This window comes from Bacillus sp. NPDC094106 (genome assembly GCF_044764345.1).
Classification (GTDB): domain Bacteria; phylum Bacillota; class Bacilli; order Bacillales; family Bacillaceae_G; genus Bacillus_A.
This window is the reverse complement of the sequence record NZ_JBIWHY010000015.1, coordinates 57,672-115,093: the sequence shown is the minus strand read 5'-3', so window position 1 is coordinate 115,093 and position 57,422 is coordinate 57,672. Positions and strand designations below refer to the sequence as shown.

57 protein-coding genes, 12 pseudogenes, 1 riboswitch and 1 other annotated feature (2 of these 71 cut by a window edge) are annotated in these 57,422 nt (G+C 33.4%); of the genes and pseudogenes, 52 read left to right on the top strand and 17 right to left on the bottom strand.

What is annotated here, in order from left to right:
- The 4 genes and pseudogenes from ACIQ7L_RS20680 to ACIQ7L_RS20665 form a co-directional block, all read left to right on the top strand.
- On the top strand, nt 1–2,014 hold the 3' portion of the coding sequence (locus ACIQ7L_RS20680; RefSeq protein WP_400571284.1) for a family 10 glycosylhydrolase. It extends 95 nt beyond the left edge of the window; the window shows 2,014 of its 2,109 coding nt (coding positions 96–2,109); its start codon lies beyond the left edge, outside the window; its stop codon occupies nt 2,012–2,014.
- A 132-nt stretch (nt 2,015–2,146) separates the two neighbouring features.
- A pseudogene (locus tag ACIQ7L_RS20675) lies at nt 2,147–2,809 on the top strand (IS6 family transposase).
- 251 nt (nt 2,810–3,060) lie between these two features.
- Nucleotides 3,061–3,666, top strand: a complete 606-nt coding sequence (locus ACIQ7L_RS20670) for a TetR/AcrR family transcriptional regulator (protein WP_400571283.1) — start codon at nt 3,061–3,063, stop codon at nt 3,664–3,666.
- A 1,207-nt stretch (nt 3,667–4,873) separates the two neighbouring features.
- A pseudogene (locus ACIQ7L_RS20665) lies at nt 4,874–4,984 on the top strand (helix-turn-helix domain-containing protein); the annotation flags it as partial.
- A 1,096-nt stretch (nt 4,985–6,080) separates the two neighbouring features.
- Here the strand turns inward: ACIQ7L_RS20665 and ACIQ7L_RS28190 are convergent.
- Nucleotides 6,081–6,319, bottom strand: a pseudogene (locus ACIQ7L_RS28190) (IS6 family transposase); the annotation flags it as partial.
- Nucleotides 6,320–6,389: 70 nt separating this feature from the next.
- Nucleotides 6,390–7,832, bottom strand: a complete 1,443-nt coding sequence (locus tag ACIQ7L_RS20655) for a BglG family transcription antiterminator (protein WP_400571282.1) — start codon at nt 7,830–7,832, stop codon at nt 6,390–6,392.
- A gap of 485 nt (nt 7,833–8,317) precedes the next feature.
- Between ACIQ7L_RS20655 and ACIQ7L_RS20650 the strand changes: the two genes are divergently transcribed.
- The 6 genes and pseudogenes from ACIQ7L_RS20650 to ACIQ7L_RS20625 all read left to right on the top strand — a co-directional run bounded on the left by ACIQ7L_RS20650 (nt 8,318) and on the right by ACIQ7L_RS20625 (nt 12,496).
- Nucleotides 8,318–8,737, top strand: a complete 420-nt coding sequence (locus ACIQ7L_RS20650) for a DUF3221 domain-containing protein (protein ID WP_400571281.1) — start codon at nt 8,318–8,320, stop codon at nt 8,735–8,737.
- Nucleotides 8,731–8,835 (top strand): annotated as a pseudogene (locus ACIQ7L_RS20645) (RNA-guided endonuclease InsQ/TnpB family protein); the annotation flags it as partial. The gene ACIQ7L_RS20650 and the pseudogene ACIQ7L_RS20645, both read left to right, overlap by 7 nt.
- A gap of 784 nt (nt 8,836–9,619) precedes the next feature.
- A pseudogene (locus tag ACIQ7L_RS20640) lies at nt 9,620–9,991 on the top strand (ATP-binding protein); the annotation flags it as partial.
- A gap of 156 nt (nt 9,992–10,147) precedes the next feature.
- On the top strand, nt 10,148–10,933 hold the full coding sequence (locus tag ACIQ7L_RS20635; RefSeq protein ID WP_400571280.1) for a M15 family metallopeptidase: 786 nt from the start codon (nt 10,148–10,150) through the stop codon (nt 10,931–10,933).
- 181 nt (nt 10,934–11,114) lie between these two features.
- The gene (locus tag ACIQ7L_RS20630; protein ID WP_400571279.1) at nt 11,115–11,705 is read left to right on the top strand and encodes a transposase; all 591 of its coding nucleotides are present in this window, start codon (nt 11,115–11,117) and stop codon (nt 11,703–11,705) included.
- Complete coding sequence (locus ACIQ7L_RS20625) at nt 11,702–12,496, top strand: transposase (RefSeq protein ID WP_400571310.1); 795 nt, start codon at nt 11,702–11,704, stop codon at nt 12,494–12,496. Before ACIQ7L_RS20630 ends, ACIQ7L_RS20625 begins: the two co-directional genes overlap by 4 nt.
- A 59-nt stretch (nt 12,497–12,555) precedes the next feature.
- Here ACIQ7L_RS20625 and ACIQ7L_RS20620 read toward each other — a convergent pair whose 3' ends face one another.
- Complete coding sequence (locus ACIQ7L_RS20620) at nt 12,556–12,879, bottom strand: winged helix-turn-helix transcriptional regulator (protein WP_400571278.1); 324 nt, start codon at nt 12,877–12,879, stop codon at nt 12,556–12,558.
- A 113-nt stretch (nt 12,880–12,992) separates the two neighbouring features.
- Here ACIQ7L_RS20620 and ACIQ7L_RS20615 point away from each other — a divergent pair, with 113 nt between their 5' ends.
- The 10 genes and pseudogenes from ACIQ7L_RS20615 (at nt 12,993) to ACIQ7L_RS20575 (ending at nt 21,044) form a co-directional block, all read left to right on the top strand.
- Entirely contained in the window at nt 12,993–13,523 is a 531-nt protein-coding gene (locus tag ACIQ7L_RS20615) for an NAD(P)H-dependent oxidoreductase (protein ID WP_400571277.1), read from the top strand.
- A 285-nt stretch (nt 13,524–13,808) separates the two neighbouring features.
- Entirely contained in the window at nt 13,809–14,360 is a 552-nt protein-coding gene (locus tag ACIQ7L_RS20610) for a helix-turn-helix domain-containing protein (protein WP_400571276.1), read from the top strand.
- 24 nt (nt 14,361–14,384) lie between these two features.
- Nucleotides 14,385–15,737: a tyrosine-type recombinase/integrase gene (locus ACIQ7L_RS20605; protein WP_400571275.1), complete on the top strand. Its 1,353-nt coding sequence runs from the start codon at nt 14,385–14,387 to the stop codon at nt 15,735–15,737.
- Nucleotides 15,734–16,495, top strand: a complete 762-nt coding sequence (locus tag ACIQ7L_RS20600) for a hypothetical protein (protein WP_400571274.1) — start codon at nt 15,734–15,736, stop codon at nt 16,493–16,495. Before ACIQ7L_RS20605 ends, ACIQ7L_RS20600 begins: the two co-directional genes overlap by 4 nt.
- Nucleotides 16,434–17,762 carry a site-specific integrase gene (locus ACIQ7L_RS20595; protein WP_400571273.1) on the top strand — a complete coding sequence of 443 codons (1,329 nt, stop codon included), beginning with the start codon at nt 16,434–16,436 and terminating at the stop codon, nt 17,760–17,762. Before ACIQ7L_RS20600 ends, ACIQ7L_RS20595 begins: the two co-directional genes overlap by 62 nt.
- Nucleotides 17,734–18,204, top strand: coding sequence for a hypothetical protein (locus tag ACIQ7L_RS20590; RefSeq protein WP_400571272.1), 471 nt, complete (start codon nt 17,734–17,736; stop codon nt 18,202–18,204). The genes ACIQ7L_RS20595 and ACIQ7L_RS20590 overlap by 29 nt, the downstream gene beginning before the upstream one ends.
- Before the next feature lie 132 nt (nt 18,205–18,336).
- The gene (gene plsY / locus ACIQ7L_RS20585) at nt 18,337–18,909 is read left to right on the top strand and encodes a glycerol-3-phosphate 1-O-acyltransferase PlsY (RefSeq protein ID WP_400571271.1); all 573 of its coding nucleotides are present in this window, start codon (nt 18,337–18,339) and stop codon (nt 18,907–18,909) included.
- A 482-nt stretch (nt 18,910–19,391) separates the two neighbouring features.
- Complete coding sequence (locus ACIQ7L_RS20580; protein WP_400571270.1) at nt 19,392–19,955, top strand: GNAT family N-acetyltransferase; 564 nt, start codon at nt 19,392–19,394, stop codon at nt 19,953–19,955.
- A gap of 20 nt (nt 19,956–19,975) precedes the next feature.
- A pseudogene (locus tag ACIQ7L_RS28185) lies at nt 19,976–20,059 on the top strand (SDR family NAD(P)-dependent oxidoreductase); the annotation flags it as partial.
- 85 nt (nt 20,060–20,144) lie between these two features.
- Nucleotides 20,145–21,044, top strand: coding sequence for a PhzF family phenazine biosynthesis isomerase (locus ACIQ7L_RS20575; protein ID WP_400571269.1), 900 nt, complete (start codon nt 20,145–20,147; stop codon nt 21,042–21,044).
- A 36-nt stretch (nt 21,045–21,080) separates the two neighbouring features.
- On the opposite strand, the gene ACIQ7L_RS20570 is transcribed toward ACIQ7L_RS20575, so the two are convergent.
- Nucleotides 21,081–21,290 (bottom strand): hypothetical protein, encoded by a 210-nt coding sequence (locus tag ACIQ7L_RS20570; RefSeq protein ID WP_400571268.1) that lies wholly within the window; start codon nt 21,288–21,290, stop codon nt 21,081–21,083.
- 326 nt (nt 21,291–21,616) lie between these two features.
- Here ACIQ7L_RS20570 and ACIQ7L_RS20565 point away from each other — a divergent pair, with 326 nt between their 5' ends.
- The 6 genes from ACIQ7L_RS20565 to ACIQ7L_RS20540 all read left to right on the top strand — a co-directional run bounded on the left by ACIQ7L_RS20565 (nt 21,617) and on the right by ACIQ7L_RS20540 (nt 26,474).
- On the top strand, nt 21,617–22,114 hold the full coding sequence (locus ACIQ7L_RS20565) for an NUDIX domain-containing protein (RefSeq protein WP_400571267.1): 498 nt from the start codon (nt 21,617–21,619) through the stop codon (nt 22,112–22,114).
- A gap of 112 nt (nt 22,115–22,226) precedes the next feature.
- Nucleotides 22,227–23,078: an aminoglycoside phosphotransferase family protein gene (locus ACIQ7L_RS20560; RefSeq protein ID WP_400571266.1), complete on the top strand. Its 852-nt coding sequence runs from the start codon at nt 22,227–22,229 to the stop codon at nt 23,076–23,078.
- A 101-nt stretch (nt 23,079–23,179) separates the two neighbouring features.
- Entirely contained in the window at nt 23,180–23,743 is a 564-nt protein-coding gene (locus ACIQ7L_RS20555; RefSeq protein WP_400571265.1) for a DUF7010 family protein, read from the top strand.
- Nucleotides 23,744–23,779: 36 nt separating this feature from the next.
- Nucleotides 23,780–24,604: an MBL fold metallo-hydrolase gene (locus tag ACIQ7L_RS20550; RefSeq protein ID WP_400571264.1), complete on the top strand. Its 825-nt coding sequence runs from the start codon at nt 23,780–23,782 to the stop codon at nt 24,602–24,604.
- A gap of 15 nt (nt 24,605–24,619) precedes the next feature.
- A complete protein-coding gene (locus ACIQ7L_RS20545; RefSeq protein ID WP_400571263.1) occupies nt 24,620–25,198 on the top strand; it encodes an SGNH/GDSL hydrolase family protein in 579 nt (192 codons plus the stop codon).
- 397 nt (nt 25,199–25,595) lie between these two features.
- A complete protein-coding gene (locus tag ACIQ7L_RS20540; RefSeq protein WP_400571262.1) occupies nt 25,596–26,474 on the top strand; it encodes a GNAT family N-acetyltransferase in 879 nt (292 codons plus the stop codon).
- A gap of 185 nt (nt 26,475–26,659) precedes the next feature.
- Here ACIQ7L_RS20540 and ACIQ7L_RS20535 read toward each other — a convergent pair whose 3' ends face one another.
- Both ACIQ7L_RS20535 and ACIQ7L_RS20530 read right to left on the bottom strand, forming a co-directional pair.
- A complete protein-coding gene (locus ACIQ7L_RS20535) occupies nt 26,660–26,836 on the bottom strand; it encodes a DUF1272 domain-containing protein (RefSeq protein WP_400571261.1) in 177 nt (58 codons plus the stop codon).
- 139 nt (nt 26,837–26,975) lie between these two features.
- Nucleotides 26,976–27,536 carry a cysteine hydrolase family protein gene (locus ACIQ7L_RS20530; RefSeq protein ID WP_400571260.1) on the bottom strand — a complete coding sequence of 187 codons (561 nt, stop codon included), beginning with the start codon at nt 27,534–27,536 and terminating at the stop codon, nt 26,976–26,978.
- Nucleotides 27,537–27,660: 124 nt separating this feature from the next.
- On the opposite strand from ACIQ7L_RS20530, the gene ACIQ7L_RS20525 reads away from it, so the two are divergent.
- Entirely contained in the window at nt 27,661–28,521 is an 861-nt protein-coding gene (locus ACIQ7L_RS20525) for a LysR family transcriptional regulator (protein WP_400571259.1), read from the top strand.
- Nucleotides 28,522–28,629: 108 nt separating this feature from the next.
- Nucleotides 28,630–29,499, top strand: coding sequence for a pentapeptide repeat-containing protein (locus ACIQ7L_RS20520; protein WP_400571258.1), 870 nt, complete (start codon nt 28,630–28,632; stop codon nt 29,497–29,499).
- Between the two features lie 114 nt (nt 29,500–29,613).
- On the opposite strand, the gene ACIQ7L_RS20515 is transcribed toward ACIQ7L_RS20520, so the two are convergent.
- The gene (locus ACIQ7L_RS20515; RefSeq protein ID WP_400571257.1) at nt 29,614–30,501 is read right to left on the bottom strand and encodes a DMT family transporter; all 888 of its coding nucleotides are present in this window, start codon (nt 30,499–30,501) and stop codon (nt 29,614–29,616) included.
- A 311-nt stretch (nt 30,502–30,812) separates the two neighbouring features.
- Between ACIQ7L_RS20515 and ACIQ7L_RS20510 the strand changes: the two genes are divergently transcribed.
- From ACIQ7L_RS20510 to ACIQ7L_RS20490, 5 genes and pseudogenes are all read left to right on the top strand, one after another.
- The gene (locus tag ACIQ7L_RS20510; protein ID WP_400571256.1) at nt 30,813–30,998 is read left to right on the top strand and encodes an SH3 domain-containing protein; all 186 of its coding nucleotides are present in this window, start codon (nt 30,813–30,815) and stop codon (nt 30,996–30,998) included.
- Between the two features lie 168 nt (nt 30,999–31,166).
- Entirely contained in the window at nt 31,167–31,574 is a 408-nt protein-coding gene (locus ACIQ7L_RS20505; RefSeq protein WP_097897860.1) for a MerR family transcriptional regulator, read from the top strand.
- Between the two features lie 121 nt (nt 31,575–31,695).
- Entirely contained in the window at nt 31,696–33,018 is a 1,323-nt protein-coding gene (locus ACIQ7L_RS20500; RefSeq protein WP_400571255.1) for a hemolysin family protein, read from the top strand.
- Between the two features lie 53 nt (nt 33,019–33,071).
- Nucleotides 33,072–33,428, top strand: a pseudogene (locus ACIQ7L_RS20495) (ATP synthase subunit I).
- 156 nt (nt 33,429–33,584) lie between these two features.
- Nucleotides 33,585–34,130, top strand: a complete 546-nt coding sequence (locus ACIQ7L_RS20490; RefSeq protein ID WP_097897862.1) for a DUF2179 domain-containing protein — start codon at nt 33,585–33,587, stop codon at nt 34,128–34,130.
- 75 nt (nt 34,131–34,205) lie between these two features.
- On the opposite strand, the gene ACIQ7L_RS20485 is transcribed toward ACIQ7L_RS20490, so the two are convergent.
- On the bottom strand, nt 34,206–35,399 hold the full coding sequence (locus ACIQ7L_RS20485) for an MDR family MFS transporter (protein WP_400571254.1): 1,194 nt from the start codon (nt 35,397–35,399) through the stop codon (nt 34,206–34,208).
- Between the two features lie 111 nt (nt 35,400–35,510).
- On the opposite strand from ACIQ7L_RS20485, the gene ACIQ7L_RS20480 reads away from it, so the two are divergent.
- The gene (locus ACIQ7L_RS20480; RefSeq protein ID WP_400571253.1) at nt 35,511–36,059 is read left to right on the top strand and encodes a CGNR zinc finger domain-containing protein; all 549 of its coding nucleotides are present in this window, start codon (nt 35,511–35,513) and stop codon (nt 36,057–36,059) included.
- Nucleotides 36,060–36,106: 47 nt separating this feature from the next.
- Here ACIQ7L_RS20480 and ACIQ7L_RS20475 read toward each other — a convergent pair whose 3' ends face one another.
- Nucleotides 36,107–37,357, bottom strand: a complete 1,251-nt coding sequence (locus ACIQ7L_RS20475) for an MFS transporter (protein ID WP_400571252.1) — start codon at nt 37,355–37,357, stop codon at nt 36,107–36,109.
- 27 nt (nt 37,358–37,384) lie between these two features.
- Entirely contained in the window at nt 37,385–37,978 is a 594-nt protein-coding gene (locus ACIQ7L_RS20470) for an ArsR/SmtB family transcription factor (RefSeq protein WP_400571251.1), read from the bottom strand.
- A 197-nt stretch (nt 37,979–38,175) separates the two neighbouring features.
- On the opposite strand from ACIQ7L_RS20470, the gene ACIQ7L_RS20465 reads away from it, so the two are divergent.
- Both ACIQ7L_RS20465 and ACIQ7L_RS20460 read left to right on the top strand, forming a co-directional pair.
- Entirely contained in the window at nt 38,176–38,931 is a 756-nt protein-coding gene (locus ACIQ7L_RS20465; protein ID WP_400571250.1) for a class I SAM-dependent methyltransferase, read from the top strand.
- Nucleotides 38,932–39,156: 225 nt separating this feature from the next.
- Nucleotides 39,157–40,278, top strand: a complete 1,122-nt coding sequence (locus tag ACIQ7L_RS20460; RefSeq protein WP_400571249.1) for a PepSY-associated TM helix domain-containing protein — start codon at nt 39,157–39,159, stop codon at nt 40,276–40,278.
- Between the two features lie 306 nt (nt 40,279–40,584).
- Here ACIQ7L_RS20460 and ACIQ7L_RS20455 read toward each other — a convergent pair whose 3' ends face one another.
- From ACIQ7L_RS20455 to ACIQ7L_RS20445, 3 genes are all read right to left on the bottom strand, one after another.
- The gene (locus tag ACIQ7L_RS20455; protein WP_000945248.1) at nt 40,585–40,728 is read right to left on the bottom strand and encodes a hypothetical protein; all 144 of its coding nucleotides are present in this window, start codon (nt 40,726–40,728) and stop codon (nt 40,585–40,587) included.
- Between the two features lie 100 nt (nt 40,729–40,828).
- Nucleotides 40,829–40,971, bottom strand: a riboswitch (cyclic di-AMP (ydaO/yuaA leader).
- A 38-nt stretch (nt 40,972–41,009) separates the two neighbouring features.
- Nucleotides 41,010–41,471 carry a GNAT family N-acetyltransferase gene (locus ACIQ7L_RS20450; RefSeq protein ID WP_400571248.1) on the bottom strand — a complete coding sequence of 154 codons (462 nt, stop codon included), beginning with the start codon at nt 41,469–41,471 and terminating at the stop codon, nt 41,010–41,012.
- Between the two features lie 76 nt (nt 41,472–41,547).
- On the bottom strand, nt 41,548–41,673 hold the full coding sequence (locus ACIQ7L_RS20445; RefSeq protein ID WP_400571247.1) for a hypothetical protein: 126 nt from the start codon (nt 41,671–41,673) through the stop codon (nt 41,548–41,550).
- On the opposite strand from ACIQ7L_RS20445, the pseudogene ACIQ7L_RS20440 reads away from it, so the two are divergent.
- The 3 genes and pseudogenes from ACIQ7L_RS20440 to ACIQ7L_RS20430 form a co-directional block, all read left to right on the top strand.
- Nucleotides 41,643–42,281 (top strand): annotated as a pseudogene (locus ACIQ7L_RS20440) (sodium:solute symporter family transporter); the annotation flags it as partial. The gene ACIQ7L_RS20445 and the pseudogene ACIQ7L_RS20440 overlap by 31 nt on opposite strands.
- Before the next feature lie 85 nt (nt 42,282–42,366).
- On the top strand, nt 42,367–43,218 hold the full coding sequence (locus ACIQ7L_RS20435) for a DUF2935 domain-containing protein (protein ID WP_400571246.1): 852 nt from the start codon (nt 42,367–42,369) through the stop codon (nt 43,216–43,218).
- Nucleotides 43,219–43,309: 91 nt separating this feature from the next.
- Nucleotides 43,310–43,519: a binding site (T-box leader), on the top strand.
- A gap of 42 nt (nt 43,520–43,561) precedes the next feature.
- Complete coding sequence (locus tag ACIQ7L_RS20430) at nt 43,562–44,560, top strand: tryptophan--tRNA ligase (RefSeq protein WP_400571245.1); 999 nt, start codon at nt 43,562–43,564, stop codon at nt 44,558–44,560.
- Nucleotides 44,561–44,608: 48 nt separating this feature from the next.
- Here ACIQ7L_RS20430 and ACIQ7L_RS20425 read toward each other — a convergent pair whose 3' ends face one another.
- On the bottom strand, nt 44,609–45,448 hold the full coding sequence (locus ACIQ7L_RS20425) for a DUF2785 domain-containing protein (RefSeq protein ID WP_400571244.1): 840 nt from the start codon (nt 45,446–45,448) through the stop codon (nt 44,609–44,611).
- 133 nt (nt 45,449–45,581) lie between these two features.
- On the opposite strand from ACIQ7L_RS20425, the pseudogene ACIQ7L_RS20420 reads away from it, so the two are divergent.
- Together ACIQ7L_RS20420 and ACIQ7L_RS20415 are read left to right on the top strand one after the other, a co-directional pair.
- Nucleotides 45,582–45,776, top strand: a pseudogene (locus ACIQ7L_RS20420) (hypothetical protein); the annotation flags it as partial.
- A 146-nt stretch (nt 45,777–45,922) separates the two neighbouring features.
- On the top strand, nt 45,923–46,942 hold the full coding sequence (locus ACIQ7L_RS20415) for a tyrosine-protein phosphatase (protein WP_400571309.1): 1,020 nt from the start codon (nt 45,923–45,925) through the stop codon (nt 46,940–46,942).
- Between the two features lie 320 nt (nt 46,943–47,262).
- Here ACIQ7L_RS20415 and ACIQ7L_RS20410 read toward each other — a convergent pair whose 3' ends face one another.
- Nucleotides 47,263–47,466: a helix-turn-helix transcriptional regulator gene (locus ACIQ7L_RS20410; protein WP_400571243.1), complete on the bottom strand. Its 204-nt coding sequence runs from the start codon at nt 47,464–47,466 to the stop codon at nt 47,263–47,265.
- On the bottom strand, nt 47,454–47,813 hold the full coding sequence (locus ACIQ7L_RS20405) for a DUF3796 domain-containing protein (RefSeq protein ID WP_400571242.1): 360 nt from the start codon (nt 47,811–47,813) through the stop codon (nt 47,454–47,456). The genes ACIQ7L_RS20410 and ACIQ7L_RS20405 overlap by 13 nt, the downstream gene beginning before the upstream one ends.
- Before the next feature lie 178 nt (nt 47,814–47,991).
- Between ACIQ7L_RS20405 and ACIQ7L_RS20400 the strand changes: the two genes are divergently transcribed.
- From ACIQ7L_RS20400 to ACIQ7L_RS20360, 9 genes and pseudogenes are all read left to right on the top strand, one after another.
- Entirely contained in the window at nt 47,992–48,186 is a 195-nt protein-coding gene (locus ACIQ7L_RS20400; RefSeq protein WP_400571241.1) for a hypothetical protein, read from the top strand.
- 100 nt (nt 48,187–48,286) lie between these two features.
- Nucleotides 48,287–49,012, top strand: a complete 726-nt coding sequence (locus ACIQ7L_RS20395; protein WP_400571240.1) for an ABC transporter ATP-binding protein — start codon at nt 48,287–48,289, stop codon at nt 49,010–49,012.
- Entirely contained in the window at nt 49,005–50,660 is a 1,656-nt protein-coding gene (locus tag ACIQ7L_RS20390) for a putative ABC transporter permease subunit (RefSeq protein ID WP_400571239.1), read from the top strand. The genes ACIQ7L_RS20395 and ACIQ7L_RS20390 overlap by 8 nt, the downstream gene beginning before the upstream one ends.
- Before the next feature lie 494 nt (nt 50,661–51,154).
- A complete protein-coding gene (locus ACIQ7L_RS20385) occupies nt 51,155–51,808 on the top strand; it encodes a hypothetical protein (protein ID WP_400571238.1) in 654 nt (217 codons plus the stop codon).
- 617 nt (nt 51,809–52,425) lie between these two features.
- Nucleotides 52,426–52,984, top strand: a pseudogene (locus ACIQ7L_RS20380) (zinc-binding dehydrogenase).
- Nucleotides 52,985–53,167: 183 nt separating this feature from the next.
- Nucleotides 53,168–53,662 (top strand): COG4315 family predicted lipoprotein, encoded by a 495-nt coding sequence (locus ACIQ7L_RS20375; RefSeq protein WP_400571237.1) that lies wholly within the window; start codon nt 53,168–53,170, stop codon nt 53,660–53,662.
- A gap of 171 nt (nt 53,663–53,833) precedes the next feature.
- On the top strand, nt 53,834–54,376 hold the full coding sequence (locus ACIQ7L_RS20370) for an RNA polymerase sigma factor (RefSeq protein WP_400571236.1): 543 nt from the start codon (nt 53,834–53,836) through the stop codon (nt 54,374–54,376).
- 10 nt (nt 54,377–54,386) lie between these two features.
- Nucleotides 54,387–55,124 (top strand): anti-sigma factor, encoded by a 738-nt coding sequence (locus ACIQ7L_RS20365; RefSeq protein WP_400571235.1) that lies wholly within the window; start codon nt 54,387–54,389, stop codon nt 55,122–55,124.
- Nucleotides 55,125–55,421: 297 nt separating this feature from the next.
- Complete coding sequence (locus ACIQ7L_RS20360; protein WP_400571234.1) at nt 55,422–56,078, top strand: uridine kinase family protein; 657 nt, start codon at nt 55,422–55,424, stop codon at nt 56,076–56,078.
- Nucleotides 56,079–56,293: 215 nt separating this feature from the next.
- Here ACIQ7L_RS20360 and ACIQ7L_RS20355 read toward each other — a convergent pair.
- Nucleotides 56,294–56,425, bottom strand: a pseudogene (locus ACIQ7L_RS20355) (HU family DNA-binding protein); the annotation flags it as partial.
- On the opposite strand from ACIQ7L_RS20355, the pseudogene ACIQ7L_RS20350 reads away from it, so the two are divergent.
- Together ACIQ7L_RS20350 and ACIQ7L_RS20345 are read left to right on the top strand one after the other, a co-directional pair.
- Nucleotides 56,419–56,799, top strand: a pseudogene (locus tag ACIQ7L_RS20350) (NAD-dependent epimerase/dehydratase family protein); the annotation flags it as partial. The pseudogenes ACIQ7L_RS20355 and ACIQ7L_RS20350 sit on opposite strands and share 7 nt — an antisense overlap.
- A 312-nt stretch (nt 56,800–57,111) precedes the next feature.
- Nucleotides 57,112–57,422, top strand: partial view of a hypothetical protein gene (locus ACIQ7L_RS20345; RefSeq protein ID WP_400571233.1) — the 5' portion only. 154 nt of this gene lie beyond the right edge of the window; 311 of the gene's 465 nt are visible here — the first part of the coding sequence; the start codon lies at nt 57,112–57,114; the stop codon falls past the right edge of the window.

The following is a 57,422-nucleotide window of genomic DNA, read 5'->3' as shown; positions in this document are numbered from 1 at the left end:
ACAAACCCAACATAAAAAGCGCGAACTACGTGCCGTCTGGATTGCAACTGTGTTTAATATAGATTGGCCAGTGAAAGGTGCAAGCGCTGACGAACAAAAGAAACAGTTTATTAATATCTTAGATGATGTTAAATCCATGGGAATGAATGCTGTTGTTGTGCAAGTAAGGCCAACTAGCGATGCATTTTACCCATCAAAATATAGCCCATGGTCGGAGTATTTAACAGGTACACAAGGAAAAGACCCAGGCTATGACCCACTAGCATTCATGGTAGAAGAAGCGCATAAGCGCAACTTAGAATTCCACGCATGGTTGAATCCATATCGCATTACAACAAGTCACCAAGATGTAAATAAACTAGCTGCAAATCACCCTGCTAAACAAAACCCTGATTGGGTTGTTAAGCACGGTAAGCAACTACTCTATAACCCTGGTATCCCAGCTGTTAGAGACTATATCAAAAATACCACTCTCGAAATTGTCCAAAACTATGATGTAGACGCAATTCATATGGATGATTATTTCTACCCATACTCAGATGCGAAAAATTTCAATGATGCAACAGCTTACGAAACATACGGAGAAGGTAAAAATAAAGACGATTGGAGACGCGAGAACGTAAACACACTCGTACGCGATTTATCGACAAGTATTAAACAAACAAAATCTTACGTAAAATTCGGAATTAGCCCATTCGGTATTTGGAGAAATCAACAGAATGACATACAAGGTTCCGCGACAAAGGGCTTATCCGCTTATGACGCGATTTATGCGGATTCACGATTATGGTTGCATAAAGAATGGGTGGACTATTTAACACCACAAGTTTATTGGAGCATTGGCCATAAAGCCGCAAACTATGACGTACTAACAAAATGGTGGAACAACGAAGCACAAGGAAAGAACGCACACCTATACATTGGACAAGCTGCTTACAAGATTAATAACGATTCGGACAAGGCCTGGGAGAATCCGGCTGAGACGAACAATCAATTGGCTCTTAACTCAACACTTTCAAATATAAAAGGAAGTATCTTCTTTAGTTACACGGATTTGAAAAAAAATAAACTAGGTATTAAAGAACAACTACGAGCAAATGCTTACAAATATTCAGCATTAGTTCCAACTATGCCTTGGTTAGATAATTCTGCACCAAGTAATCCTTCTGAAATTTCTGTGACAGACGGCTCTAATGGCGCAACAATTTCATGGAATAACAATGCTGGTAATGACGTAGCCTATTTCGTTGTCTATCGTTTTAACAAAGGACAACAAATCGACGGAAACAGCTCATCTGCGATTGTCACAACGATTCGCAACAACGGTTCAAAGGCACAATCATATGTAGACAGGGCAGTAACGAACAGTAGTGACTACACATACGCAATTTCAGCAGTAGACCGCCTTCATAACGAAAGTGACATAGTTCCGGTTTCTACGCCTGAACCTAAGCCTGGGCCAAAAACGAAATTTAAAGATGTACCTACTAACCACTGGGCTTTGACTTATATTAATTTTCTAGCTGAAAAGAAAATTATTTCAGGCTTCCCAGACGGGACATTCAAACCAGAAGACGGACTCACTCGTGTACAAGCCATTTTGATGATTTTGAACGAAAAAGGCATTAAAGATTTATCGAATGTATCCAATCCTAATTTTATCGACGTAAATCCTAGTACTTATTGGTACAAAGAAATTGCAAAAGCAGTTGAATTAGGTATTGTTAAAGGCAAAGTAAACGACAATGGCCAAAAATATTTCGATCCAAATGGCGTGTTAACCCGTGCTGAAATGGCAACTATTTTAACTAGTAACTATAATTTAAAAGGGACACACAGCGAAGAATTTTCAGATGTTCCAAAAGGTTATTGGGCACATTCGTACATTCAATCATTAGCTAAAAATGGTATTGTGGTTGGATATGGTAATGGAATGTTCGGACCAGAGGATCCGTTAACACGAGAACAGTTTGCGACTATGATGGCGAGAACGATAAATGAGAAATTACGTTAGCATTTTAACGCCAAATATATTTTGAATAAAAAAGGTTCTTCACCGAAAGGCGTGGTTGGAATCTTAATGCGAGATCTTTAATAACAAGTGGTGATTGGTTCTGTTGCAAAGTTTCCTAAGCGAAGTTAACATATAAGAAAAACGACAGTAGTAGCCGACGGCTACTACTGTCGTTTTTCTTTAAGTTATCGAGATGTATCTGAAATCCTGAAGGAACGTGGTGTATCAATTCATCCAACAACCATCATGCGTTGGGTTCATGAATATGGTAATCTCATCTATCAGATCTGGAAAAAGAAAAACAAATCTACACGGTCATCTTGGCATTTGGATGAAACCTATATCAAAGTGAAAGGAGAATGGCGATATCTTTATCGTGCGATTGATAAAGATGGCTACACATTGGATATTCAACTTCGTAAAAAACGAGACGTCAAGGCTGCTTATACCTTTATGAAACGATTAGTGAAAACATTTGGAGAACCAACGGTTCTTACAACAGATAAAGCACCAGCGCTACTTTGTGCATTTAAAAGGTTAAAGAAAAATGGATTTTATAAACGTACAAATCATTGCACTATCAAACATTTTAATAATCTGATATAACAAGATCATAGACATGTAAAACGGCGTTTTGTCAAATTCGCAGGATTTCAAAATCTTCGCCATGCTTCACGTACTTTGAAAGGAATCGAAACCATTCATGCCTTATATAAACAAAAACGAAGTTGGCAACAACCAAACTTCGTTTTTTCGACGTACAATGAATTACAGCAATTATTCGTAACTGCCTAAACTGTAACCACATTTTGTAAACAGCTCTATGTTTTTTAAAACTTTGCAACAGAAATGAATTTTTTTGAGTTGTAGATTATTTATATGTAGGAGGAATGTTTTGTACGGGAAAAGTGAAGAAATCGATGAAACTCTACATTGTGGAATTTATATTTTAAATATATAATTAAATTTGTGTAAGGATGAAAAGGTACCAGGTAAAAGGGATTTTCATTCTTAACACAAACTATTTAGTATTTGAGGTGCATCAAATGGCAAAATATCGAGAACAAACAATTGAAAATATTTTAGAAGCTGCAAAAAAAAAATTTGGAGAACATGGGTATGAAGGTACTAGTATACAGGAGATTGCAAAGGAAGCAAAAGTAAATGTTGCTATGGCTTCATATTATTTTAACGGGAAAGAAAATCTCTATTATGAGGTCTTTAAAAAATATGGTCTTTCTCAAGAGTTACCCAATTTTTTAGAGGTAAATCAATTTAATCCTTTAGATGCCCTTAGAGATTTTTTGACGGCTCTCATTACACATACAAAGCAACATCCGGAGATTGGAACGTTATCGTATCACGAGATTATTAAACAAAGTCCAAGATTAGAAATGATTAAGCCATATATAATAGGAATTTTTGAACAATTGAGAGACATTTTAATAGAGGGGAAAAAACAAGGAGTTTTTTATTTTTTTTCTGTAAACCATACAATACATTGGATAACGTCCATGGTTTTAGTTCCAAAATTAAAAAAATTCATTGGTTCTATTGATCCTATTGAGTCTACTGATGTATATGAGGATTGGACAATAGAAGATATAATTAATAGCATCATATTAGCACTAACAAGTATTAAAAAAATGTAGAATGTTGGACGGGTATTCTCTTGAGTAGGTGTGAGTCTGAAAATCTTATGATGACCTTTTATAAATCGAAAAGAATATGGTTAGACAATTTGGATCTTTAAATAACTATTATGAAATCAGTTCTGTTACAAAGTTTTTGCAGTTTAGATGACTTGGCTAAAAATTTTCAATCTTTTTGCAACAGTGATTAATTTATGCAATTTATCCTATGCAAAAAACTTTTTGTTTATATAGGGCATGAGTGGTTTCTATTCTTCTTATTGTACGAGAAGAATAGTGAAGATGCTGAAGACCTGGAAAAACGATGTTTTACATGTCAATGATCTTATTCCATTAGGTTTCATCTAAATGCCAGGATAAACACGTCGTTTTATTTTTCTTCTTTCAAATTTGATAAGTCAGATTGTCATATTCATGAAACTAGCGCATGATGGTTGTTGGATGAACCACAATCATGCGTTTCTTCAGTATTTCAGATGCATCGCGATAGCTTACGGCTACAAAAATAATATCTTTCTTGAATGGTTTTCCTTTAGAGTACCCAGTTGTTAGTTTCTTTATTCTTTTTTTCTAAAGTGTAATTTAATTTTTGCAACAGAACCAAACAGACTCTAGAACTTGTTTAAAGAAGGGGAGGCTAACTAATTGGATTTATATAGTGAGATTAACTAATTTTTAAATTTCATTTCATCGTTACGATATTTTGATAGTTCGAAAGAGTATCATTCCGTATAGAATGTATGGAATGATTTTTATTTCCATTTTCAAATTGTTCGTTCTTTATTATTTTCTTTTAGATATACAAGATAAATGACAGATTTTTCAGAGGAATAATTCCCCTTGAAATAATTAAGTTATATATGGAATTTTTCCAATTATCATGTTAATAGTTTTTTGCTTTCTTCTTATACATCCAACTTTAATAGTAACAGCCACTACTAATTAAATACTTAATATAAAAGGTTAAATTAGCCATGTCCTTAGTGACATATTTATAAACTAACTATCCCAAGAAATACTTCTAATATTATATTTTCTTTAAATACATAGTATCTATACATCCACTATCCCACAACCCCTAAAACTCCCTTTGGAAACGGACTTTTTATCATTTTTCGATTTCTTCTATATAGTTTTATCTTTTTCCGACAGAAGCCTATGTTTTTTGTATAATAAAGAAACCATACAAGAAAGCGAGGTGCAATTCATGTTAATCAATAAGGCGTATAAATTTCGTATCTACTCAAATCAAGAACAACAAGTCTTAATTGTGAAAACTATTGGTTGTAGTCGTTTTTTATTTAATATTTTCATGTCCTAAAGTTTGCATAAGATGATACGTTTACCACCTTTAAAATAAACCGCACCCTAATTGGGATTTTTGTGATGCAAGAAATATACGTTATCTAAAAATAAAAATAGAATTTCTATTTTTAAGGAGGAAGCGTAAGTATTTTTATTATATAAAAGGTATTATGACTTTATCTATCCTTTTTTATCACATATTGAGGAATAATTTTTCTTTTTGGAGATATTTAAATTCACTAGGTTGATGGATGTGTGGTAATCCCCTATAATAAAAAATACTCCGTTACAAAGCGAAACAAAAGAAGAAATTAATAGTGAAGTTGTAAAAAAATATTACGACCGACACAACAAAAAGGGAATTTGTAAATTAGCGATTTTTATTAGTCCTTTTTTTATATACCTAAATATGTAATCCACAGCTTAACATCTGCTCTGTACCCTTCAGCCATCACTCGAACGATTTGAGCAATATGTGTTAAACCATAAACAACCCACGTTGAAATCCATTTTTCACCTTCACTACATCAAATACAGGGGGGACGTCAATTCAAGATGTAGTTCAGAGTCAATGGGGGATTTAAGTTTGTTTATGTTCTGATTCTCAATTGTTTTAAATTCAAACAATTCCTGTTCAATAGATTCTTGAGATTTATTATTTAACACTCTATTCTATAGCAATTTCCTTTTGAAAAAATCTTACCTCCAAAATAAAAAGCATCCCAATGGATGCGACTTTAAACTAACGTTTTATGTTGTTTTTAATAAAATTCGAATAAATATTTATATAGACTGAATGATAAATATAGAAAACCCTCTATTTTCTACGGTTGTTATTCACTTTCCTAACTATGAAAATGCATTTTATTAAATTTGGCGTGCTGATTTTCAGTTGAAAATTATACATGGATTAAATAGATACTTTGGAAGTAAGTATCATTATTTATGATAAATCCATAAAATTTTGAAGCGATAAAAAGCTATCTTATTTAAGGCGGATTCTTTCTTATTTTTAAAATTTTATGGACTCAATTAATAATAAAAGAAATAGGATTGCACGAAATAACCTATAAAGTATCCCGAAAGGTAAAGGTTTTGGAACGTTTAAAAATAGAAAAGTACGTTTTTGATAAACACAAAAAGAGTAATCGTTTTATTTTCTTTTTTTTAATTTGATAAGTTAGGTTGCCATATTCATGAAACTAGCGCATGATGGTTGTTGGATGAACCGTAATTCCACGTTCGTTTAGTATTTCAAGTATATCGTGATAATTTAAAGAAAAGCAAAGTAGGAAACGACTACCAAGAAACTATTTTTCTTGAACTGTTTTTCTTTAAAATATCTCAGTTGTTAGTCTTCTCGTCCTTTTTTCTAGAGTGTAGTTTAATTTAGAAAAAGTTACAGTAGAACCATATAATTAGTGTAACAACGCTTCAATTTCCTTGAAATCTCGTTCTTGAAGTATTGTAGATACACAAACAAGTGGTTTTGAGTCAACATAAAGAGGAACTGTAGTAACAATAAAATCAATATCCATATGCTTCGCATTTTCTTCTAAATCAGAACCGTACACCTCATCTTCAATCTTCAATTTCTTCCCAAATCTTTTTATCAATACACTTTTCATATATGATTTCCAACTTGCTCCTGCATCTGTAATTAGTAACGCACGTTTATGTTCCATATGATTCTGTACCTGTTTAGCGATTATGCGCATAGTTACTTTTGCTATTTCTTCTTCAGGGATAGGATCCAGACGGAGTGTCTCACCCCATGTGTTAAATGCTTTTTCGACTAAACGAAATGTTGTATTATACTGTTCCTTTATATAGGTAGTCGTACTTTTTTTAGGTCGCTTTAGATTAGACATAAATTTCAATTTATAGACTAATCGTCTACTGTATTCAATCATCCCATAAATAAATTCATCGTCAGTCGCTAATTCTATTCCTACCGTTTGTTCTAATAAATGTATAAAACGATTAACAGGAAGATAAGCAATTATTTTTCCTTCTTTATAATGCATGAGTTCTTCCTTTCTAGACTTTTCTGGATCGTTTACTTTATATCTAGCTATTTTGATTGCGATTACGAAAAGAACTCTCTCTTCAATTGTCCGAAGTATATCTTCTTCAAATGGTTCCTTCTCACACATTTCGAATATTTTTTTATAATATAGAGATGATACATTACCTTTAATAATTTTTTCATCTAACTTAAAGTGATATCCTTGTTTTTTTCGTTTCAGAACAATGGCCATAAAAAGGATTAATCTTCGTCTATCACTGATGAAGAGTGTAATACCTAACTTTTCTTCGACATAGGAAATATATTGTTCAAATACTTCTTTCTTATAGTTTGTAAACGGCCATTCCTCTCCCACAAATGCTTCTAAATACAGGTCAGAAAACATGATTAGAACTTGTAATTCATCTCCTACTATTCTTAAAGGTCTCTTCTCAAGAGATAACCCAAACTTCCCTATATGATTTTCAACCCTTTTCAATACTTTATTCATTAACGACAGCGGGACATATAACTTTTCTGAAAGCGATGTAATGGTATTGAAATCCTCTTCTAATAATTGTTGAATGGTAAGAAATGTGAGAGATTGTTTGAAAAATTTAGAAGTAATTTCAGAAATGGATTGATGGGGTGCTAAATATAGCTTGATACCTTGTCCCTTCATGGAACAGATCATAGAGTTTGGTGATAGGACATCATTAATAATAGCTATATCTTTTCGAATTGTTTTATTAGAACATTTCAGTTTCTGTTCGAGCTCCAAAATAGTAAACCATCTTTTTTCCTTACCTAATATTTTCAATATACCGATTTTACGATTAACATCTCTTTCCATTGTATACCTCCTTAATTTGATAAATTATCTTTGTTTAATTATGGACCTTTTGGAAATCATTTATATTTCGGTGGCTGCTTGTGCGAAGTTACCAATAAATGCGGTACCCGCAACTACTAAAATGGTCAATACATAGTTAAGGCTGCAATTTTTTAATCAAATGCAGTCACCCTCCAATTAATGATAAATGTACAAATAACATTAAATCATGAAAGAAAAGAATAAACAAGTATTTTAAATTTGTATTTTAAATAAACATTTGCACTATAATCAAGGTGTTTATAGTGCAAATGTTTATTTAATTTAGACGAATATATTCTATTTGGATGGAAATTAAAATCATAAAAAAAGCACTTGAAAAAAATATTGTATGTAAATATAATGAGTGCAGCGAGAAGATGGATCTTTTTATTTTGCACACCCAGAAATTAAATGTATATTTAAAAGTATAATTTGTATTTATTTATTTGAATGGAGTTGATATTGTGATAAAAAAATATATTATAATAGGGGCAATAGGAACAGGGATTGTAGGAACAAGCTTATCGGGTTTAGAGATAACACAGACAAAAGCTGCTACTAATGAAATTGAAAAAATAGATAATTCATTTCAAGAAAAAAAATTAAATTTAACTGGTTATGTAGTAGGTATTCATAAAAATAGTAAAAGAATAGAAGTAGTTGATGTTGAAACAAAAGAAGAAGCTATAGAATTTTCGGATAAACGGAAAGATTTTATCAATTTAGTAAGTCAAAATAAATTTTTATTATTTGAAAATAAAGCAAATCAAAAATATAAAGTAGGTGAGCAGATAAGAGTTTCTGCTAATAAAACAGAAAAAATAGGTCCCTTTTTAACAAATGCAATTGATCCAGTTGTAACAAAATTAACTGATGAAAACTAAAGACACTAGTAAGAATTAAGCAGCATAGACAATTTTTTGACTTGATTAAGTCTGTGACAATTTCCCAAACAACAACTAACAAATATTTTGCTTCTGTTCGTGATGGAATGTTAATGGTGGCGGTAAGCGGTACAGCTGTACGTGTATAAATATAAGGTATAAAAACGAAAAAGAATATTTTATCTTTTTCCGACAGAAGACGCCTTCCTTTTATAAAGGGGAATTTTTAGAGTTCTAAATTTATATCCTTTTATTAAGAGACAAAAGGATATCTATGGAACCTTGGAATATCAAGTTTAAAAAGATATGTTAAATCTTTAAGAATTATTTATATTTTTTAAAAGCGGCATGTTAATATGGCTGTGGGTACATGCGATATCTTTAAGGTAAATGCTCAGCTCAATTTGGAAAAGAGTTCTTTAATCTTATTTTGTAATATAATGGCGGGAGAGGAGTGCATATCTTTTTATTGTTACCTTGATGGTTTTAATCCAAAAGAATGGTGTAATTAAATATTCGCTACCCTAAAAGAGCATTTCACGAATTAAGGAATGTGGATACAAAAGCTATGAGAAAAAAGAGGTGTGAACTTATTACATACTAACAACATCGCTGAAAAGTATATTCTAATACCATCGAAATGGTCTGATGTTTTTTCTCTTGTCAAGGGAACTTTTTGTTGTATTGTAAAATTAAAATTTATGAGATTATATAAGAGACAGGATGATTATTGATATTTTTTTCAATTTCCCCTACCTGTCCTTACACTCTTTTCCCTCGTTAGATATAGCGAGGGGTTTTTTTATTAATTATATTTTCTTTCATGCAATTCGCTTTAGAAGACGTAAGGAAAGTAAAAATGAATGGTTCACTATAGTGAAAAGTGAAAAGCAGGTGAAAGAAGTATTAACATGTCGTTTTATTAATAATGGGGAAAATGTCCTACTTTTAGGTCCGCCAGGAGTTGGGAAAACACATTTATCAATTGCATTTTCAAGCGAAGCTATCATGAAAGGTTATACAGCACTTTTTCTACGGGCCGATGATTCTATTAATGAGTGTAAGGCCCATACCAAGGAACTATTGAACCGAGTAATCAAACGTTGGAGCCGTCCAGATCTTCTTATCATTGACGAACTAGGCTATTTTCCCTTTGATGAATTAAGTGCCAATATTTTCTTTCAAATCATTTCAAAGCGATATGAACAAGGAGGCGCACTCATTGTAACTTCAAATCAATCTTTTATAGAATGGTAAGAAGAACTTTAAAATTAACTTTTTGGAAAAGTATTCTGAGGAATCTTCAAAACAACATGGAATCAACAAATTTGATGGTCCAGTTACTTTAGAGGATTTCAAAAAAATCCCTAAATCAATATTGGGCGATTGGTATAAAGGAGAATAAATTATATGAAATTGAGTAAAGTAACAATCTTAGGGCTTATATTCGTAATATTTATTAGTTTAGTAGCTTGCAGTGAGTACAAAAAAAATAATAACAAAGCTGAAGGGCGAGACGAAAATAAAGTTGATAAAAAATCTGATTTACCTATTTCTAATCCCAATGATTGGCGAATTATCTTAGTAAATAGAGATCATATTTTATCAGAGGAACTAAATATAGAATTAGCAAGTATTACTAAAAATGCACATCAAAACATGAAAATTGATAGACGAATCTCAAGTGATTACCAAGATATGGTTACAGCCGCAAACAAAGAAGGGATTAACCTGTACTTACGATCAAGCTATCGTACAATAAAGTTACAAAAATCTTATTATAATGCATCTGTAAATTTATATAAATCCCAGGGTTTTTCAAATGAAGGCGTAGTTAGGAAAGTATTGGAGTACGTTCAGTATCCTGGTGCAAGTGAACATCATACCGGACTGGCTTTGGATATTATTTCAGTGGAATGGCAAAAAAATGTGGAGGAATTGATTGATCGTTTTGATACAACTGATGCTTTCAGATGGCTAGATAAACATGCAGCAAATTATGGATTTATTCTTCGTTACCCAAAAGGTAAAGAGAAGATTACTGGTATTAAATATGAACCATGGCATTATCGTTATGTAGGTAAAGAAGTTGCAATTTATCTAAAAGAAAAAAATCTAACCTTAGAAGAATATTGTTCAAAAGTAAATGATTATGTATCTAAAGCAGTTAGTAACGATTTTGAAAGAAAAAAGTGAATGATATTTATATTGTAGCGGCTTAGTAAAGAGATATGGAATTTCAGTATAAAAAGATTAATGGATTTTGTCTTTATAGGAGATTTCTTTCATACTGTTGAAAAACAATCTAGTCAATAGACAAAAACTAAAAATTCCGATAAACTCTCCTCGTGAATGAAATGAAGCGAGGAGAGTTTTTATGTATGTTACATATTCCATGAAAAAAGTTGAAGCAAATCGAAAGTACTATGAAATGATGTATGATGCTTCGCATCATTTAGTAAAAATAGATCAAGTAATGGATTGGGATTTTGTGGCAAGGCAGTTAGAAGTATTCTATCCTCATCGTATTGGTCGCCAAACGAGAGATCCAATTATGTTAATAAAAAAATTATTGATTCAATATTTAGAGGGTTTTTGTTCGGTTCGTTTTACATGTAATCAGGTAAAACAGAATGCGACATATCGTTGGTTTTTAGGCATTTCTCCAAAAGAGAAAGTTCCAGATCACTCAACTATCTCGAAGTTTCTTTCGCAGCGTTTACGAAACACGACGTTTTGGGAGGAGCTTTTTCAGCATTGTCTTCGCTTGATTCATCAAGAAGGGTTTATTGCGAACGAAACATGGGTGGCGGATGAAATCGAATTAAAAGCGAATGCAAATAAACGTATCCGCGAAATCTTGATAGAGGAGAAAGTAATAGAAGAAAACGATAAAGATTTAGCGATTATTAATGATCACCGTTTACGTCGTGGAAAAAACCTCTACCAGCGAAGCGTTCAAAAATAGAAGAAAAACAGACAAATATTAGTTCAGTAGATCCTGACGCACGTCTATCTGTCAAACACGACCAACGAGGACGATTTGCCTATTTTGAACATCGAGTAGTCGATTCATTTCATAATTTTATCATTGCCACAGATATCACCGCTGCGAATGTTCCAGGACATCGCAAGTTAATTGAACAAATTGAATGGTTAAAACAATTATTTGGAAAGTATGCGGGAGAAATCGCCCTTGATTCAGGATACTACAACGCCTACCTCGCGCGCAGGCTATTTCACCGTCACTTCTTTGTCTATATATCTTATCGCCGATTCACGACAAAAGAACATCCGAAGTGTCGTCGCTATCACTTTAAACAAGTAAATGAGGACCTCTATGCCTGTCCTTGCGGTGTACCATTTTATTATAAAACAACAAATCGTCAAGGTTATCATGAATTCAAGCTACTTAAAGAGAGCTGTCAGGCCTGTCCATTTGCGAACAAAGAAAATCAAGATCGTGTATTACGAATTTCGATTCATCAAGAAATTTATGATCACTTAAGAGAGCGGCGCTTGTCTATGAGAGGGAAAATTCCCCGTTCTGTTCGTCCATCTACGGTGGAACTGAGTTTCGCACATAGTAAAGAACTCCACGGTTTGCGCTATGCACGATACCGTGGAGTTCAAAAAGTTAAAGCACAAGCTTTGATGACGGCCATCATACAAAACTTAAAAAAGTGGATCAAACTTCGCTCACTTAAGCGAGTTGGTTTACACCTAACACATCAAATTATAGAAGAAACTCCTTTATAAAACAAATAGAAATCAATAAATGCCAAAAAAATTGACATTTTCTTTGACATAATCTTTTTTCACTTTGTTGATTTTTTGACTTGATGATCTTTTCCCCATTCACACATTTCATTCATAATTTGAATTAAAGATTTTCCGTATTCACTTATTGTGTACTCAACTCTTGGTGGAACTTCTTGATATACAGTACGATGGATAATTCCATCAGCTTCAAGTTGTCGCAGCTGTTGCGTCAGAACTTTTTGTGTAATATCTGGGATCGCACGTTTCAGTTCGTGTGTCCTCTTCGTTCCATTCATAAGAATGCATAAAATACTACTCTTCCATTTTCCTCCGAGGACTTCAAGAGTAGTAGCAATAGGAAAGTTATGATTCATCTTCATATGACACCTCCATAGGTACTTTCAGGTTCCTATAGCACCTAAAAGTACGTACTTTTCAATTATATGTAACTAATACTAAAGGATTTCATTTTTCATAAGGGAGAAGATAATTGATGAAAACACTTGTAATTGTAGCACATCCTAATATTGAAGAGTCACGGATTAATAAAAGATGGGTAGAAGAATTAAAAAAGTATTCTGATGAGATAACAGTGCATGAATTGTATAAAGCAGCTCCTAATTGGGAATTTGATATTGAGTATGAGCAAAGGCTATTATTAGAACACGATCGTTACATATTTCAGTTTCCGTTCTATTGGTATAGTTCACCACCATTACTAAAGAAGTGGTTTGATGATGTGCTGACGTACGGTTTTGTGTATGGTTCTACAGGAGATAAAGTGCGTAATAAAGAATTTGGTTTGGCGATTTCTATAGGGGGATTAGAAACGCAGTATAAAGATGGGCTTACAATGAACGAACTAACAAAGCCATTTCAGGCAACTTGTCTATATACAGGGATGAAGTTCATACCAACATTTATGTTGTATGGAGCAGAGTATCAACTAAAGGATGAAGATATCGAGAGAAGTGCAGACCAGTATGTTAAATATATTATGAATAAAAGTAATCTTTATATATGATTTAAAAATATCCCGATCCTTACTATGTAAAATTAAAGACAAGTGAATGTATGTATTTATTAAGATAATACTAACTTGTCTTTAATGTCACACATAATATAAAAATTAGTACATCACTTATATATTAGTGGTGTACTTTTTTAATTATTAGACCACTTAAATGACCTCATTTACTACTACAACAAAGTTATAGAAAATCATGGAAATGCTACAACATTTTGTGCTACATTAAAAACAAGAACATACATTCCGAGAACTTATATTCTATAGTAGGTGGTGTGGGTATTGAAAGAATACACTGTTAAAGAAGTTGCTAACCTCCTAGACAAGCATGAAGAAACTATTAAACGTTGGATCCGTTCGGGTAAATTACCTAACTCTTACAGAAATAGTGACAAAGAAGGTTGGAGGATTGTTGAATCGGATTTACTAAACCTAAACAAAACGATTCCAGTTAACAAACATGAACAAGATAATAATGAAGTGAAATTGGAGGCTGATGAACCAGAGTTAGTTAAATTAGCTTACCAGGCCGTTACTCTTACTTCTCCTACTGATGAAATTTTATCTGTTTTATCTGTTGTTGGAATCAAAAGAACTTTAGAAATACTGCTAATTATGCAGCAATCCACTACCAAAGTTAAAAACCCTGACGGGTTCATTCGAAAGGCGATACGGGAAAATTGGACACCAACTTCTACTCCAATTAAATTAGCCAGGAGAGAAAGAAGTAAAGGGGTTTACGATTTAACACCACAAGAATTTGAAGAAAGATTCGGTAGAGAGAAAACACAAACATCTCCAAAGATCCCTTACTATAATTGGCTTGAAGAATAACGAAGAGAAAGGAAAAGTTTCTCCATGTCTAAATACTCGTATTTTTATTGCCCTGAGGGGATTGAAAGTCGTTTTGAACTGTTGGTATTTGATAATCAAAACCAACCATTTCTCCCTTTAACAGAGCATTATCATGATTGTATTGGAAGAATTGATAAAAGTTCAGCTCTTTCGTATGTTCAATGCCTTCTTCCCTTTTTTACATGGTTAGATCAATTTAGTAACTATCAAGGAAAAAAGGTTAAATGGGATGATTCGCCTGACATTATACGAATAGCCATTGAAGATCACCTTATGAATGAAATGGCCTGTAAGGTTAGAGAAAATGATACATTCCGTTTTGTGAATCGAACAAATAAAAGTCCGAATACAGTTAATCGTTTCCTTTCTGCATTAAAGTCATTCTATAAGTCTCTTATTCGATTAAAGCAATATAATCATTCAAACCCTTTAATAGATTCATATGCGATTTTAAATGATTATAAGGGGCATACCGAAGGTGTCAGGAATGACAAGCCACGTATGCCATCAGAAGCAGGAACAGAGGATGCTACACAACACAGAAGGTTAACGGATTCGTATTTCAAATTAATTAATGAAGAATGGCAACCTGAAATCATTGGTGATATTCACCTTCCCTATCAAGTTTATCAAGCAGGTAAAAAAGTGAATTGGTCATTAAGAGAAGTAGTGATTGCTCGTATGCTATTTGAAACAGGAGCGAGAGCATCAGAAGTGATTGGATTGACGATTGGAGATTATCGATCACGTAAATCACTTCAAGAGGCTAGTACATTTAATAAAGGAAGCCATGAAAAAAGGGTTAAATTTTTACGGTTTAGTAAAGATTCAGTTAAACTACTTATGCAATACATCAATAAAGAACGTAAGCAATTTGACGAGTTACAACGTAAATTTGATGATTTACCGGATGAAGCTCCTATGTTCCTTACGGAACTTGGAACACCTTTATCCTATCCAGCCTGGTATTACCATTGGGACAATGCAATGAAGGAATGTGAGATAAAGTTAAATCCACATAAGACAAGACATTGGTTTGTTACGTCAAGATTACGTGAAATCTATAATACTTCTAAAACAGAAGCTGAAATCCAGCAAAAGAAAAAGGAACTCATTAAATATATTAAATGGAAAGATGAAAAAACCATTGAGGTATATGAGCATTACTTTGACGAAGAAAGCCATCGTAAAGCCCATGATGGAATGATGGAGAGTATGGCACAAAAAGAAAAAGAATACATGGAGCAAAAGAAAAACAAACCTAAGAAGAAATCTAACTTAACAGTTATTAAAAATAGCTTTGATGGTATTGAGATAGATGATGAAATTCAAGAATTATTTGATGGATTGGAGTGATTACACTGACCGTATTAACTGCTAAGCCAGAATCCCCATTTTATGTACAATTATCGGGTATAGTTGATGAACAAATTCTCCATTTGCAAGACGCAAGAGGAAAATTTCTTTTAGATAAGGTTCATGAAAGTAATATGAATTACTATTTTCGTAATGCAGCAGAAAAGCCTTGGAATAATCATTTATTACTTTCTATTTTAGTTTATGCCGATCATAATGCAGATGTAAGAACCATTAGTAGATTTTCTTCCACAATCCATCCAAGATTAATTGATATATTTGGTGTTTTCAAGTTTAAAAAAATGTCAGAGTTTGAAGTTGAAATTCATATGTATGATTACTTAAAAGGTTCCTATTATCAAGAACATTCGGATAGTAAGAGAAAAGAGTTATTAAACTCGTATACAGCTGTTTGTTATAAAAAAAAGAAATGGATAACAACAAAATTAAACAGTGCCCAGCAGTCTTATTTTGAGCAATTCTTATTCCCTATGCCATCTTACGATTCAAGTGATTTCTCTTTTTCTAAATCAGCTAAGGAACAGTCTCAAAACACTCGAAAGAGTGAAACAGATGTAATTGTGCCTTTACTCCCTCAAATAAGAGCTGAAGGACATTTCAGATGGAATCAGATAAACCGACTAAGACAAGCCTTCGTTTGTTTTGAATCACCAAGGACATTACACTGCTTCATCGTTGAAATCAGCCTACAAATGTACTGGTGTTTATTCAGAGGAAAACAATCAATACCTTGTTGAATTTATAAAAGCGGAGCGATTAGTTGATGATGAAGAAGCCGAAGGTCTTTGGTTTATGGAACTCTTTGAAAAAGGTGTTATTGGTATATGGTACCAAAATGCAAGTGATGAAGAAATACAACATAAACGAGAGTTGTTATATTCATGGGGATATGGTGACGAAGGTTTAAAAGAAAATCCACGACCATTTGATTCAGAACATAGAGGAATAATTTTACCAAGTAGATTTGTTTCTCTCAACAAAAATATAGCAAAAGGAACTTTGTTGGATGTAGAACCGTTGTATGCATCAGTAACCTTCGGTTTATTAGCTGTAGACATTTTCACTACAACTGGTGCAAGACTAAATGAATTATTGCAGATTAGTAATACTAGGGAATGTATTCGAAAAGTTAAAGTTGATGACAAATTGAAATTTTCCTTTTACGCTATTCCAAAAGGTCGAGATAAAGTAGAACCCTTTTATATTAGCGAACAAACGATGAAGTTAATTCAATTGGTAGCAAAACTTTTAAAGGAGCATTATGGTACTGATAAAATACCAAGTGTTATTTATCGCGGGGATCGAAGTCACCTATTTCCTGAACCTAAACCATATTTCTTTCAGTATCATGAAAGAAGTTTTAAACAAAAGACGATTTCTGCAATTATTAGATTTTTACTTCATGGATTAATCTTTGAATCACAGGAAGGCAAATCTGTTGTAATTAAAAGTCATTTACTGCGGCATGCGTTCGCTACCGAAGCAGTTCAGCGACAAAATTTACCTATCGACATTGTAGCGAAAATACTGCATCAAAGAGATATAGAGGTTACAGGTTATTATTCAGAACCTACACCAAGCCAAGTTGCTCAATCTATGAGTGATTTACATGATGTTATCTCGGATTATGTAGACTTAGATGAGGCTGTTTTACGAAGTGGTGAAGAACTTGTAAATGAACTAGAAGAATACAAACAAAAAGTTGGAGTATTTAATAATGTGTTAGGTGGAGCCTGTACTACGAACTTTGTATGTCCTACTAAAATGCAATGTTTGGGATGTCAAGCCAAAGTACCACAACCTGAAAAGAAGCATGAATTAGAAGAAGTAATAGAATTATCAAAAGACATGGAAAAACGCTTTACCTCAATGAACTTGCCATTAGAAGTTAAGAAAGCAAAGGCAATGCGAAAACATGCTCGGAATGAGTTAAAAGAGATTGAACTCATTGAGAAATATAGGGAGGAACAAAAGTATGAGCCACACATTCAATTCAATAAATGATAGACCGTGGCTAAAAGAAAGTCATCAAAAACGTAGTAATCGTTCTGTTGAGATTGGAAAACAAGCAATTGATTTATTAGTAAAGAAAGGTGAACCTGTAACATATACAAATGTAGCTGATATTTCAAAAGAAATTGATCCCGAAGGGAAAGGAATACATCCGAATACCATTAGGACAAATGAACAATTGTATGACTATTATAAACAACATAGTTTAACATATAAGCAGAAAGAGAATAGCAAAAATATCAAACCTACCCTCAACACTGATATGGATATAGATTTTCGTAAATTAAAACCCAATCGAAGTATTGAGAATGCACAAAGAAAATACATGAAGTTGTCAAAAAAGGAATTGACACAACGGCTGATCCTTGCGGAACATTACATTGCAGAAAATAATTCAAAATGGGTGGCTAATTATTTTGAAATGTTTAAGTAGGTGATACACAGTAAGTATCACCCTTCATTCTTCAACTAACGAAGCAGTTTAACGCAAGAAGGTTTACAGGAAAAAATATACAACAAATAGAAATACTTAAAATAACAAACTAAGTGAGGAGATAATACTACTTTGAACATTTTAACTCTGATTTTAAGTTATTTAATAGGCTCAATTTCATTTGCTTTAATAGTTGGTAAAATGTTTTATAAGAAAGATATTCGTGATTATGGTAGTGGAAATCTTGGAGCAACTAATGCTTATAGAGTGTTGGGTATAAAAGCAGGAGTAATTGTTGCAATTGCTGATATATTAAAAGGTACACTTGCTTGTTTACTTCCACTAATACTTAGTTCTACGATTAACCCTATTGCTTGTGGTTTATTGGCTATATTAGGACACATATTTTCTGTATTTGCTAATTTTAAAGGTGGAAAAGCTGTTGCGACAGCAACGGGAGTTTTTTTATTTTTGACACCTTTAGGTGTTTTGGTTGGTTTTTTTGTGTTTGTACTAACTTTGTTATTTACTAAGTATGTATCACTAAGTTCAATGTTGGCTGGTATAACATTATTTATTTACAGTCTAATATTTGAAGATAAAGTTATCATAGGACTTTCTCTACTAATAAGCGTATCAATAATCATTCTTCATCGACAAAATATAAAGAGAATTCTAAACGGAACAGAGAGCAAAATAGTCTAAAAGTTTTGATTATTTTCGTTAAGCTAACGGGCGTTAGTTGAACAATAAACAACATTATTGTTGTGGTAAACGAGGTCATTTGTAGTACAAAAAAGGATAGATGAATACAGGTATTTTAGTCCTGTTCATTTATCCTCTCTTTTTTCACATAAAATGTGTGACATTATATTCGGTTGTTTAATTCTAAATGACTTTAAATATTTTCTTGACTTTTAATAAAATTTATAGGTATCGGGATATTTTTATTTAATGAATAATTGTTATCAAATTTGACTTTGAGTAAACTACAACAATTTTTACAAAAACGAGCAGAGCAATCAGCAAGTATGGAAGCACTTGTTGGAGGAGAAAAAAGATATTCATTTACTAAATTTTGTATTTTATATAAAATAATAAAGAATATTTAAATAATAAATGACGACAGTTGATTTAGAATAGGATTTATGTGGGGAAGTACCTGGATATAAAGGAAGAGATATAAAATGAAACAATCATTATTACAAGTAGAGACAGAAAGGCTTATTATCCGTCCTTTGCAAAAAGAAGATTATGTCAGTTGGTATGAGGGATTTCATAACCGTTTACCATCGCAGTATAAGTACGATGATGGCTATCGAGATATGTCATCTTCCACAAAAGAATGGTTTACTGAGTGGATACGAGGCTTTCATGAATCAGCAAAACGAGATGAAATGTATGTTTTCGGAATCTTTCGTAAAGAAGATAGTGCAAATGTTGGTAAGGTCGAACTTATTAACATTTTACGAATGGATTATCAGTGGGCGATGATGGGCTATTCGATTCATAATCAGTACTGGAAAATGGGATATGGGGTAGAAAGTGTACGGGCCGCTATGGATGTATTCTTTGAGCATCTTAAGTTTCACCGTATTGAATTGCATATAAATGTTGATAACGAGCCATCGATTCGTCTGGCGGAAAGGGCAGGATTTGTTTTTGAATGTACAAGAAAAGCATTTTCCCTTGAAAATGGTAAGTGGACTGATTTTTTAATATATTATAAAAATCAATCTGAAGAGATTTGATATATAGGGGAGAAGAGTGCATGAAAGCACTAATTACCGGTGGGAATCGAGGGTTAGGATTTGAGCTAGTCAAAGTGTTTCATGAAAAGGGACATGTTGTTTTCCGATCGTTAGGAAAAACGGCTGTATTCTGAGGAGAGAAACAGAATTGTATGGCAAAATTTTTAAATAAATTTAGGGGATGAGAACATGAAGGAAATAAAAGTTTTCCATTATGATGCATTTAGTAATAAACCGAATATGGGAAATCCAGCTGGTCTTGTATTAGATACAGAAGGGTTAACTGATGATGAAATGCAGCTTATTGCAAAAAAAGTAGGGTTTAACGAAACTTCTTTTGTACTTCCTTCCGATGTAGCTGACATAAGAATCCGTTATTTTACACCAGGACATGAAATGAATCTTTGTGGACATGCGACAGTAGGAACTATATATGCACTTCATGAAAGAGGATTACTAAAGGGAAAACAAAATCTCACAATAGAAACGAAAGCAGGAATTTTACCAGTACATATAGGCGTAGATGAGAATGGAGAATCATTTATTAAAATGAGGCAAGCAGTACCACAGTTTCAAAAGTTTGATGGTTCTAGAGAAGACTTAGCCCATAGCATTGGTCTTCATGAAGACGATTTAGATGAAAAATTACCAATTGTATACGGGAGTACGGGAATTTGGACATTAATAGTACCAATTAAAACATTGGCTGCTTGCGCAAGAATGAAACCAAATAATAAAGAGTTCCCATCTATTCTAAAGGAAATGCCTAAGGCTTCCATTCATCCACTCTGTTTAGAAACTTATGATGAAGCAGTACATATGCACGGTCGTCACTTTTCATCACCTTATTCTGGGACAATAGAAGATCCAGTGACAGGGACTGCTTCTGGTGTAATGGGAGCGTATTATGCTACATTTTTGAAGCAAGATTTTGATAGTGAACTGACATTAATTGTTGAACAGGGACAAGAGATGAAAAAAGATGGTCGCGTCACTGTTTATGTGACAAAAGACAAGGAAGATGATTCTCTACAAATTGAAATCTCTGGAACTGCGGTATATGCAGAGGAGTTACAAGTTTTGATTTAAAAGTAGGAAAAAGTTCGGTATATAACCGAACTTTTTTCATCTGTTTATCACTTCAATAAAAGATGTATTCCCATTGTTTCTAATTGTAGAATGGAATTTCTGATTTTCTAACGTCTCAGCAACTTGTTCTAATTTTTGTACATCATCATGATGAATGAGTAAACTGTCTGATCCACTTTCTTCAATGTGGATATGCTCAATATTACCAATGGCTTTATGTACGGCTTGTAAAAAATCGGGTTTCATAAATAAGACCTCCTATATTTACAATTATTTTTCTTTATTATTTCCTTATTTATGAAAAATTAGGCCGGTTTTTAAACGAATCTTGGTAATTTTGTTCTTCTAAATTGAATTCATTGTTAGGTACCTTTACTTCATATTTTGATAAGACTGTATACCATTCTTGTATTGTTCTAGTATCTAATGAATGTAGAATTAGCAGGGTTTTAGTATGCAAGAATAAAATATTGATAGAAAAAGGTGAAAATATACGGTTTGGGAGATTGGAAAATCTAATCGTTGGTATCCATATATTTATAGGTGTTTTTGCAATGAAGGGGAGGAAGAGAATGACAACGATATACGCGAACTATGGAGAATCAAAAGTGAAATTAACATGGAAAAAAGCAAATACATTACCAGAGTATAAAGGAATTACGAGTGTTCATGGTTTTTGTTTTTATAAAGATGAGATTGTATTAATAGATCATCATAATCGTAGTTGGGATTTTCCAGGAGGGCATATTGAACGGGATGAGACACCAGAAGAATGCTTTCAGAGGGAGGCGTGGGAAGAAGGGTATGTGAAAGGAGAATGTACCTTACTAGGATATATTATTGTAGACCATAGTGAAAATCCGAGTTGGAATGAAAATGGTCTATATCCAAAGATAGGATATCAGCCGTTTTATCGAATGGATATTACAGAAGTGCATGATTTTGACGGAGAGTATGAATCAAATAGAAGGATATTTGTGAAACCGAGTGAGGTTACATTATATTATCCAAATTGGAATGAGATTTGTGATGAAATATTAGCTGCTGCATTATCGGTTTCAAAAGGATAAGGATCGCCTTTTCTATAATATAAAGATTTTTAAAGGTTTTTTCTTATATTTGTCAAATAATAGTAAAGTCGTTTCATTTATAGTAGTGATATGTAAGTAAGGATGATAAAAAGTGAAGATTTCAGAAATTATTGAACAGTTGGTTGTTAATGAAGTTATTACTAATTACCCGAAAGAGTACAAGAAATTAACTGGCGGTACCACAAGTAGACTGTATCTTATAGAAGGAAAAGAGCAGTGTGTTGTAAAGTTGAATGGACCAAAAGTCATCGAAGAAGAAGCGTATTTTCTCAATTTTTATGAAAACGATAGTCTATTTCCTAAGCTTTTGTACGTTGATCCACTCAATAGATATATAGTCTACTCATTTATTCCTGGTTCCACAAGTTATGATGGTGGGAATAAAAGAGATGTTCTTTGTACACTTGTACAGGAAGTGATTCATACATATAAAGTAACTATGGAAATGAATCAGTGGGGATGGAAAGAAGAACCAGTAGACTCTTGGCAAGATTTTCTTTTAAAAAGAGTGATGGAGGCTAGTGAGAATTTAAAAACTTATATAATAGAAGAGGATTTTCGTACTGTTCTTGAATTCGTACATAGTCCAAATAGACATCTCCATAGTAATCAACCGTTTTTATTGCATGGGGATTGTGGATTTCACAATTTTATATTTAAAGAAAATAAATTATATGGTGTGATTGATCCTTTGCCGGTTCTGGGAGAACCAATATATGACTTAATTTATGCATTTTGTTCGACGCCTGAAGATTTAACGAAGGAAACAATCGACCGTGTAGTAGAACAAAGTGTATTTCAAAAAAGTAAAAAAGGAAAAGTTTTGTATGAAGAAGTAATAATAGGGTTGTATCTTCGATTAGAAACTTGTATTAGGCATCATCCTGAAGATTTAGGAGACTATTTAAAAGCTTGGCGTTATTGGATGAATCTAATTTGTTGAAAAATTTAAGCGCTTCATTTTAAACGTGACAGCCAATTGTTCAAAATGAGACGACTTCGTTATATTTAAGCATATTTTCATGTTTTTGGGGAGGCGGAAAAATGAATGTTTTGGAAGCAAAAAGAGATTTAGCAAAAAGAACAAAAAGGGGACTTCCTGTAGTGCTGGCTGGTTTAATATTTTGGATTATTGCTGGTATAGCAGGCAGTGTATTGCCGGAAAAGTATACGGTTTGGGTGTATCTGATTGGAATGGGGTGTGTCTTTCCAGTTGGTTTAATGCTAGCAGCACTATTGAAAATTGATATGTTTGCAAAAGGGAATCCGATGGGATCTTTAGGGGGAATAATTGGTGCGATAAATGTACTAAATATTCCGCTTGTAGTATTTGTATATTTTCAAATGCCCGAGTGGTTACCATTTACAGTAGCTGTTTTAGTTGGAGTTCATTTTTTACCATACGTATGGATATATGAAAGTAAGAGTTATGGTTTGTTATCAGTTGGTACAGTATTAGTAACATCTATATGTGGGATTTTACTTTCGGAAAAAGGATTTATAGTAATACCGATTGCAGTTACAGCTGTTTATGTAATTACAATTGTAGGTTTATCTATCGAAAATAAAAAAATAGGAAATCAACGGAATGGTAAAATGACAGCTTAAAAAAATAGAAAACAAAAAGGGGATAGGGAAATTTTTATGAAGAACTTTATTTGTACAACATGCGGCGTACAATATGCAGCGAGTGTAGAAGAACCAATGAATTGTATGATTTGTAATGAAGAGCGACAATATATTAATCCGAAAGGTCAATCTTGGACAACGCTGGAGGGTTTACAAGAGGGGCATACATATAAAAATGAAATAATTGAGGAAGAAGCGGGGCTTTATAGTATTACAACAAAACCAGAATTTGCGATTGGTCAAACGGCCTATATGGTGAATGGAGAATCATTCAATTTACTATGGGATTGTATTTCGTACTTTGATGAAACTACGATAGGAAAAGTAAAAGAATTAGGCGGATTAGATGCAATTGCGTTATCTCATCCGCACTATTATTCTACTCAAGTAGAATGGGCAGAAAGATTCGATGTACCGATATATATACATGAAGATGATAAAGAGTGGGTAATGCGTCCAAGCAAACATATTATTTTTTGGTCAGGAGAATCATTGCAATTAGCTGATGGATTAACTATTCACCGTTTAGGCGGACATTTTAAAGGTGGTTCTGTTTTACATTGGTCACAAGGGAATGATGGGAAAGGGATTTTATTAACAGGTGATATTATTCAAGTTGTTGCGGATCAGCAGTGGGTGAGCTTTATGTACAGCTATCCAAATTTAATTCCGTTACCAGCAAATAAAGTTGAAGAGATGGCTAAAAGAGTAAAGCCACTTTCTTTTAATCGTTTATACAACGCTTTTCATCGTGTAGTAAAAGATGATGCAAATGAGGCTGTCGAGCGTTCGGCACAGCGCTATATTGCTGCATTAGAAGGGAATTTATTTCATACATAAAAAGGAGAAACAAAAATGAATACATTAGTATGCTTTGGGGATAGTATTACAGCTGATGAAACATTTTGGAATGGAGTACCTAGATTAACGCCGCGTTTACAAGAGCTGTTTTCTGATTGGAAAGTAGTAAATGCAGGGGTTCCTGGTGATAATACGTTTGATGCTTTGAGAAGGATAGAAGAAGACGTCTTATTTTATAGCCCGACATTTGTAACGGTCTTTTTTGGTACAAATGATGCGGCTTTCCATAAGCAAGTATCACTACAAGAATATAAAGAAAATCTGATTGAGATTGTGAAAAGAATATATCCAGAAAAAGTACTGTTAATTAGTCCAGCACCAGTGGATGAGGAGAACCAGCATGCAAGAACAAATGAAGTATTAGGGCAGTATGCAAAAACGATGGAAGAAGTAGCGAAGCAAACGGGAAGTCATTTTCTTAATTTATATTCTCATATGATGCAAGAATCAAACTATAAGAGATTTGTGGAAAATGAAGAGCGTGATGGATTACATTTTGGAGTAGCTGGTTATGAATACTTATCAGAGTTAATCGGGGGGAAGTTAAAAGGGATTGTAAAATCAACGATGTAAAGAAAAAGGACAGGGGCTTTAGAGCAATTATATTTAATAAGTATCGTACTTATAAGAATGATAAGTACGATACTTATTAATTTAGTAACTATGTCTGTTTTGCTCTTCGGTGCTATGTTAACGGAAAATTATTTCAATTTATTATTATAGGCCTTACATCTATTCTATTAACAGTAGCTCCTTTTCTAAAATATGGTCCATTTATATTAGGATTACAATTAATTCAAGATATAGCTATAAATAAGCAATTTTTGTTTACTATTGGAGGAGTAGTTTTACTCTTTCTTACGATAAATGCACTCGTTTATTTATTTTTTGAATTAATCATATTTCGAAGATGTGAAAAAATTGCTAAAAGTAAAGGGTGATTTAGTCATTATTAGATTGGAGGAAATAGATGGAGACTTATAAGAAAGACGGTATAGAGTTAATTGAGTTGGCTTCTTTTATTGCAAATTTGAATCGAATTCCAGAACATCATGTTGGATACTGTGGGATAAAAGCAGATGAAATAAAAGATACTTTAGAAAACGATTTTTCTGACTATTGCTTCACAGATTCATTCACTATTATGTATGAAGATAAAAAAATTATTGGAGCATTAGGATTTGATGTAAATAGTAAAATGAAAACAGCTGAAATCTGGGGACCTTTTATTCATAAAGAAGAGGATTGGGAGAAAATTGCAAAGAAAATGTGGGGAATAGGCCTATCTAAATTAGGAGGAATGGTTCATTCGTTCCATGGTTTTTTTAATAAGGAAAATAAAAATGCTCAAGAATTTATGAAATATCTATCTGCCAGTGAACAAGGAAAACATGTAATTTTAAAAATGCATGCTTCAGCTTTTTTATATCATCCTTGTTTATCGATAAAATCTATTACGCCTGGGCTTTATAAAGAGTTTATTACATTACATGATGAAGAGTTTCCAGATACTTATTATAATGGAGAAACAATTATTGGAAGAATAAATGAGTGTAATAAATTATTTGTTTTTAAGGAAGAAGAGTGTTTGTTAGGGTATATTTATATTGAAGGTAGCCCTGAATTTAAAGAGGGAAATATAGAATATATCGCTGTTAAACCGTCTATACGAAATAAGGGAATTGGATTAAAACTTTTAAATTACGGACTGTATGAATTGTTTAATTATATGAAAATTGAAGAAATTTCAATTTGTGTAGGTGAAGAGAATGAACGAGCTATTCGTCTATATACAAAAGCAGGATTTTCTATTGCAGATAAAATGGAATTTTATTCTGTAAATATATAATAACTAGGAATATATATTTACATTTGTATATTAGTAAAAAATACGATGTAATTTCTCTTCATTATAATAGTAAAAAATGAGGGCGGAAGTATCATCTGGATTATATGAAAGTTTGAAGAACGTAAAACAATAAGTGGTGGGAGTTGTCCCATAAGTCAGTGTAACTGACTTATGGGCAGCTCTTTTTACTGTTTCTTTTTCGGCCTGCGCATTAATTCACCACCACAGTTTGGGCAAATTTGCTGCGTTTTCTCTGTACATGGTGCACAGAATGTACATTCATAAACGCAAATGTATGCTTCTGAATCTGTTTGAAGAGATGCATTGCAAGTTTGACAGTTTGTTTTCATTTCTAATGCCATATTCGTTCCTCCTATTGTGTGAATGTTTATAATTTAATGATAATACAAACGAGAGAATATTTCCTTTTCAAATGAAAATATATTAGGAAATTAGAGTAGCATTTGAAATGAAATATGATAGTGTATTTACAAATTGATTTTAAACTAGCTCAATAAGTTTACCAGTTGTTAAAACTGTAGCAAACATTTCATGCAGACTTACTAATGCTAGCTTATGGATATCTTCTGCATGATAGTAATTTCCATCATATGAGATTCTACCAAATGTAGCGGTCGCATCTGAAACGACATAAGTTGAAAAGCCTAAATTACCAGCCATACGAACTGAAGTGGATACACAATAGTCTGTCGTTAGACCAATAATGACGACAGTTTCATAATTGTGTTCCCGTAAATATGTTTCTAAGTTGGTTCTGATAAAAGCGCTATTCACATTTTTTTGAAATACGGGTTCATTCGGAAGAGGGATAGCAAAATCTTTAAATTCGCTTCCGTTGCTTTCTTTTCTTAACGGGTGATTTTCTTTATGTGAGATATGTTGTACATGAATGACAGGACGGTTTGTTTTTCTCCATGTTTGTAATATAAGTTCCATATTTGTTTCAGCGTGTGTATTATTGCGTTTTCCCCAGTAAGAATCATCGAATCCTTTTTGAATATCAACTAGAATAAGTGCAGCATTTTTAGGTAATCGTTTCATTTGTTATTCTCCTTTTCAAAAATGATTTGTTTTCTATTAAAAGAATATCAAGTATTGTAAAAGGAGAGAATTTCCATTAATTTTGAAGGGTATAACAAAAAGTTTGAACAAGGGGATATAGAGAATGCACATAGAGTGGTTACGGTGTTTTTTGCTTTGCTCAGAATATAAAAGTTTTTCAAAAGTAGCAGAGCATTTCCATATTACGCAGCCAGCAGTAAGTAAACAAATAAAAAAACTTGAAGATGAATTAGGAGTAGAATTATTAAGCAGATCTTCACAAGGAATAAAATTAACAGAAGCCGGGATTCATTTTCAAAAAAAAATCATTCCATTTGTTGAGGAATGGGATAGTATTAGGAAGGAAATGAAAGGCATGGGGGAATCCATACATGTAGTGCTAGGCTTATTACCTAGTCTTGCAGCATTCTATCTTCCAGAAAAACTTATTGGAGGTAAGAGTGAGAATATCAATATAGAAACCAAAGTGTATGATATGTCTAAAGAGATTATGGAAGAAATTTTATCAGGCAAGTTAGATGCAGGTCTAGTAGATGAAAAATGGGTACCAAAACATCTTTGGAATAGACAATTATTTGTGGAGCCATATGACGTAGTTTTTCCGGAGAAACATTCATTTAGTAAAAAAGAAGATATATTTATAAATGAACTTTTATTAGAGAGTTTCGTTATGTATCCAATTGGCTGTGATATTCGAAGGGCGATTATAGAAGAGTTTGAAAGACTGAAGGCAGAGCCTAATATTAGTTCCGAGGTATCATTTCGAGATTTTATTCTTGGTATGGTTGCTGCAGGAGCGGGAATTACAATTGTTCCGCGGACGATTTCAGAACGTATTGAACATTTACCGCTGCGTACTATACCAATTCGGGATTTTCAAAAACAAAGAGCGATATATTTGATTGCACGAAATGAAAGGGTTGGTAAAGCCCTTTTTAAAATGTTTACAGAAACTAATTTGTAATTGCCAGAAGGTACTTTTTTATACAAATTAAAATAATAGAACCTATTTATTTTGTGCACTCATACATATAAAATTAAACAAGTAACATAGCAACAGGGGGGACATGTTTTGTTAGAAGGTAATCATGAGTTGAATTCAAAAAATGGCGCAAGTTTTAACAGTTTACGAGCTGATTGTGAGAATTGTTTCGGTTTGTGTTGTGTCGCACTACCTTTTGCAGCGTCGGTAGATTTTGCGGTTAATAAGGATGCTGGTAAGCCTTGCTCAAATCTGCAATCGGATTTTCGTTGTAGTATTCATAAAAACCTTAGACAGAAAGGGTTTAAAGGATGTACAGTTTTTGAATGTTTTGGTGCAGGACAAAAGGTTTCTCAAGGTACTTTTGAGGGAGTTGACTGGCGTACAGGACCAGAACAGGCAAAGAAAATGTATGACGTTTTTCCAGTTATGCATCAGCTTCATGAAATGCTTTGGTATTTGAATGAAGCTTTAACGTTAAAAGCGACACGTCTGATTCATAGGGAGATTCGTGCCGCGATTGATGAGACGGAACGACTTTCAAAGCTTAGTCCAGATTCAATAATAGAACTAAATGTTCCATTACATCGAGCGGACATCAATACGCTTCTTTTAAAGACAAGCGAGCTAGTATGGATGGAGTCACGTCATCAGTATAAGAATTCGAAAAAAAATAAGAGGATTAACCATCGAGGAGCGAATCTGATGGGGGCAAAGCTTAGAAGAGCAGACCTTAGGGGAGCGAATCTAAGAGGGGCATACCTGATTGCGGCAGATCTTCGAGACGCCGATTTAAGATCGGCTGACTTTATTGGTGCTGATTTACGAGATGCTGATTTAAGAGGAGCAAATCTTACGGACAGCATTTTTCTTACCCAAGTCCAGATTAATGCAGCAAAAGGAGATGCAAACACGAAATTACCAGAGTTACTCTCTCGTCCAACGCATTGGTCTGCTTGAGCAAAAGGTAAATGAAACATCAAGTTCATATACATATAAATGTATGTGATCCTTTTCTTAGTAGAAAATAAAAACACAGGCTGTATTTTTTATAGCCTGTGTTTTTGATGATTCCTACTTTTTCTTTTCAAATGTAGTAATTACTACGCTAAATATAATAAGGGTACCGCCAATAAAAAAGTTACTATTTAATGTTTCGTTTAAAAGTAACCATCCTAATAAGGATCCTACAATAGGTTGAAAAAAGAAAAATAATGAGCCAATACTAGCATCCATTAGCTCAAGCCCTTTATTCCACAGAAAAAAAGCACCTGCAGTGGAAATAATCCCTAAATATAATATACCTAACAGTACATAGATATTTACATGTTCCATTGGATTCGATTGTAATTCCCAAATCATACAGGGGGTAATGAAAAAGAGTGAAAAGAATATTGCATACGTTGTAATGACTAAGGATGAAAAGCGAGTAGAAGCAATTTTTACATAAATAGATAGCAAAGCCCATGTAACAGCAGCTCCTACTAAAATGAGTGTCCCAATAAAATATGAACGAACTTCTATATCCCATCCAATGACGATAATGACACCTATTGTAGCTAAAATGGTAGAAAATATTCTGCGAGCAGTTAGTTTTTCTTTCAAAATGAAAGCAGCAAATATGACCATAAATGCTGGAGTGGCTGATGTAACTAAAGAGCCTGTGTGGGCATCTGATAATTTCGTCCCAATAAATTGACATGTAATCGAGATGAAATAACCAATGAAACCTATCCAAGCAAAAAGGAACCAGTCCCGTTTATGAATACGTATCTTCTTGTTATGTTTTTGTTCTGTTGTTTTCAAAATTATATATAAAACGAAAAAAGCGATGATAAAGCGCAGCCAGACAAGCGTAAGCGGGGGAACAAAATCTAGTACATATTTACTTACAACGTACATACCACCCCAAATACTTGCTGCAAGAGATAAATATATAGCTCCTAAAATGGTTTGTTTCATAGTGAAGTACCTCCGTCTATTTTTAGGATTGTATAGGATCCCTAAGACGAGGCATAGTTTATTTGTTATACAAATGCCCGCCCTAGTTTATAGACGGACAACTGGCTGATCGTTTTCGAATAAATGGCTATAGTACATCTGTATTCTCCTTTCTGTACTAACGTATAATAAGATTATAACTTAATTTTCAGATTATTGGAGGGTGTTATGAAATATATTGCGATTTGGCCGCATGGGAGTAATTACCGAGACCCTATTTATCTAGAAAAAGGAGATATGGTTTTAATCGGTAAGGCTGGGTACCAGAGCAAATGATACAACGTAATGTAAATGGTACAGGATTGATTTTAGAAAGATATACGGCAAAAGAATTGAATATAGAAGTAGGAGAGATCCTTATTGGTTTACATGAATGGAATGGATGGATATGGTGTGAAAAGCTAGAAAAAGAAGCTGAAGGCTGGGTGCCAAAACAAAATGTAAAGCAATATAAGTGAAAATTTTAAAAATGTAAGTAGATACATATTTTTGCGTTTAAAGCTTTTATTAAAATATATGGTGATTTTTTTGCATATATATGAATAATAAACCATCACGTTTGACTGTACAGTTTATGTATTGTATGATGTCCTTAATATAACTGAGGGGGGAAGATCGTTGGGAAGGTGTATCGAATCGGACAGTTGGCTCACTTGGCTCACGTATCGAAACGAACGATTGATTATTATACGAATCTAGGTATCTTAAAAGCGGAGCGATCTCAATCTAATTATCGCTATTACGACGAAACAGCATTTGAAACACTACAATTTATTGAGAAATGCAAAGAAATGCATATGCCGCTTTGTGAGATTAAAGAGAGGGTCGAGGAGAAGAAGAAGCTGCTCGGTGTCAATGAACACGTTTCGAAACAAGTGAATGAAGTGACAGAACATATCCATCGATTAGAAACAGAGTTAACGCAGTTGAAACCTCTGTTAGATGGATTGACTGCTTCACAACGTGAAAAAATATCGAAATCTTTATCTGGTCAAACGACAGCTTTAATGCAAGCACTGAGCATGTTTGTATAGTATATATTGTATCTATCCCCTTTAATTTCTGTATAGCGCTATGTTTTCTAATAGAATTAAATCAGAGAACATTATAGTATACAGGAGGTGGACACCTTAGTTTTTTAACTAAGGGGATTCATTGGAAATATTTAATTTAGTCATGGTTGCGATTTTAATCGCATTTACTGGATTTTTCGTAGCAGCAGAGTTTGCGATTGTTAAAATACGTTCAAGTCGCATTGATCAGCTTGTTGCGGAAGGAAAACGCGGTGCGTTAGCGGCGAAAAAGGTAACATCGAATTTAGATGAATATTTATCTGCTTGTCAATTAGGTATTACAGTTACAGCAATGGGACTCGGTTGGTTAGGTGAACCGACAATAGAGAAACTGTTACATCCATTATTTGAGAAATGGAATTTAAATCCTTCCGTTTCACATGTATTAACTTTTGGTCTTGCGTTTATGACGATGACATATTTGCACGTTGTAGTAGGGGAATTAGCTCCGAAAACGATGGCAATTCAAAAGGCTGAAAGGGTAACATTGTTATTTGCTGGACCTTTAATGATGTTCTACAAAGTGATGTATCCATTTATTTGGATACTGAATAGTTCAGCGCGTGTTGTAACTGGCTTATTCGGTTTGAAACCAGCTTCTGAACATGAAGTCGCACATACTGAAGAAGAATTACGTCTTATTCTTTCTGAGAGCTACGAAAGTGGAGAAATTAATCAAGCAGAATATAAGTATGTAAATAATATCTTTGAATTCGATAACCGCATTGCAAAAGAGATTATGGTGCCGCGAACAGAAATTGTTGGCTTCTATCTCGAAGATTCAGTAGAAGAACACATGAAAGTGATTCAAAGTGAGCGATATACGCGTTATCCAATCTTTGGAGAAGATAAAGATGATATTATCGGCATGGTTAACGTAAAAGATTTCTTTATTCGATATATGAAAAATGATAAAGAAGATTTGTCATCGATTCGCACGTATATGCGTCCGATTATTGAAGTTATGGAAACAACTCCAATTCATGATTTACTTCTGCAAATGCAGAAAAAGCGAATTCCAATGGCTGTGTTATATGATGAGTACGGAGGAACGGCTGGGATTGTAACGCTTGAAGACATATTGGAGGAAATCGTCGGTGAAATTCGTGACGAATATGATGAAGATGAAGATCCGCCAATTCAACACGTAAATGATTATCACAAAATCGTTGATGGAAAAGTGTTAATTACAGAAGTCAAAGATTTATTTGGATTACACATTGAAGAAGAAGATGTAGATACAATTGGCGGATGGATTATGATGCAAAATCATGAAATTGAAGAAGGACAGTGCGTCGAAGCGGAAAATTATGAGTTTAAAGTACTTGAAAAAGATGCTTATCAAATTAAACGCGTTGAAATTCGAAAAATTGATCATCAACAAGAGAAAGCAGCAACTGTATAGGTTGCTGCTTTCTTTCTTGCACAAAGTAAAACTTGAAATTAGGGGCGGATATTTTGATTCAAATAGCCTTACGTGTATATCGACTACAATTGTAGTGGTTTACTACTTATGTGGGCTGTTACTCCGTTTTCAAAACAAGTAGCAGGGTTTGGTATCGGATTAGCGGTGAGTGCATATTGCTTTGGTTATTAGCCCGACGAGTTGAGAAAGTCGGGAAAAGTATTGTACTTAAGGAAAAAGTTCCTGGGATAGAGGTTTTAAATCGGTTTGCAGCTGTAATATTAGGAGCTAGCATTATGTATGAAATTGAATATGAAATGGAAATGTGAGCATTTGGTACAGGGATCTTAGGTGGTCACTTTTTAATGATCGCGAATTTAGCGTATGCGAATGTACAGTTAGTAAAATAAGAAGATAAAAAAGAACTGGAAAACGGTTCTTTTTTATCTTCTTATTTCCTTTTGATTATTTTTCATAAAAGACTAAAAAAATTTAGAAATCCCATCGCTTTCTAAAGGTTATATATGTTATTATGACAAAAGACTTTTTGAAAGAGGTGGATGAAAATGTTACAAGCGCTACTTATTTTTGTACTTCAAATTATTTATGTTCCAGTTTTAACAATCCGGACGATTTTGCTTGTAAAGAATCAAACAAGATCCGCTGCGGGTGTTGGATTGTTAGAAGGGGCAATTTACATTGTAAGTTTAGGGATTGTATTTCAGGACTTATCAAATTGGATGAATATTGTAGCCTATGTGATCGGTTTTAGCGCCGGACTTTTATTAGGTGGTTATATAGAAAATAAATTAGCAATTGGATATATTACGTATCAAGTTAGTTTACTAGACCGTTGTAATGAATTAGTTGATGAATTAAGACATGCTGGATTTGGGGTAACAGTATTTGAAGGGGAAGGGATAAATTCCGTCCGCTATCGTTTGGATATTGTTGCGAAACGTTCAAGAGAGAAAGAACTCTTAGAAATTATTAACCAGATTGCGCCGAAAGCATTTATGTCTTCTTATGAGATTCGTTCTTTCAAAGGTGGCTATTTAACAAAAGCTATGAAAAAACGAGCATTAATGAAAAAGAAAGATCATGCATCATGAAAAAAGGAGAAGCTGAAAGATGCTTCTCCTTTTTATTTTAGAGGTTGCAAAGGCAATTCATTTAGGTGGCTAAAGTTACATACTTTTCTTTTCAGATATTAATAAATCTGTTTTTGGTTTTTGTGCTATATTTTTAAAAAAATGGAGTGAAACAAAACCAAACAATCCTATTCCGCCGAAAATAATCCAAGGTGTATCCATTCCTTTAAAGCTCGATGTAAACCATGTTCCGGTATAGTTCCCAATCATAAATCCGATAGCGAGTGATAGTTGATAAAATCCAAAATATGTAGCTGTATAAGATTCATTGCTGTAATTTGCAATTGTAATATCGGCATTAGGTAATACAAGTGTTTCACCGATTGTAAATAAAATGACACAACCAAATAGCCAATATGGATGTGGCACCAAAGGAATAAGTAAAAAAGAAAGCCCCATTAACAGCACACCCCATTTTACAATTGAAAGTGTGTTGTATTTGTGGAAGATCTTTCGAAATACAACCATAAACAAAACACCTGTAATTGCATTCACTGTAATAACAAGTCCACCTAACTTTGTACTATGGCTAATGTTGGTCATATGAAGCGGAAGAGCTACAGTAAGCTGAGTAAACATAATATAAAAGAAAATCATGATAAATGAGAATGAAAGAAAATGCTTATTTTCAAAAACGGCTTTTAACCCAGATAAGAGTTGTACATTCTCAGTAGAAACTTGGAAGTGAGATCTAAGAAGATAAAACATGATAGCAAATAATAACATGAGTGATCCGCTAAGTATAAATGGGTATAAAGGGCTCCATAAGAGTAATAGGCCACCAGCAATTGGACCGATAATCGCACCGCTGTTAAAAGCGAGGTTTAAATATGTAAATAAATCTTTTCGGAAATGAGCTGGCTGTGAGCCGAATACAGCACGAGCAGCTGGTTCATAAAATGCACTTCCAAATCCAATTAGCGAAGCGGAAATGGAAATCGTATGGAACTCTGAAAATATGCCTAAACAAATAAAGCCAACGCCTCTTAATAGTAAGCCAGATATCATCATAATCATGTAGCCAACTTTGTCAGCAATGATACCAGAAAATAAAGGGATAACTCGTGATGTAATCGTCATAATCGTTAAGATTGTTCCTACTTGCATGGCAGAAAAATGTAAAAAACTTGATAAATAGATAGCGAGGAAAGCATATACAGCAAAGTATCCAAATGCCATAAAAAATGACGAAATGAGTATAACACGTATAGGTATTGAAAATTTTTTCATAGAAAGCCTCCTATAATGTAACCATTAAAAGTTTTTACTGGTTAACTATTTTATATTATAATTATACACAAAGTCAGAAAAAAGTAAATTTTAGAAAGATGGTGAAGGGATTTGAGCCATGGCCAAGAGACACCAGGGCAATTAGAAGTTGTAAGAGATTTTTTAAATACATGGAGAATTCCAAATGACACAAGAAATCCGATAGATGAGCTGAATATGATAGACGATGTATTTCAATTTATGAGAACTCATTTTAATGAGGAGTTTTCGTTTGGTACGTTGGACGAGCTGAAACGATTTCGAGATAGAATTCGTTTCGCAGTTGAGGAGCAAGATGCAATGCAAGAGTGGTTTGAAAAATATCCATTTCGTGTGTGTGTGACAGAAAATATGGACGCTATTACATATGAACCAATTGGAGAACAAAATTTCTATACGATGATGTTACAAATTATTTTGATGGCTATTGATCAAAAGAGGTGGAGCCGGTTAAAAGCATGTCCGGATTGCCGCTGGGTCTTTTACGATCATTCTCGCAATGGAAGTAAACGCTGGTGTGGTATGTATGCAGGTAGTAAAGAGGGGAGAGCTTGCGGGACGATTGCGAAAGTGAAAAATTATCGGGCGAAGAGAAAAGGACGTTCGGGTTACAACGTTTAATTTCTAGAAACAGTGCAGTATTTCAGTCAAAATACTGCACTGTTTACTTAATTTGTATCACGTACAATTTTACATTTTATTATAAAAAGAAAAGAGGAGATAGTTATGAGACATCCGCAATATAGTAGAATGTCAGATATAGAAGTACCAAATGTTAAGCATACGGATACAAAGGCATAGGATAGCGGAACTAAACCGTTGGAAGAGGCACTTACGAAACTCATAACTCGCCCTAGTTTATCTGTTTCACTGTTTTCTTGAATAATAGAAACAAGTGGTATATTAATCATAGAAGACATGAAACCCATCATCACAAGTAAAATGATTCCTTGCGATAAAATATATATTTGACCAAGGAAAGAAAGAGAAATACCAAGACAAGAAATAAGTATTAGAATAGAAAGCCCTCTTTTTTTTCTAATATTTAAAAGTCCAATTAATAAAGCGCCCCCTAGCATTCCTCCTTGATAAGAGCTTTGTAAAAAGCTTACCTCTACTGCCTTTCCATGTAATACTTCGTTCGCTAATAATGGAATTCCCATAAGTAAAGGGCCAAAGAAGAAGACATTAATTGTCATTAAAATGAAAAGTATGGATTTTAAAAAAGGCATATTCCATACATATTGAAAACCTGCTAATAGCTCTTGTTTGGCAGATGCTTGCTCAGAAGAAAGTGAAAGCTGTTTTTCTTTAATACATAATGTGAAAGTGCATGAAATTACTAAGAAACAGGCAACGGAGAAAAATAAACTTGAGAAAGAACTAACGGTAATAATCCAGCCACCGATCATTGGTCCAGCAAACATTGCAATTTGATTGGAAGTTTGAATAAAAGAATTAGATCGAGTTAACATCTCTTTTGGGACTAGAAGGGGAAGAAGGGATTGATTCGCTGGTGAGAAGAAAGCATCTAGAATTCCAAACAGTAGTGCAAAGACCAGTAATGACCATAAATTTAATAAGTGTAAATGTAATAAAGTAATCATAACAAAAATGAGTAAACAACGCGTGAAGCTAGAAACTAACATGATTTTTGAACGTTTAAAACGATCTGCCCACACACCTCCAACAGTCATTAGGAGGACTCGTGGGATCATAGTTACCATCATAACAATGCCAAGCGCTGATTCCTGGCCTAAGGCCCGAATAACATACCATTGTTCTGCAAATAGGTAGGTTGAAAGAGCAAGAAAAGAAGTGGTACTTGATAACCAAAGGAATAAAAATGCACGGTTTTTAAATAATGAAATACTCGTACACTTAGGTTGAACTTGTTGTGATATGAAAGGTTCACTCAATGAATATTCCTCCCTACAAATAATGAATTATGAATCTTGGTTTAACAGTAGTTGATCAATTTCAAAGCCTGTGATGGTAACATAAAAGTTTTTATTGGTATCAGTTTCTGTGGAGCCTTTTAAGGTTTCTTTAACAAGGTTTCTATACTGTTTTAAAAACTTTATAAATTGTTCTTCTGTTAATGAAAATTCTGTTTGCATCGATATACTAGGCCAATCTTCAACATGAGAAGATGTTAAATTGAATGATGAATCTGGAGCAGTTAATACCCTTGTTTGCGCACGATGCAACACTTCCAAATAGGATTGTCTTGTTGCCTCTTGTGATTCAACGTAGTGAAGTAAGTGATCTGCAGGAATAAAGCCACGTGAAATAGCTTGATAGTACTTTAAAATATTTCCTCTCTGTTCTTCTTTTTTTACTAATTGAATGATGTTGTGTTTTTTTAGTTCGCGAAGATGATAGTGTATTTTTGCGCGAGAAAGATTTAAAAGCTGGGCAAGTTGGTGACCTGTATACGGCTTTTCGACTAAGTATATAAGCATTTTTGTACGCAATGGATCACTTATTGCTTTTAATTGTTCGTATGTTTCAATAATGGAAATTGCTTTTTGTTTCATTTTGCACCATCCTTTTTTTAACCAGTTAAATTTATTTAACTCGATTTTATTACATATATACAGGAAAAGAAAGTCATTTCTGAAATTTAAAAATAAACAAACAAAAAGGGAGGTTTCATGTATAGTAAGTAATAAATGATTAAATATGAGGGTATGACATGCATTTAAGATGATTGGAATAGAGAAGGAGTCAAGAAATGGAACAAACAAAAATGTTAGAGCTAAATAAAAAGTGCTGGGATGTAGTAGCACCTTACTTTTTTCAGGTAGATTCTTTGCCAAAGTACGGGCCGTATACTGCTTCTGAAGATGAGATTCACTTATTTGATACGATTAAGAATAAAAAGGTTCTTGATATAGGCTGTGGCAGTGGACATTCTTTAGCATACATGGCGAAGCACGGAGCACAAGAATTATGGGGCGTTGACCTCTCTTCAACACAAATTGAAACAGCGAAGCAGACATTACAAGAGTGGAATCCACATTTGATATGTGCTGCGATGGAGAAGGAAACAGATATTCCAAAAGGACATTTTGATATTGTATATTCTATTTATGCGCTAGGATGGACATCAGATTTATCAAAAACATTGGAGCTTATCTATTCATATTTAAAAAAGGGTGGCAGCTTTGTTTTTAGCTGGGAGCATCCTATTTACTCGAATTTAAAGTATGGAACACCGGAAATTGCTTTGGAATCTTCATATCATGAGGAAGTGCCGATTACATTCCAAACATTTAAAGGTGAAGATGTACAGGCTGTGTTATATAAAAGAAAATTAAGTACATACATAAATGAACTCGTTAAAGCTGGATTTACAATTGAAAGAATAGTAGAAGGAGAGCCATCTAGTGACTTTGATATACAAACAGCTGAGCCTTCTGTGAAATATTATTCTCTGTATAAAGCAAGAATGCTACCGACGACTTTAATTGTTAAAGCAAGAAAGTAAGTTATATATAGATTGATACATTATAAAATGGTTAGCTAAACAAAGAAAGAGAGAAACGGAATGTATATTTCAATTCTCTCTTTCTTTGTTTATTTGTGGACCACTCATTTTGGAAGAAATATGTAATGGATTAACAATAAAAAGCAAACTAACTTTTTATTGTTGACAATGATAATCATTATCCTTAATATTAATTTGATCTTTATAAAATTAAGGGGGACATATATGAAAGTACGAAAGGTGATTGGGAAGATTCATCTATACCTTAGTATGATAGCTGGGATGTTTATTGTACTAATTGGATTGACAGGAAGTTTACTTGTTTTTGAACACGAGATAAATCGTATAGTACATCCTGATTTATACAGAGTAACAGAAGGTGAAAAGATTACTTATGAGAAAGCAATTCAAACTATAGCAACAGAACACCCCAAAGGTGAAATTCAGCGTGTGTATACACCTGATGAACCAAGTGCGAAAGGTGTTTACTTATTTCGTGTGAAAGAAGGAAAAGAAAAACAAGAAATTTATATTGATCCAGGTAGCGGTAAAATTAATGGGAAATTAGGAGAAAAAGCATTTTTTAATCAAGTAGGCGAGCTTCATTATCATTTACTTCTTAATGACTTTAAGGGGAAAGAGATTGTAGGTATAATTGGATTTATTTTCTTTTTTATTATTTTATCAGGATTATATTTATGGTGGCCTGGAATCAGAAAATGGATGCGTGGGTTTATGATTCGTAAAAGCAAGAATCCATATGTAAAACAATTTGATTTACATAGAGTTATTGGTGGAGTTTCTGTTCCATTTTTACTTATCGTTTCGTTAACGGGTGGTCTTTTGGTATATGATAAAACTATTTTTGGATGGTTTGGTGCAAAGGCTACTGCGATGCCAGCGAAAGAACAACTAATTTCTAAACCTCTTCCAGGAGGAAAGCTTCCTCTTGATCAATTGTTACATACAGCTGAAAAAGAAGTGCCAGAAGGAACAGTTATGCAAGTAAGAATTCCGGAGAAGGTGAAACAAGGAAAGGCAGAAGGTGCTATCGAAATTCGTATGAGCCGTTCGTATGATCCAGGCAACGGGAATGTAAAGGTGTGGATGGACCAATATAGTGGAAAAGTAATCGCAAAGATGGATCCACATGTAGATCGTGGACTTACCTATCAAACTTGGCGCCTTCCGTTACATACAGGAACATTTGGTGGAATATTTACGAAAGTCTTATATGTAATCGGTGGACTTACTCCATCTATTTTAATGTTTACTGGAATATATATGTGGTGGTATAAGAAAAAGAATAGGAGAAAGCAGAAAATAAATTCAGTAACTGCAGCATAGTGTCTTATTTTACAAACTTTGCAGTTTCTTGTTTGGAAAGTGTGCTTTGTTTTGTGCCTACATAATCGTAACAAGGAGGCCTAATAGGGAAGGGGAATTATATGAGCATCAAAAGGACATATGTTCTTCAGTAGCAAAAAAACTTCATTACACATGGTAATGAAGTTTTTTTCTGAATAAATCGAATAATGTTTTTTCACTTAGAGAAAGAAAAAACATGAAAGGTCTAACTTAGTAAAGTGCAGCATAGTTTTTACATTTTATAACGTTTCTATCCTTACCTATTAGCAATTTTTGCATGCTAATTTATCTTTTCGGCTGAAAAATATGCTGAAAAAAGTATTTATGATGTAAACTATCTACAATCTTGTTTGCTTGATACGTACGTTGTTGTTCCAATCGAACACGTTGCTCCATCATTTTTATTTCATGATCTGATAAACGTAACATTGTACAAGTCTCCTTTTCTATAAATATAGGTTTCTAGTGATATCGATTCCATATATTTTATAGTTAAGGAGGGATACTGTGTAACATAGGTAAAAAGCACCTTCCCTCTCCCATTACGCTTACGAGGTTAGCTGTCGGACTCGGGAAGTGAGAGTTCCCTACTTAAAAAAGATTCGCCCCAAGTAGCATAGGCTACAAAAATGGTTCCCCCGTTCCAAATTTTGGATTCAGCAAAAGGTTTTATAAAGTAAAAAATAACATAATAAAACAAATAAGTCAAACTATTTATTTTTTTCTGTCTTTTCTAATTGAGTAAGAATGAGTCCATCAGGTAATACAATATCCTTTACTTCAATAAATCCATGTTTTTTATATAAAGAAAGGGCAGGGGTGTTTGTTTTTCCTGTTCGTACAATATGCTTGGTCGTATTAGGGAATATGTGAAATAAATGAAGGATTAACTTTGTTGCAATCCCTCTATGGAAATAGGCTGGTGATATCACTAAGCGATGAATATCAATAAAAGATTCCTCGTTTACAAACGAAATAAAGCCTATTAATTTATTTTCAAAGAAATAGCCATAAAATGTTTCATTGCAATTTTGAATATCCTGTACAGTATCATATAGACGAGGAATCGCTGTACTGTTAATGTATTTTGCTTCAACTTGATAAGCAGGAATTTGGATAGCTAAAATAGCTGATGCTACTTCAAGAGAAGTAGCAGAAAGTTTACAAATCATTAATTGATCTCCTTTCATATAAAAGAGGCTAGGTTAGGTATAGCCATCAAATTAATACCCCTACAACAAAATGCTATTATTTTTCGTTGCGGATATTGTATTTTTTTAACCGACGGATCAGTGAGGTTTGGGTAATTCCAAGAACTTCTGCAATTTTACGTGTAGTTCTTAATCCTATCTCTTTATTTAGGGATAGCAGCAAGAAGAGGAAAAAAGATGAATTTGCAGCAATTTTCAGTTGGCGGCAGAGGTTTTGGAACCTTGTTCGTATTTCTATTAATAGCTGGAGAGGTTTATACGACTTTTACTTTTCTAGGTGGAAGTGGTTGGGCGTATTCAAAAGGTACTGCTGCGTACTATGTGCCCGCGTATATATTTCTAGCATATATAATATCTTATTGGATTGCACCTAAAATTTGGAGATACGGTAAAGAACATGGTATTATTTCACAACCTGACTATTTTGCATCTAAATACGATAGTCGCGCAATGGGGGTTATAGTAGCTATTGTGGGAAGTTTAGCGATCATACCATATATTTGTATACAAATGAAAGGGTTAGGAATCATTGTCTCAGAAGCTTCTTACGGAGCTATTTCACCAGTAGTTGCAAGTGTTATAGGTGCAATAGTTATTACAACATATGTAATATTCTCTGGTATTCATGGCTCAGCTTGGACAGCTGTGATTAAAGATATTATGATTTTGGGAGTAGTTATTTTTTTAGGCCTATACATCCCTATCCACTATTTTGGTGGGATTCAGCAAATGCTTAAGTCTGTTGAGGAATTAAAAACAATAAAAGAAAAAATATATGTACAAAAATTGATGGTATTTTTATATATACCTATTCATAAGCATAGAACTAGCATAGTATTTACTGGAGGGATTGGGAATGAATAGGAATGAACCCTCATTACATCCTGATACGGGTGTTACATCTGGAATGTTTGTTGAGCGATCATTAAATGAAATTCGTTTTTGGTCTAGAATCATGAAAGAGCATTCTTTATTTCTTCGATTGGGGTTTAGATGTGAGGATACTCAACTAATCCAAGAGGCTAATCAATTTTACCAATTGTTTGAACGCATCGAACAAATCGCACATTCCTATACAAATCAAACAGATCCTGAGCAAATAAAAAGATTTAATTCAGAAGTACAACAAGCTGCAACTAATATTTTTGGATTTAAACGAAAAATTCTAGGGTTAATTCTCACATGTAAATTGCCAGGACAAAATAATTTTCCACTTTTAGTTGATCATACAAGTAGGGAAGCTAATTATTTTAGAAAACGCTTAATTGAATTAAATGAAGGTAAATTGGATGCTCTTCCTGATGCTATTATTAAAGAAAATGTGTTCTTTTTAAAGATTATGGCAGACCATGCTAAATTTATTGGTCATCTTCTTGACCCATCCGAAAGAAAGCTTGTAGATATGGCCCGGAATTTCAGTAATGATTTTGATGAATTGATGTATCAAGCGATTGACTTAGAATCTATGAAACCACAATCTCAAACAGTTCCTCTTTTGGATCAATTTCTGGATCAAAATCGTGTGTCAGTCACAGCTCTTCGGGATTTTAAGAAAACGGCACGTGATTTAATTGAGCAATGTAAAATAAAGAGTATCATTCACCCACTATTAGCAGACCATGTTTTCCGTGAAGCTGATAGATTCCTTGAAATAATTGATATGTTTGATGCTCATCTTACAAATATTAAATCACAATTTAAATATTAGAAGATAAGTAAGATACAATTTTTTTCTTCTGAATAAAACAGAAAATTTATGTTTATCAGAAAAATAAATGTGGTAAAATATAAGAAATAAATAAAAAGCAATGATGGAGAAGAGTACATGTTCGGAACTTTACAGAGAGCTGATATTTGGTGGGAATCAGTAAGGGATGGATATGGAATGGACTCTGGAGCTTCTAGCTGAAATGAGTAGGCTAAGACGTTTTGCTTCCCGTTACGAAGTGTTAAGTGAGTTATAATTGTAGCTAATAAAGGTGGTACCGCGGGAGTCTCTCGTCCTTTTCTAGGATGAGGGGCTCTTTTATTTTTAGAAAGGAGGAGTTAGTGTGAGTGAGAAAATAATGTTAACAGGAATTAAGCCAACTGGTTATCCGCATTTAGGAAACTATATTGGAGCAATCAAACCGGCATTAACAATGTCTAAAAACAAAGACGGAAAAGCACTATATTTTATAGCTGACTATCATGCATTAAACGCTGTGCAAGATCCTAAGTTATTTTGTACGTATACAAAAGAGGTAGCTGCGACATGGCTATCGTTAGGACTTGGAGAAGATGTTATCTTTTACCGACAAACAGAGGTTCCAGAAATTCTAGAGTTAGCATGGATTCTAGCTTGTTTGACTCCGAAAGGGCTGATGAATCGTGCTCATGCATATAAAGCAAAAGTAGAGCAAAATAAAGAAGTTGGTGCTGAAATTGATACAGGTGTGAATATGGGATTATATACGTATCCAATATTAATGGCTGCAGATATACTATTATTTCAGTCCAGCCATGTTCCTGTTGGAAAAGATCAAATCCAACATATTGAAATTGCTCGTGATATTGCCACGTATTTTAATCATACATTCGGTGCAACGTTTACACTTCCTGAGTATGTGATACAAGAAGCAGGGGCTATTTTGCCTGGTCTTGATGGACGAAAGATGAGTAAAAGTTATGGAAATGTCATTCCGCTATTTGCAGCACCCGAAAAACTGAAAAAGTTAATTTTTAAAATAAAAACCGATTCTTCACTACCTCATGAACCGAAAGAGCCTGAGACATTATTTATGATTTATAAGGAATTTGCAACAGAGGAAGAAATACAAAGTATGAGAGAGCGATATAAAGAAGGAATTGGATGGGGGGAAGTGAAAAAGGAACTATTTCGCGTTGTAAACCGTGAATTAGAAGGGCCAAGAGAAAAGTATGAAATGTATATGAATGAACCGAGCTTATTGTATGAGGCATTAGAAAAAGGTGCGAATCGTGCTAGGGAAATTGCGAAGGTAAATTTAGCTGAAATTAAAAAGCGGATTGGCTATGAAAGGGAACGATAATTGTTCCCTTATTTTCTTTTCTTCTTATGAATCTATATTTTGAGCGCATTAGTAATATTTTAGCAATTCCCTTACCAGTTTTTCTGCCAGATTCGAGATAGAAGTGAGAATAGGATCTTCTCTTGCTCTAAAAAATAATGTGCGTAAAAACGTTTTTATATTGGCACATAAAGTACAATATTCATCAAGAGAAAGTCGCTTTCTAAATTGCGGTAGTCGTTTCATTTTTTTATAAATAATTGAGAAAAATTGTTCTTTCGGAAAGTTATGGTACAGCATAGATAAAAGAGGAGTCACAATTCTTTCATCTTCATTGCTGTGATATACAGTGGAATAAATGAATATTTTATTTAATAAGCAATGCGTGATTTCTTCGTAGCAAGTACAGGATATGTTTGGATTATGAACAAGTTCATTAAATGCATCAGAAACATGTGCAACACTATGAGCCCATCCTTTATTTTTGACATGTCCCCGAAAATCTGTCTCGAGGTTCATATATTCAATGAGTTGTTTTTTTGTTTCTTGAATTGTTTCTGGTAATAAAAAGGAGTGAGTATTATCGAACTGTATGATTAAAGCAATTAATAGTGCTGTATACGAACGGGTAAACACTCCATCTGTATGTGAAGAAGTAATATCAAAGTATAAATATTTCTCACTTAGGCAAGTCGTTAACAATAATTCTAGTTGATCGTGGGAAAGAAATTCATTTTGAATAAAATGTGAAAAGCAGTCATATATTAATTGATTGCGAACATAGCTATCAGTTGTTCCAATATGTTGCAGCATGTTGAGTGTTAGCTCATTTATATCGATATTCTGCATTTGTGTATAATCATTTTGCTGAATAAGCTCCAATTGTTGTTGCAATGTCATGATATTCAAAGATGAACCTCCTCTGTGCTTTAATTGTGCAATATTTTCTAGTATTCTATATATTCGAGGACACCCCTGCTCATGCAAGGAGTATATGTTGAAATTGCAGTGTAAAACCTTTGATGTAGATAAAGGGGCAATGATGTTAAACAAAAAGCTCAATCATTTGATTCCGCTTTATCCATCCGTGTTATTGGAAGACTGGCATGTTGAAAATGTTTCAGATCGTCAAGAAGGGGAAAAGTGGGAGACTCTTTTGTTTCAAGTCATTACGCCAACAGGAATGTTTCGTGTGAAAGAATTTTTTCTAGATATAATGGAGCCAACATTTGCAGAGGTGAAAGAAATCTTTTCTTCATATAAAGGAATGAAGAATGGACTGTCTTAAATACAGTTAGGACAGAAGTAGCCTCATTGTAATACAATAAAGAAAAGACATTTCATATATATGCGGACTATATGAAGAAAGTGTTGGTGAAAAAAATGAAACAGCAAAGCAATTGGTTACAAGCAAGCATGGAACAAAATGAAGATAATATGTTACATATACAATGGGGAAATGGGCTAGAGGAAGTTAGTATTTATTGGAGTATTTCTCCAGAACAGATTGAGGAAAATGGTGAATTTCTATTAAAAATATCAGGGGGATCATCATGTACAATCAAAAATCCAAGTGTGGATGTACGCCCATATTTTCGATTAGTAGGTAGTAATGGACAAGTAGTTACAATAGCAGAACGTAAGTTACCACTACAAGGAGCGTTTAACTTTCGAGATTTAGGGGGCTATGAAACGATAGATGGCCGAAGAGTAAAGTGGGGGAAATTATATCGTTCTGAAGAATTAGCTGGGTTAACAAAAGACGATATTAATTATTTGCAACAATCTGGTTTGAAATTAATATGTGACTATCGTACAGATTTTGAAGTGAAACATAAACCAAATCCAAGTATCACTGGTGCTCGTCAAGTATGTTTACCGGTTATGCAAGACTTGGCAAAAGATTTAAATATAAATGAATTTTTCCAAGTTGGTGACTTATCGGTGCTGGGAAAACCAGGAGAATATTTAGTTAACATGAACAAAGACTTTGTAACAGGAAATGAAGCATTTGTGCACTTTTTACAACTTGCTCAAGATCCGGAAAATTTACCACTTGTAAATCATTGTACAGCAGGAAAAGATCGCACTGGTTTTGGTTCTGCTTTATTATTACTGCTACTTGGTGTACCAGAGGAAACAGTTATGCAAGATTATTTATTAAGCAATGGGTTCCGCGAGAAATTAAATCAAAACATGATGGCATTTTTAGGAGCAAAGCTACAAAATGAGGAGAGTAAAGAAATCTTAGGCGCTATGTTTGAAGCGCGTGTAGAATACTTACAGGCTGCGATTGATGAAATTCAGCATAAATATGGAAATATGGAAGTCTATGCTGAAAAGGGATTAGGTCTTACAAAAGAGCAACTAGACAAGATGAAGCAATTATTATTAGAAAAGTAATATATAAATAGTTTTGATGAGAAATCCTGTATATATACACCAATTAAAAAACCGACTTTTAAGAGAGAGAGAGCATCTGGCTATGCATAGAAGCGGTAGTCGGGCCTTTTTCTGCCACATGCGAAGTAAAAACAGAAAGAGCCAACGAGTGTAGGTTACTGTTTATTCTGCATAGCAGGTATTTAGATGTCGAAAAATTAAAATGGATTTATATAGTATTGTCTGGTTTGTTATTAAGAATTTTTAATTACATTGTATTTAACTCCACAATCACCCTCTCTGTCATAACCCAGAGAGGGTGATTTATTTATCCCTTACTTTTAAACTTCATCAAAAATAAAAATTTCATCGATGGAAGCATTCAATGCTTTTGCAATGTCGTGAGCAAGTTGTAAGGAAGGGTTATACTTTCCTTTCTCTAAATGGCTTATCGTTTCACGGCGGACGCCAACAAGTTTTGCTAAATCATCCTGGGTCATATGTAAATGGGCGCGATATTCTTTTATTTTTGTTATGAATGCCATGGTGCCTCTTCCATTTCATCTATTGGTGTATCGTAAAAATAAATAGAAAACCCAAATGTAAGAACAAGTAGACCGAAAATGATAGCGATATCGATTTCTTGTATAGTTGGATTCGGGAATAACATTTCAATAAATATAAATATCGCAGTAGTCAATAATGTAATGATAAAAGCATTTCGACAAGCTTTATTTACAATTTGTTCAAAGAGCTCATCGTGATGAACTTTCCTATACGTTGTGAAAAAGGAAAAGAAACAAAACAAACTAAACAATCCTTTTTCATAAAAGAAACCGAGAAATCCAAAAAAACCAAGGAATCCAAGATACTTTATCCAAGTTGTCTTCATCATACGATCTCCTTTCGGTGTTATAAATACATCACTTTATGTTATAAATATATCATAAAATATATACATAGGGAAAAGAAAAAATGAAATTTTTCGTAAAGTTCAGAAAAAAGATACTATTTACACGCTATAAATAGTAAAAATAGCGTAAAATGGTTGCGAAGGGAGGAGTTAAAATATGACAAATTTAATAGTAATTACATTGTTTCTCGTAGCAGTAACGGTGGTTGGAACGATAATAGTAGGGAAAAATGGGGATGAAAATTATAGTAAATCCACGAAAGGAAATATTACAAGGCTTACAATGATTTATATTTTGTTAGCTATTATTTTAATAGTTGGTGTAGGTTTGTACATTTATTTTAATAGATAGAAATAAATTTTGAAATCTGAAAAAATACAAAAATCAAAAAATACAACTGTGATATAATGATAATATAGTTTATTGGTAATAAAGGAAAGGGTTGGATAAAATGATTGAAATTGTAAACGTATCGAAAAGTTATAACGGTTCTTCGTATGCAGTAAAAGATTTAAGTTTAACAGTGCCAAGTGGAGAAATTTTTGGATTTTTAGGCCCAAATGGTGCTGGAAAATCAACAACAATTAAGATGGTAACAGGTATTCACGCAATAGATAAAGGAACAATTTCGATCAACGGAAAAGATGTGACGAAAGATCCTATGGAAGCTAAGCAAACATTCGGTTATGTTCCGGATAGTCCCGATATGTTTCTGCGATTAAAAGGGATAGAGTATTTGAATTTTATGGCTGATATGTATGAGGTGCCGAATGCAATTAGACAGGAAAAAATTCAATTTTTAGCAGAGAGATTCGATCTTTATAATGCCTTGTCTGACCAAATTCAAAGTTATTCACACGGAATGAGGCAGAAAATTATTATTATCGGTGTTCTTCTTCATGATCCAGATGTGTGGATTTTAGATGAACCGATGACAGGACTTGATCCAAAATCAGCATATATTTTAAAACAAATGATGAGAGAGCATGCAGATAAAGGAAAAACGGTATTTTTCTCTACACACGTGTTAGAAGTAGCTGAGAAATTATGCGATCGCGTAGCTATCATTAATAAGGGGAATTTGCAGTTCCAAGGAAACTTAAATGAAATGAGAGATCATTTTAAATCCAATGAATCTCTTGAAAAAATGTTCTTGGAGATGACGGGGAATGAATAAAATTTGGACATTAACAAAAGTATTATTGAAATTAAATTATGCAGATATTATAACGGATAAAAAGAAACGGTGGGCGTATGTATTTTCATTTTTAGCACTATTATTTGCCGGGTTTATACTTATTGGTCCACTTACATATGGAATGTATGTTGGAATGAAATCAATTGGACAGGAAACATCGATAATTGGCATGGGATTGGCCGTTGCAAGCATATGGGTATTTGTAATCAGTATTACGAATATTTTAACTGTATTTTATTATAACAATGATGTTGAAACGCTGTTACCATTACCACTGCAGCCAGCACAAATTATTACAGCGAAATTTATTACCGTATTAATTACACAGTATGTAATGGCATCTTTTATTTTACTTCCAATTTTCACGGTTTACGGTCTGCAAAGTGGTGCGTTTATTACATATTATTTATATGTAATATTGATTTACATATTTTTCCCTATTATTCCACTCGTACTTGCCTCACTCCTAATGACAGTTATTATGCGATATACGAATATTGCTAAGAATAAAGATCGAAGCAATATGTTCATCGGGCTGTTAACTCTATTATTTATTGTAGGCATTAACATATTTATGCAATGGAAAAACAAAAGTGCAGTATCAGGGGATGCGGTTGCAAGTTACTTTGCTGATCATCAATCGTCTTTACTGGTTCAGATGACCAATTATTTTCCGACAACATACTTTGGTGCAATGGGATTAATAGAAAGCGATTCTTGGAATGGGATTATATATGTAGTAATTTTTGCAGTAATTTCCTTAGCGTTTTTCGGGTTGTTTTTCTATGTTGCACAACGTACATATTTAAAAGGAGTTATTGGACTTTCAACAAGTACAGCAAAAAAAGAGGCTATTTCAGCAGAGAACTTAAAGAAATCAACTGTACAAAGCTCACACATAAAAGCTTATGTAAAAAAAGAGTTCAAAACTTTATTCCGAACACCACAATTTTTTATAAATTGTATCGTGCAAACTTTCATAATGCCAATTATGCTATTCTTTATTCTTTTCGTACAGGACGGGAACTTACAGTGGTTAACTAAGTTTGTAAAAGATCCAGAATGGTCTGGTTTAGCCCTTGGCATTGGTTTTTGTGCAGGTTTATTTTTAATGGGAAGTAATGTTATTGCAACAACGTCCTTTTCTAGGGATGGAAGTTCATGGTTTGTCAATCGTTATTTACCAGTAAAAGCATCAGATATCTTTTTTGCAAAAGTATTTACAGCATGGTTTATTAATATAGCCATTTTAGCTGTATTTGGCCTAATTATGATTATTGTTGCGGGTGTTTCACCACTTTTTATGTTGCTATGGTTTTTATTAAGCGCGAATGGCTTATGGTTAACAAATTTAATTGGTACACGCTGGGACGCTCAAACAGCAGACATACATTGGGATTCAGAGCAAAAATTGTTTAAAAGTCGGTACACAACCTTATGGAGTTTCCTTGCGAACATTTTAATGGATGTGGTTATCGTAGCTGGTGTATGTGCATTATACTTTATCTTAGGAATTGGTTTGTGGGGTATGTTTATTATTCTACTAATTGTATTTACAATTATAAATGTAATCGTAACGCGAAGCTTACAATTAGGTGCAGAACGTATATTAGCAAATATTAAATAACAAAGTAAATCCCCTGTATTTATGCAGGGGATTTACTTTGTAAGAAGCCATGTTTATCCCGCATGAACGGGCAGTATTACTTCTACAAAATGGGTAACGGGACAAGTGATACATTCGAATGATAGGTTTTTTAATAGTTTGTAATATTATTATGTAAACAAAAAGTTGAGAAATAATAAAAATAAGAAATATTTTATCGAGTTATTTTTTTGTATGAAATAAGTAGATTGTCAAAAAATAAGGATTTTTGATAGAGGGATATTGCTTTAAAGAATGGGGAATACAGAATGATATTCTTTATACGACAATATATTTTTCAAATGTAATATAAAACAAGTAGAAAAACCTCGAATATTAACATGAAACGTATAATTACATGACATACGAATATGGAGATTCCTGTCGGAAAGATGAGAGTTAGAACAAAAAGGGATTTTTATAGATAAATAGAATCGTAAAGAGGAGGATAAAATTGTAAATATAGGAGGCTTTTTATGAAAATGAAAAAGATAACAATTGCATCTTTAGCGATTGGTACAATGCTCTCCATTACAGCTTGTAGTCCTGCTGCAGAAAAAGATCAAGCAAAGAAAGAACAAACGAATGCACAAGAAGAAGCAAAAACAACAAATGCTGATGAAACGTCTACAACGAAAAATAATGAAAAAACAGAGAAAGATCAAAAGAATTCAAAGGAAACATCAGGAACTGAAAGTAATGGCAAAACAACAACTGGGAAAACAAACGATCAAACTACAAGTGGAAAAACGACAGAAAAAGAAACAACTACGAAAACAAGTGATCAAACTACAGATGGAAAAACTTCAACGAAAGATACGAAGCAAACTATAGCTGTGAAAACAAATGTAAAGGAAGTTGTTCAACTGATTGAAAACTTAGATAAACAACTGGTTGCTAATCCAAAGCTAGACACAGTAAATAAGCTTGGAAAACAAATAAGTGATAAATGGGATGTAGTAGAAAAAGAATTAGAGACTTCACATCCAACTGATTATAAAACAATTGGACAAAGTATGTATCCTTTAATTGTAGGAGCCGAGAAGCAAAAAATAGATGTGAAACGGATGAAATCGTTAACTACGAAAACAAAGCAAGATTTAAATCAATTATTAAACAAACTTTCATAATAAAATTTGATGATAAAATAGAATGTTTTATGGAAAAGGAGAAACAATATAGGTTTCTTCTTTTATTTGTGTCTATTCAAACTCGAATTTTCATACTATAGAATGTACATACAATGTCAAAATAATAGTTTTAGAGCGGTGAAGGAGGCACATATGAAAGATAATATAAATCGTATGTTTCCGTTTACCTGGTATGTTGTCTGTTTTTCGAAGGATGTTACGAGTCAGTCGATAAAGAAAAAGATATTAGGAAGGGAATTGGTTTTATCCCGTAAAAGCTCGATTCATCGGGTTAATAATCAGTGGGGGATGAAGAAAACCCTCACTGATTAAAGTTTCACTTTATAAAAAAGTGACCCACCTTTTAGTAAGCTGTTCTCTTTTGAGGTACCCGCATTGGAAAAACATATATATAAATGAGTATAAAAGCAGTGTGATTTCACTTACGAAATCACACTGCTTTTATACTTGTTGAAGAGAAATATGTATGATTTAAATACATTTTTTATTAACAGGACAGGATAGTTTAGACCAATTATTAAAGAGTGACCCATTGTTCTATTTATTCATGTTATTCGTATGATATTAATAAAATAGAGCGAATTGGAGGAAGAGCAATGAAGGCGATTGTGTACACAAAGTACGGTCCCCCCCGACGTTCTTCAACTGAAAGAGGTAGAGAAACCTGCTCCTAAGAAAAATGAAATACTGGTCAAAATAAAAGCGACAACCGTAACAGCAGGAGATATTCGGTCACGGGCTGGAAGAAGTTGAGTCAATAGGGAAAGATGTCAAGCGGTTTAAGGAAGGAGACCAGGTTTTTGCGGCTACTCAAGTGAGTTTTGGTTCTTATGCCGAGTATATTAGCCTGCCTGAAGATGGAGCAGTATCTATGAAACCCTCTAATATAACCTATGAGGAAGCTGCGGCCATTCCAATGGGGGCACGTACAGCCTTGTTTTTTCTTAGAAAAGCTAACGTTCAGAGCGGTCAAAATTCACCTGAAACTGCCGAAGCATTAGACTTCCTTAAAGAACTTGTAGAGACGGGGAGGATAAAAGCGGTTATTGACAGGTATTATGCGTTTGAAGATATTGGGAAGCTCATAGATATGTTGAGAAAGGACACAAGAAGGGAAATGTCGTCATAAATGTGGAACATAACAACAAATCCTAATTAATGAAGAACGCTCCGAGGTGGATAACAATTTTTTGTATAAGAAAAAGGCATAAATTGATAGAGTTAAAAAAAGATGTAAGCAGAGGGAGAGGCTTGTATCTTTTTTTATTTTTTATCAAACCAATTAAACCTTTCTATCGTTACCTTAAATATAAATAAAAAATTGAAGGAGGAGTCAGTATGAAAGCATGGCAATGTGTTGTGTCCATATTAGCGAGCCTTTTTTTATTAACAGCGTGTAATAGTGATAAGAAAGAAGATGCTCAAAGTAAGAAAACGAGTGGAGAAAACGTGAGTGAAGTTATTAGTAATAAAAACGAATCTCCTAGTTTACAATTATTAGAGAACGATAAGGTTGGAAAATACTTAGCAGATTCAAGCGGAAAGACACTCTATTATTTTGCAAAAGATACATCTAAGGTAAGTAATTGTAGTGGTGACTGTGTAAAACTTTGGCCGCCATTTGTTGCGAAAGATTTTGAAGTGCCAAAAGGATTTGATAAAAAAGACTTTGCTGCGATAACAAGAGAAGATACGAAAGAACAACAAGTAACGTATAAAGGCTATCCCCTTTACTATTTTGCGAATGATAAATCAAAAGGAGATATAAATGGACAAGGGGTTAAAGATATATGGTTTGTGCTGAATAGTGAAACTACATTTAAACAGCGATAAAGTGAAACTTCTATAAGTGGGGATCTTACTGCTCGCGAATAGTGGAATCAATATTCTGTTAAAAGGAGCGACCAACGTTGTTGGTGGTTCCTATTTTTCTTCCTGAATTATATAATTGAATAAATTACGAATTATCAGAAATAAATGAAAAAACAGGGAGTGCAGGTGGAAATGAAAGAAAAAAATGATTATGAGTTAATGCAATTAGTAAAAAGAAACTATCGTCCTGCATTAGAAGAACTATATGAACGATATATTAAGTTGACATATAGTTTCACTTTTAAATTTTTCCAGGGAAATGAAGACCAAACAAAAGAAGTGATTCAATTAGTTTTCTTAAAAATTTGGACAACGAAAAGTATGTATAATCCTTCAAAAGGTGATTTTGTAAATTGGATACTTACGATTACGAGGAATACATGTATTGATTATGTCCGAAAAGAAAATAAAGAACTTATGTATAGGAAGTTTGATGACGCTGAAAAGCCTATGCATATAGCAGATTCAAAGAATGAAATCGAGAAAAGGCTGCACAGTGTTGAAATTCAACAGGCAAAGCAGAATTTGTCTACGTCTCAAAAAAGATTAATCGACTTGCTATATTGGAAAGGTTATTCCCTTAGTGAGATTGCTAAAATGGAAGATGAACCATTGGGAACTACTAAAAGTCGTCTTCATCAATCTTTAAAGCAATTAAAAAAATATCTAGAATAGAGGGGATAGTATGGAGAGAGAATGTGAGCATTTATTATCTTACGTTATGAATACATTTGATGATACAGAACAAAGAAAGTTTCAAGAACATTTAAAGACATGCCCGAAATGTCAGGCTGAGTATCCATCAATGCAGGCAGCTTGGGAAGCGCTGCATTTCGATTTTGAAGAGAAAGAAGTACCAGCAACATTAAAAGCTGAAGTATTTGATTTTATATTTGCAGACGAACAAACGAATGAAGATAACAGAGTAACAGCGAAATGGAAAGAATGGATGGCCTTACTAAAAAAACAATTTACACCGTTAACAACAGGATTACTAGTAACAATGTTAGTGATTACAGTAGCATTAACAATCGAAAATTTGCAATTAAAAATACAACCTTTAGCAAAGCAGGGATTAAACAATGATCCAGTTGAAGTAATTTCTACTCGTCCATTAGTATCAACCGATCAAAATCATGAAAATACAACGGGGAATATGTTTGTTATACAACAAGGAGATAAGAAAAAATTAGTTGTACAAGCTGATCATTTACCACAAGTAAAAAATTCAGAAGTATATCAAGTTTGGTTATTAAAAGATGGAGAAAGAAAAAACGCTGGAATCTTTAAACCTGATGAAACTGGTTCAGGACTTCTGACGTATGAAATTTCGCAAACACAGTCCTTTGATAACATTGGTATTACAATTGAACCAGATTCGAAAAGTACGAAACCTCTTGGTAAAAAAGTACTAGGAACTTAAAATATATGTTACAGTGAATTCGATTTTCTTATTTCAGCAGGGGGAGTTACTCTTAGAAAATAACTGAATTAACTTCGTATGGTAAATACCATGTTTTTAAATGTTTTATTAATCAGTGGTTTGCTTCTCGTATGATGGACGATTATACATTTGTTTCCCATATACCTTTTGATTCTGATAAAAGACTTATCCAAGAAATGATACCATTTTTTTAATTCATGTATAATGAGACGAGAGAATATCTCGATATTCAACTAATTAAAATAAGGGCAGTATATTAGTAAAAGGGGGAGAAGGATGGATAAGTTATTACAAGAAATCATAAATTGGGTTAGTATGACTGATGAACAGATTGTTATTGGTATTTCAGGACATGGTGCTGCTGGAAAAACAACGTTTGCCAATATGCTTGTAGACCTACTAAATCAAAATGAAGTGAATTATATTAATACAGATCCATACATTGTTAGTTCGGACATACGAAAGTATGCAATTATTCACTATACATATCAAAACGAAAATCATCATAATAAAATGACGGCTTGTCATCCATCAGCGCATCATTTGTCTGCTTTAGAAAGAGATGTTCAGATGGTAAGAGCTGGTTTAGATTTTTATACGATAGATACGCATTATATGAAAAGCGAGTTGATTTCTTCAAAAAACAAAGTGACGATTGTAGAAGGAATGAGTGTCGCATTTATTAACCCCGATTTATTGGATTTAAAAATTTACTTCTATACAGATGGTGAAACGGAATTAATGAGAAGGTCTAGCCGCGATATTGCTGAAAGGGGAGCCAATATCAATTATTTAAGGCAGTCTCATGAAGAACGTCGGATTCAGTACGAAGTGTTTATGCATCCATACAGTCAACATTTTGATATTATTATCAAAAATTCCGATGAAGCAATATGTCTAGAAAAAAATACATTTGAGTTTTATGTAGTTTAAATGCAAATACTCTATTTGTTATGTTTAGTATGAGGGTTCATTTTCATTACTTGGCTCTCAAATGAAGCAACTGTATTATTCACTCAAAAATCCATTCTCTATGACACAACTAGGTTTTTAAACGTAGTGAAGTGCTTTGTACATTCAATAGTAATCTTTAAATATAGAAAGTATGTACTCTTAAAAAAAGACCCTGCTTTCCTACTTAGAGTATGGAAAGCAGGTACCTCCGAAGCCGCGATTTGCATTTCTTCACCAGTTTGTGGATTACGTCCCATACGTGCAGCTCTTTCACGGACTTCAAATGTGCCAAAGCCAATGATTTGTACTTTCTCTTCGTTTACAAGTATTGCAGAATAAAAACGTAGACTTAACTTTATGTAACCAACTAAGAGATTACTATTATATAGATAATATTATATATGCATGTATATTAGCGATTGAACATGATTCCATACAAAATGAAATTTTTAATATTGGAAGTGGTGAAATCCACCCTCTAAAACATTATGTGGAATTACTCTTTAAACATTTACAGACAAATAAAGGACCTAATTATGGTGCATTACCCTATAGAACTAATGAACGATGGATCCCTGAACCAAATATTAGCAAAATTAAAACCATGCTTTCCTGGGAGCCAAGAATAAGTATTGAAGAGGGTATTATTAAGACTGTTAATTGGTATAAACATAATGCACATTTATATCTGAATGTATAAAAATATATTGGTAGAGTGTGAATGAATTGTTAATGGATGGCTTTAATAATGTATTTCGTGGAAAGAAAGTATTAATTACGGGACACTTCTTCAAGTAAAGCTAGTGAAAATCAAAATACTAGTACTAAATCGAATGCTGAATCACAAAATACCAAAGAAGAACTAGAATCATTAAAAAAAGAAAATAAAGATTTAACAAAAAAAATTGCAGATTTAGAATCTGAAACAGATAAAAAACAAAATAATACCGATAGTAAAGAGAGCAATAAGGAAACTGCACAAGAATCATCACCAAATACTGATAAAGAAAAGTTGAAAAAACAATTAACTGACAAAACATTTATAGCTCCTAAATCAAATGCAGAAGGACGTTTAAGCATTGCAGAATTAGAAATGTCACTAAAAGAATATCTAATGCCTAAAAATGCAAAACATAAAGATTATGAATTAGACAAATCTGATGGTTTACCTTCGGATAACAAAATAGTATATGCCTTAAGGAAAGATAATCATATAGGAAATATGGCTGTTGTTGGATACTACGCTTTAGACGAAAATGGTTATATATATAAATATAATTTTGTTGAGCAAAAAGTCGAAGATACTCCTTTAACTAATATATA

Coding starts and splice junctions, on each gene's coding strand:
- ACIQ7L_RS20670 (WP_400571283.1), top strand. CDS start 3,061: ATGGCAAAATATCGAGAACAAACAATTGAAAATATTTTAGAAGCTGCA.
- ACIQ7L_RS20655 (WP_400571282.1), bottom strand. CDS start 7,832: ATGGAAAGAGATGTTAATCGTAAAATCGGTATATTGAAAATATTAGGT.
- ACIQ7L_RS20635 (WP_400571280.1), top strand. CDS start 10,148: ATGAAATTGAGTAAAGTAACAATCTTAGGGCTTATATTCGTAATATTT.
- ACIQ7L_RS20630 (WP_400571279.1), top strand. CDS start 11,115: ATGTATGTTACATATTCCATGAAAAAAGTTGAAGCAAATCGAAAGTAC.
- ACIQ7L_RS20620 (WP_400571278.1), bottom strand. CDS start 12,879: ATGAAGATGAATCATAACTTTCCTATTGCTACTACTCTTGAAGTCCTC.
- ACIQ7L_RS20615 (WP_400571277.1), top strand. CDS start 12,993: ATGAAAACACTTGTAATTGTAGCACATCCTAATATTGAAGAGTCACGG.
- ACIQ7L_RS20605 (WP_400571275.1), top strand. CDS start 14,385: ATGTCTAAATACTCGTATTTTTATTGCCCTGAGGGGATTGAAAGTCGT.
- ACIQ7L_RS20590 (WP_400571272.1), top strand. CDS start 17,734: ATGAGCCACACATTCAATTCAATAAATGATAGACCGTGGCTAAAAGAA.
- ACIQ7L_RS20580 (WP_400571270.1), top strand. CDS start 19,392: ATGAAACAATCATTATTACAAGTAGAGACAGAAAGGCTTATTATCCGT.
- ACIQ7L_RS20575 (WP_400571269.1), top strand. CDS start 20,145: ATGAAGGAAATAAAAGTTTTCCATTATGATGCATTTAGTAATAAACCG.
- ACIQ7L_RS20570 (WP_400571268.1), bottom strand. CDS start 21,290: ATGAAACCCGATTTTTTACAAGCCGTACATAAAGCCATTGGTAATATT.
- ACIQ7L_RS20565 (WP_400571267.1), top strand. CDS start 21,617: ATGACAACGATATACGCGAACTATGGAGAATCAAAAGTGAAATTAACA.
- ACIQ7L_RS20555 (WP_400571265.1), top strand. CDS start 23,180: ATGAATGTTTTGGAAGCAAAAAGAGATTTAGCAAAAAGAACAAAAAGG.
- ACIQ7L_RS20550 (WP_400571264.1), top strand. CDS start 23,780: ATGAAGAACTTTATTTGTACAACATGCGGCGTACAATATGCAGCGAGT.
- ACIQ7L_RS20545 (WP_400571263.1), top strand. CDS start 24,620: ATGAATACATTAGTATGCTTTGGGGATAGTATTACAGCTGATGAAACA.
- ACIQ7L_RS20540 (WP_400571262.1), top strand. CDS start 25,596: ATGGAGACTTATAAGAAAGACGGTATAGAGTTAATTGAGTTGGCTTCT.
- ACIQ7L_RS20535 (WP_400571261.1), bottom strand. CDS start 26,836: ATGGCATTAGAAATGAAAACAAACTGTCAAACTTGCAATGCATCTCTT.
- ACIQ7L_RS20530 (WP_400571260.1), bottom strand. CDS start 27,536: ATGAAACGATTACCTAAAAATGCTGCACTTATTCTAGTTGATATTCAA.
- ACIQ7L_RS20525 (WP_400571259.1), top strand. CDS start 27,661: ATGCACATAGAGTGGTTACGGTGTTTTTTGCTTTGCTCAGAATATAAA.
- ACIQ7L_RS20515 (WP_400571257.1), bottom strand. CDS start 30,501: ATGAAACAAACCATTTTAGGAGCTATATATTTATCTCTTGCAGCAAGT.
- ACIQ7L_RS20510 (WP_400571256.1), top strand. CDS start 30,813: ATGATACAACGTAATGTAAATGGTACAGGATTGATTTTAGAAAGATAT.
- ACIQ7L_RS20490 (WP_097897862.1), top strand. CDS start 33,585: ATGTTACAAGCGCTACTTATTTTTGTACTTCAAATTATTTATGTTCCA.
- ACIQ7L_RS20485 (WP_400571254.1), bottom strand. CDS start 35,399: ATGAAAAAATTTTCAATACCTATACGTGTTATACTCATTTCGTCATTT.
- ACIQ7L_RS20470 (WP_400571251.1), bottom strand. CDS start 37,978: ATGAAACAAAAAGCAATTTCCATTATTGAAACATACGAACAATTAAAA.
- ACIQ7L_RS20465 (WP_400571250.1), top strand. CDS start 38,176: ATGGAACAAACAAAAATGTTAGAGCTAAATAAAAAGTGCTGGGATGTA.
- ACIQ7L_RS20460 (WP_400571249.1), top strand. CDS start 39,157: ATGAAAGTACGAAAGGTGATTGGGAAGATTCATCTATACCTTAGTATG.
- ACIQ7L_RS20455 (WP_000945248.1), bottom strand. CDS start 40,728: ATGTTACGTTTATCAGATCATGAAATAAAAATGATGGAGCAACGTGTT.
- ACIQ7L_RS20450 (WP_400571248.1), bottom strand. CDS start 41,471: ATGATTTGTAAACTTTCTGCTACTTCTCTTGAAGTAGCATCAGCTATT.
- ACIQ7L_RS20435 (WP_400571246.1), top strand. CDS start 42,367: ATGAATAGGAATGAACCCTCATTACATCCTGATACGGGTGTTACATCT.
- ACIQ7L_RS20415 (WP_400571309.1), top strand. CDS start 45,923: ATGAAACAGCAAAGCAATTGGTTACAAGCAAGCATGGAACAAAATGAA.
- ACIQ7L_RS20410 (WP_400571243.1), bottom strand. CDS start 47,466: ATGGCATTCATAACAAAAATAAAAGAATATCGCGCCCATTTACATATG.
- ACIQ7L_RS20405 (WP_400571242.1), bottom strand. CDS start 47,813: ATGAAGACAACTTGGATAAAGTATCTTGGATTCCTTGGTTTTTTTGGA.
- ACIQ7L_RS20400 (WP_400571241.1), top strand. CDS start 47,992: ATGACAAATTTAATAGTAATTACATTGTTTCTCGTAGCAGTAACGGTG.
- ACIQ7L_RS20395 (WP_400571240.1), top strand. CDS start 48,287: ATGATTGAAATTGTAAACGTATCGAAAAGTTATAACGGTTCTTCGTAT.
- ACIQ7L_RS20390 (WP_400571239.1), top strand. CDS start 49,005: ATGAATAAAATTTGGACATTAACAAAAGTATTATTGAAATTAAATTAT.
- ACIQ7L_RS20385 (WP_400571238.1), top strand. CDS start 51,155: ATGAAAATGAAAAAGATAACAATTGCATCTTTAGCGATTGGTACAATG.
- ACIQ7L_RS20375 (WP_400571237.1), top strand. CDS start 53,168: ATGAAAGCATGGCAATGTGTTGTGTCCATATTAGCGAGCCTTTTTTTA.
- ACIQ7L_RS20370 (WP_400571236.1), top strand. CDS start 53,834: ATGAAAGAAAAAAATGATTATGAGTTAATGCAATTAGTAAAAAGAAAC.
- ACIQ7L_RS20365 (WP_400571235.1), top strand. CDS start 54,387: ATGGAGAGAGAATGTGAGCATTTATTATCTTACGTTATGAATACATTT.
- ACIQ7L_RS20360 (WP_400571234.1), top strand. CDS start 55,422: ATGGATAAGTTATTACAAGAAATCATAAATTGGGTTAGTATGACTGAT.